General features: G+C 69.6%; 55 protein-coding genes and 1 pseudogene (2 of these 56 cut by a window edge). 16 read left to right on the top strand and 40 right to left on the bottom strand.

The window, feature by feature from the left end:
• The 10 genes in view from NRB56_RS24050 to NRB56_RS24005 are tightly spaced (at most 53 nt apart) and all read right to left on the bottom strand, a layout consistent with a single transcriptional unit that may run on beyond the window.
• Window positions 1-1240 carry the 5' portion of an aldehyde dehydrogenase gene (locus tag NRB56_RS24050; RefSeq protein WP_153345830.1) on the bottom strand. 215 nt of this gene lie to the left of the window's left edge, so only the first 1240 of its 1455 coding nucleotides appear in the window; its start codon is at window positions 1238-1240; the stop codon falls past the left edge of the window.
• 53 nt (window positions 1241-1293) lie between these two features.
• On the bottom strand, window positions 1294-2565 hold the full coding sequence (locus NRB56_RS24045) for a metal-dependent hydrolase family protein (RefSeq protein ID WP_319943447.1): 1272 nt from the start codon (window positions 2563-2565) through the stop codon (window positions 1294-1296).
• Complete coding sequence (locus NRB56_RS24040) at window positions 2562-2897, bottom strand: hypothetical protein (RefSeq protein ID WP_153345829.1); 336 nt, start codon at window positions 2895-2897, stop codon at window positions 2562-2564. The genes NRB56_RS24045 and NRB56_RS24040 overlap by 4 nt, the downstream gene beginning before the upstream one ends.
• Complete coding sequence (locus NRB56_RS24035; protein ID WP_153345827.1) at window positions 2894-4168, bottom strand: aromatic ring-hydroxylating oxygenase subunit alpha; 1275 nt, start codon at window positions 4166-4168, stop codon at window positions 2894-2896. Before NRB56_RS24035 ends, NRB56_RS24040 begins: the two co-directional genes overlap by 4 nt.
• 24 nt (window positions 4169-4192) lie before the next feature.
• Window positions 4193-5032 carry a TauD/TfdA dioxygenase family protein gene (locus NRB56_RS24030; protein WP_319943446.1) on the bottom strand — a complete coding sequence of 280 codons (840 nt, stop codon included), beginning with the start codon at window positions 5030-5032 and terminating at the stop codon, window positions 4193-4195.
• On the bottom strand, window positions 5029-5367 hold the full coding sequence (locus tag NRB56_RS24025; protein WP_153345825.1) for a hypothetical protein: 339 nt from the start codon (window positions 5365-5367) through the stop codon (window positions 5029-5031). The genes NRB56_RS24030 and NRB56_RS24025 overlap by 4 nt, the downstream gene beginning before the upstream one ends.
• Entirely contained in the window at window positions 5364-6641 is a 1278-nt protein-coding gene (locus NRB56_RS24020) for an aromatic ring-hydroxylating oxygenase subunit alpha (protein WP_319943445.1), read from the bottom strand. Before NRB56_RS24020 ends, NRB56_RS24025 begins: the two co-directional genes overlap by 4 nt.
• Entirely contained in the window at window positions 6638-7255 is a 618-nt protein-coding gene (locus NRB56_RS24015) for a carboxymuconolactone decarboxylase family protein (protein ID WP_153345823.1), read from the bottom strand. The genes NRB56_RS24020 and NRB56_RS24015 overlap by 4 nt, the downstream gene beginning before the upstream one ends.
• On the bottom strand, window positions 7252-8049 hold the full coding sequence (locus tag NRB56_RS24010; protein WP_153345821.1) for an SDR family NAD(P)-dependent oxidoreductase: 798 nt from the start codon (window positions 8047-8049) through the stop codon (window positions 7252-7254). Before NRB56_RS24010 ends, NRB56_RS24015 begins: the two co-directional genes overlap by 4 nt.
• A 13-nt stretch (window positions 8050-8062) precedes the next feature.
• Window positions 8063-9115: a ferredoxin--NADP reductase gene (locus NRB56_RS24005; protein ID WP_319943444.1), complete on the bottom strand. Its 1053-nt coding sequence runs from the start codon at window positions 9113-9115 to the stop codon at window positions 8063-8065.
• A 384-nt stretch (window positions 9116-9499) separates the two neighbouring features.
• On the opposite strand from NRB56_RS24005, the gene NRB56_RS24000 reads away from it, so the two are divergent.
• The gene (locus NRB56_RS24000; RefSeq protein ID WP_153345819.1) at window positions 9500-10102 is read left to right on the top strand and encodes a TetR/AcrR family transcriptional regulator; all 603 of its coding nucleotides are present in this window, start codon (window positions 9500-9502) and stop codon (window positions 10100-10102) included.
• Window positions 10103-10114: 12 nt separating this feature from the next.
• Here NRB56_RS24000 and NRB56_RS23995 read toward each other — a convergent pair whose 3' ends face one another.
• Window positions 10115-10828, bottom strand: coding sequence for an LmeA family phospholipid-binding protein (locus tag NRB56_RS23995; RefSeq protein ID WP_153345817.1), 714 nt, complete (start codon window positions 10826-10828; stop codon window positions 10115-10117).
• 109 nt (window positions 10829-10937) lie between these two features.
• Entirely contained in the window at window positions 10938-11915 is a 978-nt protein-coding gene (locus tag NRB56_RS23990; RefSeq protein WP_227838248.1) for a glycoside hydrolase family protein, read from the bottom strand.
• Between the two features lie 221 nt (window positions 11916-12136).
• Here NRB56_RS23990 and NRB56_RS23985 point away from each other — a divergent pair, with 221 nt between their 5' ends.
• A complete protein-coding gene (locus NRB56_RS23985) occupies window positions 12137-12634 on the top strand; it encodes a hypothetical protein (protein WP_153345815.1) in 498 nt (165 codons plus the stop codon).
• A 46-nt stretch (window positions 12635-12680) separates the two neighbouring features.
• On the opposite strand, the gene NRB56_RS23980 is transcribed toward NRB56_RS23985, so the two are convergent.
• Together NRB56_RS23980 and NRB56_RS23975 are read right to left on the bottom strand one after the other, a co-directional pair.
• A complete protein-coding gene (locus NRB56_RS23980; protein WP_153345813.1) occupies window positions 12681-13331 on the bottom strand; it encodes a DUF4126 domain-containing protein in 651 nt (216 codons plus the stop codon).
• A 193-nt stretch (window positions 13332-13524) separates the two neighbouring features.
• Window positions 13525-14346, bottom strand: coding sequence for an SDR family oxidoreductase (locus NRB56_RS23975; protein ID WP_153345811.1), 822 nt, complete (start codon window positions 14344-14346; stop codon window positions 13525-13527).
• A 109-nt stretch (window positions 14347-14455) separates the two neighbouring features.
• On the opposite strand from NRB56_RS23975, the gene NRB56_RS23970 reads away from it, so the two are divergent.
• Window positions 14456-15043, top strand: a complete 588-nt coding sequence (locus NRB56_RS23970) for a TetR/AcrR family transcriptional regulator (protein WP_194290960.1) — start codon at window positions 14456-14458, stop codon at window positions 15041-15043.
• A 2-nt stretch (window positions 15044-15045) separates the two neighbouring features.
• Here NRB56_RS23970 and NRB56_RS23965 read toward each other — a convergent pair whose 3' ends face one another.
• Window positions 15046-16257 (bottom strand): acetyl-CoA C-acetyltransferase, encoded by a 1212-nt coding sequence (locus NRB56_RS23965; RefSeq protein WP_153345806.1) that lies wholly within the window; start codon window positions 16255-16257, stop codon window positions 15046-15048.
• Window positions 16258-16354: 97 nt separating this feature from the next.
• On the opposite strand from NRB56_RS23965, the gene NRB56_RS23960 reads away from it, so the two are divergent.
• Both NRB56_RS23960 and NRB56_RS23955 read left to right on the top strand, forming a co-directional pair.
• Window positions 16355-17524, top strand: a complete 1170-nt coding sequence (locus tag NRB56_RS23960; protein ID WP_153345804.1) for an acyl-CoA dehydrogenase family protein — start codon at window positions 16355-16357, stop codon at window positions 17522-17524.
• A 113-nt stretch (window positions 17525-17637) separates the two neighbouring features.
• A complete protein-coding gene (locus tag NRB56_RS23955) occupies window positions 17638-19104 on the top strand; it encodes a class I adenylate-forming enzyme family protein (protein ID WP_153345802.1) in 1467 nt (488 codons plus the stop codon).
• A 9-nt stretch (window positions 19105-19113) separates the two neighbouring features.
• On the opposite strand, the gene NRB56_RS23950 is transcribed toward NRB56_RS23955, so the two are convergent.
• A complete protein-coding gene (locus NRB56_RS23950; protein WP_319943443.1) occupies window positions 19114-19917 on the bottom strand; it encodes an enoyl-CoA hydratase in 804 nt (267 codons plus the stop codon).
• Window positions 19918-19981: 64 nt separating this feature from the next.
• Here NRB56_RS23950 and NRB56_RS23945 point away from each other — a divergent pair, with 64 nt between their 5' ends.
• Window positions 19982-20743 (top strand): FadR/GntR family transcriptional regulator, encoded by a 762-nt coding sequence (locus NRB56_RS23945; RefSeq protein WP_153345800.1) that lies wholly within the window; start codon window positions 19982-19984, stop codon window positions 20741-20743.
• 187 nt (window positions 20744-20930) lie between these two features.
• On the top strand, window positions 20931-21515 hold the full coding sequence (locus NRB56_RS23940; RefSeq protein ID WP_153345798.1) for a TetR/AcrR family transcriptional regulator: 585 nt from the start codon (window positions 20931-20933) through the stop codon (window positions 21513-21515).
• A gap of 10 nt (window positions 21516-21525) precedes the next feature.
• Here the strand turns inward: NRB56_RS23940 and NRB56_RS23935 are convergent, their stop codons facing one another.
• The 6 genes from NRB56_RS23935 to NRB56_RS23910 all read right to left on the bottom strand — a co-directional run bounded on the left by NRB56_RS23935 (window position 21526) and on the right by NRB56_RS23910 (window position 28722).
• Window positions 21526-22689 carry an acyl-CoA dehydrogenase family protein gene (locus NRB56_RS23935; RefSeq protein ID WP_153345796.1) on the bottom strand — a complete coding sequence of 388 codons (1164 nt, stop codon included), beginning with the start codon at window positions 22687-22689 and terminating at the stop codon, window positions 21526-21528.
• Complete coding sequence (locus tag NRB56_RS23930) at window positions 22686-23855, bottom strand: acyl-CoA dehydrogenase family protein (protein ID WP_153345794.1); 1170 nt, start codon at window positions 23853-23855, stop codon at window positions 22686-22688. Before NRB56_RS23930 ends, NRB56_RS23935 begins: the two co-directional genes overlap by 4 nt.
• Window positions 23856-23929: 74 nt before the next feature.
• Window positions 23930-24913 carry an enoyl-CoA hydratase/isomerase family protein gene (locus NRB56_RS23925; RefSeq protein WP_153345792.1) on the bottom strand — a complete coding sequence of 328 codons (984 nt, stop codon included), beginning with the start codon at window positions 24911-24913 and terminating at the stop codon, window positions 23930-23932.
• A gap of 212 nt (window positions 24914-25125) precedes the next feature.
• Entirely contained in the window at window positions 25126-26349 is a 1224-nt protein-coding gene (locus tag NRB56_RS23920; RefSeq protein WP_153345790.1) for a CaiB/BaiF CoA transferase family protein, read from the bottom strand.
• Window positions 26350-26636: 287 nt separating this feature from the next.
• Window positions 26637-27647, bottom strand: a complete 1011-nt coding sequence (locus tag NRB56_RS23915; protein ID WP_456320179.1) for a DUF7064 domain-containing protein — start codon at window positions 27645-27647, stop codon at window positions 26637-26639.
• 205 nt (window positions 27648-27852) lie between these two features.
• On the bottom strand, window positions 27853-28722 hold the full coding sequence (locus NRB56_RS23910; protein WP_153345786.1) for a LysR family transcriptional regulator: 870 nt from the start codon (window positions 28720-28722) through the stop codon (window positions 27853-27855).
• Window positions 28723-28824: 102 nt separating this feature from the next.
• Here NRB56_RS23910 and NRB56_RS23905 point away from each other — a divergent pair, with 102 nt between their 5' ends.
• Entirely contained in the window at window positions 28825-29661 is an 837-nt protein-coding gene (locus NRB56_RS23905) for a TIGR03620 family F420-dependent LLM class oxidoreductase (protein ID WP_153345784.1), read from the top strand.
• Between the two features lie 44 nt (window positions 29662-29705).
• Here the strand turns inward: NRB56_RS23905 and NRB56_RS23900 are convergent, their stop codons facing one another.
• From NRB56_RS23900 to NRB56_RS23865, 8 genes are all read right to left on the bottom strand, one after another.
• A complete protein-coding gene (locus NRB56_RS23900) occupies window positions 29706-29846 on the bottom strand; it encodes a hypothetical protein (protein ID WP_153345782.1) in 141 nt (46 codons plus the stop codon).
• A 115-nt stretch (window positions 29847-29961) separates the two neighbouring features.
• Entirely contained in the window at window positions 29962-31164 is a 1203-nt protein-coding gene (locus NRB56_RS23895; protein ID WP_153345780.1) for an MFS transporter, read from the bottom strand.
• Complete coding sequence (locus tag NRB56_RS23890; protein WP_153345777.1) at window positions 31161-31772, bottom strand: phosphatase PAP2 family protein; 612 nt, start codon at window positions 31770-31772, stop codon at window positions 31161-31163. The genes NRB56_RS23895 and NRB56_RS23890 overlap by 4 nt, the downstream gene beginning before the upstream one ends.
• A gap of 25 nt (window positions 31773-31797) precedes the next feature.
• Window positions 31798-32346 carry a Chromate resistance protein ChrB gene (locus NRB56_RS23885; RefSeq protein ID WP_319943442.1) on the bottom strand — a complete coding sequence of 183 codons (549 nt, stop codon included), beginning with the start codon at window positions 32344-32346 and terminating at the stop codon, window positions 31798-31800.
• Window positions 32347-32397: 51 nt separating this feature from the next.
• Window positions 32398-32964: an NUDIX domain-containing protein gene (locus NRB56_RS23880; protein WP_153345773.1), complete on the bottom strand. Its 567-nt coding sequence runs from the start codon at window positions 32962-32964 to the stop codon at window positions 32398-32400.
• A 46-nt stretch (window positions 32965-33010) separates the two neighbouring features.
• The gene (locus tag NRB56_RS23875; RefSeq protein ID WP_319943441.1) at window positions 33011-33757 is read right to left on the bottom strand and encodes a succinate dehydrogenase/fumarate reductase iron-sulfur subunit; all 747 of its coding nucleotides are present in this window, start codon (window positions 33755-33757) and stop codon (window positions 33011-33013) included.
• A 13-nt stretch (window positions 33758-33770) separates the two neighbouring features.
• Window positions 33771-35711 carry a fumarate reductase/succinate dehydrogenase flavoprotein subunit gene (locus NRB56_RS23870; RefSeq protein WP_153345771.1) on the bottom strand — a complete coding sequence of 647 codons (1941 nt, stop codon included), beginning with the start codon at window positions 35709-35711 and terminating at the stop codon, window positions 33771-33773.
• Window positions 35708-36397: a succinate dehydrogenase cytochrome b subunit gene (locus tag NRB56_RS23865; protein ID WP_153345769.1), complete on the bottom strand. Its 690-nt coding sequence runs from the start codon at window positions 36395-36397 to the stop codon at window positions 35708-35710. The genes NRB56_RS23870 and NRB56_RS23865 overlap by 4 nt, the downstream gene beginning before the upstream one ends.
• A gap of 209 nt (window positions 36398-36606) precedes the next feature.
• On the opposite strand from NRB56_RS23865, the gene NRB56_RS23860 reads away from it, so the two are divergent.
• The 3 genes and pseudogenes from NRB56_RS23860 to NRB56_RS39245 form a co-directional block, all read left to right on the top strand.
• The gene (locus tag NRB56_RS23860) at window positions 36607-37566 is read left to right on the top strand and encodes a LysR family transcriptional regulator (protein ID WP_319943440.1); all 960 of its coding nucleotides are present in this window, start codon (window positions 36607-36609) and stop codon (window positions 37564-37566) included.
• A gap of 233 nt (window positions 37567-37799) precedes the next feature.
• Complete coding sequence (locus NRB56_RS23855; protein WP_227838240.1) at window positions 37800-39212, top strand: AMP-binding protein; 1413 nt, start codon at window positions 37800-37802, stop codon at window positions 39210-39212.
• A gap of 12 nt (window positions 39213-39224) precedes the next feature.
• Window positions 39225-39431, top strand: a pseudogene (locus NRB56_RS39245) (AMP-binding enzyme); the annotation flags it as partial.
• A 193-nt stretch (window positions 39432-39624) separates the two neighbouring features.
• On the opposite strand, the gene NRB56_RS38435 reads toward NRB56_RS39245, so the two are convergent.
• Both NRB56_RS38435 and NRB56_RS23840 read right to left on the bottom strand, forming a co-directional pair.
• The gene (locus tag NRB56_RS38435; protein ID WP_194290959.1) at window positions 39625-41226 is read right to left on the bottom strand and encodes an AMP-binding protein; all 1602 of its coding nucleotides are present in this window, start codon (window positions 41224-41226) and stop codon (window positions 39625-39627) included.
• An 80-nt stretch (window positions 41227-41306) separates the two neighbouring features.
• The gene (locus NRB56_RS23840) at window positions 41307-42344 is read right to left on the bottom strand and encodes a Rieske 2Fe-2S domain-containing protein (RefSeq protein ID WP_194290958.1); all 1038 of its coding nucleotides are present in this window, start codon (window positions 42342-42344) and stop codon (window positions 41307-41309) included.
• 116 nt (window positions 42345-42460) lie between these two features.
• On the opposite strand from NRB56_RS23840, the gene NRB56_RS23835 reads away from it, so the two are divergent.
• Window positions 42461-44014, top strand: a complete 1554-nt coding sequence (locus NRB56_RS23835; protein WP_153345763.1) for an acyl-CoA synthetase — start codon at window positions 42461-42463, stop codon at window positions 44012-44014.
• A gap of 41 nt (window positions 44015-44055) precedes the next feature.
• Here NRB56_RS23835 and NRB56_RS23830 read toward each other — a convergent pair whose 3' ends face one another.
• The 3 genes from NRB56_RS23830 to NRB56_RS23820 form a co-directional block, all read right to left on the bottom strand.
• Window positions 44056-45495 (bottom strand): aldehyde dehydrogenase, encoded by a 1440-nt coding sequence (locus NRB56_RS23830; protein WP_153345761.1) that lies wholly within the window; start codon window positions 45493-45495, stop codon window positions 44056-44058.
• Window positions 45496-45586: 91 nt separating this feature from the next.
• Window positions 45587-46459, bottom strand: a complete 873-nt coding sequence (locus NRB56_RS23825) for an SDR family NAD(P)-dependent oxidoreductase (RefSeq protein WP_319943439.1) — start codon at window positions 46457-46459, stop codon at window positions 45587-45589.
• 141 nt (window positions 46460-46600) lie between these two features.
• Complete coding sequence (locus tag NRB56_RS23820; RefSeq protein WP_153345757.1) at window positions 46601-47581, bottom strand: YihY/virulence factor BrkB family protein; 981 nt, start codon at window positions 47579-47581, stop codon at window positions 46601-46603.
• Window positions 47582-47876: 295 nt separating this feature from the next.
• Between NRB56_RS23820 and NRB56_RS38430 the strand changes: the two genes are divergently transcribed.
• The 4 genes from NRB56_RS38430 to NRB56_RS23800 are packed head-to-tail and all read left to right on the top strand — an operon-like array spanning window position 47877 to window position 52481.
• Window positions 47877-48509 carry a Crp/Fnr family transcriptional regulator gene (locus tag NRB56_RS38430; RefSeq protein WP_194290957.1) on the top strand — a complete coding sequence of 211 codons (633 nt, stop codon included), beginning with the start codon at window positions 47877-47879 and terminating at the stop codon, window positions 48507-48509.
• 38 nt (window positions 48510-48547) lie between these two features.
• Complete coding sequence (locus NRB56_RS23810; RefSeq protein ID WP_153345753.1) at window positions 48548-49279, top strand: hypothetical protein; 732 nt, start codon at window positions 48548-48550, stop codon at window positions 49277-49279.
• Window positions 49276-51420: a hypothetical protein gene (locus tag NRB56_RS23805; protein ID WP_153345751.1), complete on the top strand. Its 2145-nt coding sequence runs from the start codon at window positions 49276-49278 to the stop codon at window positions 51418-51420. Before NRB56_RS23810 ends, NRB56_RS23805 begins: the two co-directional genes overlap by 4 nt.
• Window positions 51417-52481, top strand: coding sequence for a hypothetical protein (locus NRB56_RS23800; RefSeq protein ID WP_153345749.1), 1065 nt, complete (start codon window positions 51417-51419; stop codon window positions 52479-52481). The genes NRB56_RS23805 and NRB56_RS23800 overlap by 4 nt, the downstream gene beginning before the upstream one ends.
• 57 nt (window positions 52482-52538) lie before the next feature.
• Here NRB56_RS23800 and NRB56_RS23795 read toward each other — a convergent pair whose 3' ends face one another.
• The 5 genes from NRB56_RS23795 to NRB56_RS23775 all read right to left on the bottom strand — a co-directional run.
• Window positions 52539-53039 carry a hypothetical protein gene (locus tag NRB56_RS23795; RefSeq protein WP_153345746.1) on the bottom strand — a complete coding sequence of 167 codons (501 nt, stop codon included), beginning with the start codon at window positions 53037-53039 and terminating at the stop codon, window positions 52539-52541.
• 89 nt (window positions 53040-53128) lie between these two features.
• Complete coding sequence (locus NRB56_RS23790; protein WP_319943438.1) at window positions 53129-54376, bottom strand: cytochrome P450; 1248 nt, start codon at window positions 54374-54376, stop codon at window positions 53129-53131.
• Window positions 54373-55494, bottom strand: coding sequence for an NAD(P)-dependent alcohol dehydrogenase (locus tag NRB56_RS23785; protein WP_153345744.1), 1122 nt, complete (start codon window positions 55492-55494; stop codon window positions 54373-54375). The genes NRB56_RS23790 and NRB56_RS23785 overlap by 4 nt, the downstream gene beginning before the upstream one ends.
• A 58-nt stretch (window positions 55495-55552) precedes the next feature.
• Window positions 55553-56332, bottom strand: coding sequence for a TetR/AcrR family transcriptional regulator (locus tag NRB56_RS23780; protein ID WP_153345742.1), 780 nt, complete (start codon window positions 56330-56332; stop codon window positions 55553-55555).
• Between the two features lies 1 nt (window position 56333).
• On the bottom strand, window positions 56334-56387 hold the 3' portion of the coding sequence (locus NRB56_RS23775) for a hypothetical protein (RefSeq protein ID WP_194290968.1). The gene runs 447 nt beyond the window's last position; the window shows 54 of its 501 coding nt (coding positions 448-501); its start codon lies beyond the right edge, outside the window; the stop codon is at window positions 56334-56336.

The following is a 56387-nucleotide window of genomic DNA, read 5'->3' as shown; positions in this document are numbered from 1 at the left end:
ACAGGCCGTACTCGCTCGCGTTGGCGACGGCGGCCGCGTCCCGGTCGTCGGTGTACGGGATCGCGGTGAGGACGGGACCGAAGATCTCCTCCCGCGCGATCCGCATGGCCGGATCGACATCCGTGAACAGGGTGGGCCGGATGTACCAGCCCCGGTCGAGCCCGGACGGGAGGTCGCTGCCGCCGGCCACGATCCGCGCGCCCTCGCGCCGGCCGGTCTCCAGATAGTCGCGCACCCGGACTTGCTGGCGCTGCGCGACCAGTGGGCCGACCTGGGTGCCCGGATCGACCGGGTCGGCGACGGCGAGACCGTCGACGGTGGCGGCCAGCGCGTCGAGATATTCGTGATACCGGCTGCGCGGCAACAGGATCCGCGTCTGCGCGACGCACGCCTGGCCGCTGTTCATCAGGCCCGCGACGATCATGCCGTCGGCGACGGCGGCCGGATCGGCGTCGTCGAGGACGACCGCGGCGGACTTGCCACCGAGCTCCAGATTCACCTTCCTCAGGGCGGCCCCGCACGCCGCGGCGACCTGCCGCCCGGCGGCGGTGGACCCGGTGAAGGAGACCTTGTCGACACCGGGATGGCCGACCAGATACGCACCGATCTCCCGGCCCGCGGGCAGCACGCTGACCACCCCGGGTGGCAGGCCCACCTCGTCCAGCAGGTCGGCCATCAGGTAGGCGTCCAGTGGCGTCTCCGGCGACGGTTTGAGCACGACGGTGCATCCGGCCAGCAGCGCGGGCACGAGCTTCACCACGGTGAGGAACATCGGCATGTTCCACGGGATGATCGCCGCGACGACCCCGACCGGCTCCTTGCGCACCAGGATGTCCGAACCGAGGAATCCCGGCCGCGCCTGCTCCCACGGGACGCGCTCGGCGACGGCCGCGAACGCGTCGATCAGCACACCGGGCAACCGGGCGTGCGCCGACCGCGAAAAGGTGATCGGCGCACCCATTTCCGCGGTGATCAGCTGCGCGAGCTCCTCCTGACGCGGCTTGTAGCGCTCGGCGAGCGTCCGGACGATCCGGATCCGCTCGGCCGGATCGAGCCGGGGCCACGGCCCGTGGTCGAACGCCGCCCGCGCGGCGGTGACCGCGCGGTCGACGTCGGCCCGGGTGGGCTCCGGCACCCGGGCGATGACCTGCTCGGTATGCGGCGAGACGACCTCGATCGTGCCGGTGCCCGCCGGTGCCTCCCAGCGGCCGCCGATGTAGAGGTGGTGGCGGGTCAGCATCGTCGTCCCGGGAATCGGTTGTGGCGTAGCGGATTCGGCACAGGTCGTTTCCTTCAGGCGAGGACGGGTGAGCGGGTCAGGGCGTTCTTGTGGACGCGGCCGTCCTTCATGACGAAGCGCACGTCCTGGAGCAGGGTGATGTCGGTCGTCGGATCGCCGGGGACGGCGATGATGTCGGCCAGCAGGCCCGGCGCCAGGCGGCCGCGGTCGTCGACGTCGAGCAGGTCGGCGCTGGTGAGCGTGGCGGCGCGGATGGCCTGCAACGGCGTCATGCCGCGATCGACCATGGCCCACAGTTCCTTCGCGTTGTCGCCGTGCGGGACGGCGGGCGCGTCGGTGCCACAGGCGATCTTCACTCCGGCCGCGATGGCCTTGGTCAGCATCGCGCGGGCCTTCGGGAACACCTCGGCGGCCTTCTGCTGAAGGGCCGGTGCGGCTTTCGAGACGTCCAGCCCCTCGGACAGGTAGCTGGTCGGCACCAGGAAGGTGCCGTGCTCGACCATCATCGCGATGGTGTCGTCGGTTGCCAGCGACCCGTGCTCGATGCAGTCCACGCCGGCGCGGATGCACGCCCGGATCCCGGCGTCACCGTGCGCGTGGGCGGCCACCCGGACGCCCGCGCGGTGCGCCTCGTCGACGATCGCGGCGAGTTCCTCGTCGGAGTACTGTTGCGCGCCCGCGACGGTGCCGTGCGACATCACCCCGCCGGAGGCGGAGATCTTGATCACCCCGGCGCCGTATTTGATCTGGTAGCGGACGCATTCGCGCACCTGCGGGACGCCGTTGGCGCGGCCCTCCTCCACGCTCAGCGGCATGATGTGCGGGGCCAGCCGCTGGAACATGGTCGGGTCGAGGTGCCCGCCGGTCGGGGTGATCGCGTGCCCGGCCCCGACGATCCGCGGTCCCTCGACCCAGCCCTGTTCGATGGCCCGGCCCAGATCGACGTCGAGCAGATACCCCCCGGTCTTCACCATGAGCCCGAGATTGCGGACCGTGGTGAAACCGGCGTGCAACGTGGTACGGGCGTTCACCGTGCCGCGCAGGGTCCGGTAGACGGGGTCGTCCTGCACGCCGTGCATCGGGTTGGGCAGCCCGGTGGGGTTGTCCGGCCCGCCGATGAGCAGGTTGATCTCCATGTCCATCAGGCCGGGCAGCAGGGTGACGTCACCGAGGTCGATCACGGTGGCCGACGGCGGGATCGCCGGCTCCGGCGCGACCGAGGTGATCCGATTGCCCTCGACCACGATCGTTGCGGGAGAACGTACTTCGCCGGACTCGACGTCGAGCAGGCGGGCCGCGCGCAGCACGGTGATCGGTGCGGTCACGGCAGCGGCTCGATCACGCAGTCGAGGGTCGCCGCACCCGAATCCGGCACGCGCGGCTGGCTCCACACCTCGACGGGGAAGGACACCATGATCATCGAATACAGCAGGTACAGCAGGTTCAGCGCGTCCTCGGGCTGCTCGTCGAGCGGGAACCGGTCGCAGTATTCCATCGCCGCGTCGGCGCGCGGCGTGATCGCGTCGTAGAAACTCTGCATCTCGGCCATCGAGCTGGCCAGCCGCCGGGCATACCGCTCGGGTTCGGTGGGCAGGCACCAGGTTTCGGCGAAGGGCTCCAGGTCGGCGAATTCGGCCGGCAACAGGGTGGTGCTCATCGCTTCGTCACCTCCAGATCGCCACCGAGGTAATCGGTGACCCAGTCGCCGGCGACCTTGTGCAGGTGCCGCAGCAGGATCTCCTGGTCGTTGAGCGGAAATGCCTCCACCACACGGGATTCGAGCATGGTCTGGGTGGCCTCCAGGGTATTGCCGTCCTGCAGCGCGTATTCCTTGAACGTGACCGCCGCCATCTCGTGGGCGACGCGTTCGCGGATGGTCCGGGCGGGCGGGAAGTACAGATTGCCCTCGAACACGTGGGTGTTGTACGAGGTCGGCCAATAGTGGTACGTGAGATACCAGCCACCGGACCAGATCAGGATCACGAAGTTCGGGAACAGCTGGAAGGAGTCCAGCCCCCACGGATCGCATTTCGCGGGATTCAGGCCCACCGGCATCGGGCCGAGATCCGGTGCGTCCCACGGCCCGAACAGTCCGCTGCGAGTGATGTCCTCCATCGGCTTGCGCATCTCGGAGTCCAGTTCCCAGGTGACCACGCCGGAGGTGCTGACCAGCCGGTGGGGCCCGTCGAGCCGGTAGAGCGGCGCCTCGAAACCGGCCTGCGCGGCGGCGGCGGAATACTTTGCGGGACTTTGTTTTCCGTGCAGGACCGGCGCGTGATAGAACTCCTGGAACGCGTCCATGTACAGCTTCCAGTTGGCGCCGACCTCGCTGCGGTAGTGCCAGCGCTCGGTGAGCCGATCGAACGGGTAGCCGTCCAGGTCGGTGATCATCGGGCCGAGGAACTCGTGCAGGGTCTGCCGGGGGCTCGGATCGAGGTTGACGAAAATGAATCCCGACCAGACGTCGCAGGCGACCGGCACCAGGCCGTAGGAATCCTTGTCCAGATCGAAGAATTCGCCCTCCTGCTGAACGAACTTCAGCGCACCGTCGATGTCGTAGCGCCAGCCGTGGTACTTGCAGGTGAACTGCCGGCAGGTGCCCGCGACCTCCTCGTTCGGAAAGTCGTTCCACACCAGCTTGTTCCCGCGATGACGGCAGATGTTGTGGAACGCCCGCACACTGCCGTCACTCTGGCGGACGACGATCACCGAGGTCCGGGCGATCCGGATCTCCTTGGTGAAATAGCTTCCGGTGCGCGGCAATTGCTCGACACGACCGACATTGAGCCAGGCGCGCTTGAAGATCGCCTCCCGCTCCAGGTCGTAGAACTCCGGCGAGATCGAGTCGGCGTACGACATCGGGGCGGTGCCGAGTTCGGCGTAGTGCTGCGTCCAGCTGCCCTCGGGTGGTTTGGGCCAGCGAGCCATGATGAAATCTCCTGTGATCTACGACTATTGGATGGGTTCGTCACCGAGGACGGTGGTGCGCAGCATTTCTCGCGGCGAGTTCGGTTCGTAGGGAGCGGCGCGATGGATGACACCGCGGTTGTCCCAGATCACGGTGTCGCCCACGGTCCATTCGTGCCGATACACCCGGTCCGGGGCGGTGCAGCGGTCGAGCAGTCCGTCCAGCAGCGCGCGGCTCGCGGTCGGCTCCATGCCCACCACATGGTCGGTGGAGGCGCCGAGCACCAGCGAGCGGCGTCCGGTGGTGTGCGTCCAGACGAGCGGATGTTCCTTGGACGGCCGCCGATGCCAGGCCGCCAGCTGTTCCGGCGTCGGGTCCGGGGTCACCAGCCGTTGCGAGGCCTCCAGCGAGTGCAGCACCCGCAAGGTGGCGAACCGGGTCTTCTCGTCGTCGCTGAGATCGTCGTACGCGGCGTAGGTAGAGGCGAATTCGGTTTCGCCGCCGGTCTCCGCGACCGCGTGCGCCGAGAGCACCGTGGCCTTCTGCGGGTAGGCGTCGTCCTCCGGGGTGCAGCCGTCGATATGCCAGTCGAAGGTGGCCCGCAGATAGCTCGCCGACGAGTTCTTCGCGGTGTCCAGGCTGACCCGGTAGATCCCGCTGACCGGGTGATGCCCCGGCGAGGTGTCGAGATCGCCGAGGTGCCGGCAGAACTCGACCTGCGTTTCCGCGTCCAGGTGCAGGCCCCGGAACAACAGCACCCCATGGGTTTCCAGTGCTTCCAGGATCGCGCCCGGCACGGTCGGATCGGTCAGCAGCCGGTCGGTGTCCACGTCGGTGATCTCGGCGCCGACGTCGCGGCCGAGCTTCTCGAGGGTGATGGTCACGGCAGTGGCTCCCTGATGCGTGCGAGTTCCGCGTCGGCGCTGTCGGTCGGCGCGGGCTGATGGAAGATCTCGACGGCCATGGCCACCATCACGAGCGAATACACCAGCCACAGCAGGTGGGTGGCGTCCTCGGGCAGGTCGTCGAGCGGGAATTTGTCGCAGTATTCGATGGCCTCGTCGAGCCGGGGGAAGAACGCGTCGTAGAACTCGATCATCTCCGGCATCTCGGAATTGCGCCGCCGATCCCACCGTTCGCTTTCGGTGGGCAGGCACCAGATTCGCGCGTACGGCTCGAGGTCGGCGTAGGCCGGGGGCAGCAGGCGTCCGCTCGTCATGCCCGCACCTCCACGCGCTCGGCGCGATAGGCGTCCACCCATTCCGCGACCGTCTTGTGGAAGTGGCGCACCAGGATCTCCTGATCGCCGAGTGGATATTCGGTGATGCCCGCGGTGCTGTAGGCGGCCTCCAGCGCGGTCTGCGTCCCGTTCAGCATGCCCGCGTCCTGCAGGGCGAATTCCTTGAACACCACCGAGGAGACCTCGTGCTCGACGCGTTCGCGCACCGTGCGGGCCGGCTGGTAGCACAGCATGCCCTCGAAGTGGTGGCTGTTGTAGGAGGTGGGCCAGTAGCGGTACAGCAGATACCAGCCGCGGTAGATGAGGATCTCGATGTTCGGGAAGATCTGGAAATTGTCGATACCCCAGGGCTCGACCTTGCCGGGGTTCAGTCCGGGCGGCATCTCACCCTCGAGTTCCGGGGATTGCCACGGGCCCACCAGCCCACTGCGGGTGACCCGTTCGATGGGATACATGTATTCCGCGGGCAGCGTCCAGCGCCGGGGGCCGGCGGTCGACGTCACCCGGTGCGGGCCGTCGAGCTGGAAATGCGCACAGGTGAATCCGTTCTCGGGTTTGCGCACCGCGGACGGCACCTGCTGCGTATGCAGCGCCGGAACGTGGTAGTACTCCTGGAACGCGTCGGCGAACAGCTTCCAGTTGCTGCGATTGTCGGCCGAGAATTCGTACCACTCGGTCATCTTGTCGAACGGATAACCGTCGAGGGCGGTGATCATCGGGCCGAGGAATTCGCGCAGCGTCTGCCGCGGGGCCGGGTCCAGATTGACGAAGACGAATCCCGCCCACACGTCGCAGGCGACCGGCACCAGCCCGGTGGAATCCTTGTCCAAGTCGAAGAATTCGCCCTCCTGCTGGACGAAGTTCAGGGTGCCGTCGAGGTTGTAGCGCCAGCCGTGGTACTTGCAGGTGAACTGCCGGCAGGTGCCCGCGACCTCCTCGTTCGGGAAGTCGTTCCACACCAGCTTGTTCCCGCGATGACGGCAGATGTTGTGGAACGCCCGCACACTGCCGTCACTCTGGCGGACGACGATCACCGAGGTCCGGGCGATCCGGATCTCCTTGGTGAAATAGCTTCCGGTGCGCGGCAATTGCTCGACACGACCGACATTGAGCCAGGCGCGCTTGAAGATCGCCTCCCGCTCCAGGTCGTAGAACTCCGGGGACACCGAATCCTCGAACGAGATCGGGCCGGTGCCCAGATCCGGATAGTGTTGGGTCCAGCTGCCTTCGGCGGGTTTGGGCCATCCGCTCACGGTCGAACCTCCGTTTCCGGTGAAGCGGGTCGGTCACCCGGACCGATGTCCGGGTCGGGTTGCAGTGCGACGCTGTTGAACACCAGCGCCAGGCACAGGTAGGAACCGGCGACGAACAGCAGTTCCAGGAGTTGACGGGCGTCGAAATGCCCGGACAGTTCGGCCCAGGTGCGATCCCCGAGGCGATGTCCGTCGAGCAGTTCGTCGGTGGCGACGAGCAGCAGCACTTCGACCGGCGACAGGGCCGGGCCGCCGGCGGGCGCGCCGATCGCGTCGATCTGCGCGGCGGACAGGCCCAGTCGGGTCCCGATCCGCACGTGCTGATGCCACTCGTAGTCGGAGCCGGTACGGGCCGCGACGCGCAGGATCACCAGTTCGCGCAGCAGCGGATCCAGCGCGGGTTCCTGGAGCAGGACCCCGTTGTAGGACAGCCAGGCCGCGGCCAGTTCCGGGTGATGGCCGAGGACACCGAGCACGTTCGGCATGCGGGGCGCGTCGGGCGCGCCGGACAGGTACCGGTCGGCGAGCCCCACGCGGCCGCGCAGCAGTGCCCGGGCGTCCTCGTCCCACTGCTCGGGCGGCAGCGGGGCGAGCCGGGGTACCGAGGTGGTCATATGACCGAGCCGCCGTTCACGCCGAGTACCTGCCCGGTGATGTATCCGGCCTGTTCCGAGCACAGGAACACCACCGCCGCGGCGATGTCCTCGCCGGTGCCGAGGTGCCCGACCGGGATCGCCTTGGCCATGACCTCGTTGTCCGGCAGATTCCCGGCGGCCTGCGAGTTCCGCGACATCGGGGTGTCGATTCCCGACGGCGGAATCGTGTTCACCGTGATGCCGCGCGAAGCGTATTCGCGCGCAAGACCTTTCGTCATCGCCACGACCGCGCCCTTGGAGGCGGTGTAATGGATCATGCCCGGCGAGCCGCGCTGCGCGCTGGAGGACGAGATCGTCACGATCCGGCCCCAGCCGCCCGCGAGCATGTCCGGGATCGACGCCTGGACGCAGTGGAAGGTGCCGTGCAGATTCACGTCGATCACCCGATGCCAGGCCTCGTCGGTGATCTCGGTGAACGGCGCGAAACCGACCAGTCCCGCACTGGTGACCATGATCTGGACCGGGCCGAATTCGGCGTGCACCTTGCGCAGCGCCTCGTGCACGGCCGCGCGGTCGGTCACGTCCACCTCGGCGGCCGTGGCGGTACCGCCCGCGGCCCGGATCTCCTCCGCCACACGTTCGGCGGCGGCGCCGTCGATGTCCCAGACGGCGACCCGATCGCCGATCCCGGCCAGTGCGTGGCAGATCGACAGTCCCATGCCGGACGCGCCGCCGGTGATCACCGCGACCCGGCCGGCAGCACGCTCCGCGGGTGCGCCGGGCGCGCCGGCGCCCGGAGTCGGACTGTTCATGGTTGTTCTCCCTCTACTCGTAGACCACGTGCACGACCGGGCTGGTCGGGAACGCCTGGCAGGTCAGCACCCACCCGTCGGCCACCTCGTCCTCGCCGAGCGCGTCGTTGTGGCGCATCCGCGCGCTGCCGCGGACGATCCGGGCGATGCAGGTCGCGCAGCTGCCCGCCTCGCAGGAGGACGGCGGCGCCACGCCCAGCGCGCGGGCGGTCTGCAACAGCGTCGAACCGGCGCGGTGTGCGCCGCTGACCCGGCGGCGGCCGTATCGCACCGTCACCTCGGCGGCGGTGACCTCCTGCGGCGCAATGGGTTCGGGACCGTTCGGCGTGCCGAACCGCTCGATGTGCACGCGCGCCCGATCGGCGCCGCGCTCCCCGAGCACCGCCTCGACCAGGTCCATGAACGGCTCCGGGCCACAGACGAAATATTCGGCGTCCGTGGCGTTTTCGAGCACGCCACGGATCCGGCCGGCATCGACCAGGCCGGATTCGGCGTCGTGGTGCCAGGTGATCGTGAGCCGCCCGCCGCTGCCCTCGGCCAGTTCGGCCAGCTGCCGCGCGAAGATCACCGAGGCCCGGTCGCGATTGGCGTACAGCAATCGCACCCGGCGAGAGGTGGTGGCCAGCACGGTTTTCAGCACGGCGAACACCGGGGTGATCCCGCTGCCGCCGGCGAAGGCGACGAGATCGCCGCCGCCGTCCCGCAGGACGAACACCCCCGCCGGAACCGTCACCTCGACCTCGTCGCCGACCGCGAGCGTGTCGATCAGCCGGTTGGACACCAGGCCACCACGGACTCGTTTCACGGTGACCTGCAACGGATCTCCCACCGCCGGCGCCGACGACATCGAGTACGACCGGTAGTGCTCGGCACCGTCGACCGTCACCCGGAAGGTGAGGAACTGCCCGGCCCGGTAGTCGAAGCGCTCGCGCACCGCGGCGGGCACCGCGAGGACGTAGGAACGCGCGTCCGCGGTCTCGGTGACCACCTCGGCGATCCGCGCCCGGTGCCAGCCGCGCACCGGCGCGGCGCCGGTGGCCGCCGAGGCGATCTCAGCCGAGGCCACGGCCCACCGCCCCACGCGGCCGGACCGGCGACCTCCGTCGCGAGGTTGTCGGCGAAAGTTCCATGTGCACACCACATTCCTGGTCCGCCGCGCACCGGGCCCATCGGCCGTGCGCACCACATCGGGACCGTTCGGAGAGCGACGCTCTCAAACTTAACCGGGTGATTAATTAATCGAGTGATTAAGGTTATACGGGAGGCCGTTCGCGGCTGTCAAGGGTCCGCATCGTCGCTGGTCACGAGATGTCTTGCGACGCAAGCAGGCTCATCGGGACCCCGGATGACCCGTTCGGAATGCCCCGTGGCCCCCGCGGCCGGGCCGGGAAATGAGACAATGCCTGTCTGCGGCGAAGGCTCTCGCCACGTACACATCGGGAGGCACCACATGAGCCGGAGCCGCGGAGACGACGCCGAGAACCCCACCACCCGCACCGCGTTACTCGACGCGGCCGAGCGGATCATGATGGACGAGGGGTATGCGGCGGTCAGTTCGCGGCGCCTCGGCAATACGGTCGGGGTCAACCCGGCGCTGGTCTACTACTACTTCGAGAACATGGACAATCTGTTCATCGAATTGTTCCGGCGCGGCGCCGATCGCAGTTATCAGCGCCAGCTCGACGCACTCACCTCACCCCAGCCGCTGTGGTCGTTGTGGGAGGCGATCCACGATCGCTCGCACACCGCGCTGACCATGGAGTTCGTCGCACTGGCGAATCATCGGAAGGCCATCCGGGCCGAAATATCGGATTCCTCCAGGAAATTCCGCAAACTGCAACTCGACGCGGTCGGCAGGATTCTCGACGGATACGGAGTGCGATCCGAGACCCGCACCCCGGAGACGATCGTGCTGACCATGTCGAGCATTTCGCGTTTCCTGCGCATCGAGGAAGCCTTCGATGTCGACGCCGGGCACCGTCAGGTCATCGATCTGGTCGAGGTATTCCTGCGGGAGGTCGAGGGCGAACGGCGGCCCGATCCGCCGGCCTGAGCGCCCGGGCGGTCACTCACCGCCGGTCGTGGCCGGCACCTCGGAGAATCGCACGGAGTGCGCGACGGCGGTGACCCGCAGACCGTCGGGGCCGGGTTCGATCGCGGTCAGCTGCGCCCCGAGCGGCAGCTGCCGCAGCGGGACCACGAAGGTCAGCATGCTCTGCACCATCGACAGGGAGAGCGTGGGCCCGCCTGCCGCCGACTGGACCGAGACCGGAGTGATCCGGATGCCGTCGGTCACCGGCGCGACGGTGACGATCACCGTCGCGGGCACCTGGACGCCCTCCACCGGGAACGTCCCGATGACCCGCAGTCCTTCCGGCGCGTAGGACAGCGACTCCACCTCCTTCGACGCGAAGCCCCGCACGGTGTCGTAGGGCACCAGCGCCTTCGCCGCCGCCTGCGCGGCGACGAAATTCGAGGTGCGGTCGTGCAGCACGTCGTCCAGCGGCGCCGACACGTCGGTGAGCGTGATGTCGAGGTCGTGGACGGTGATGTTCTCCCCGCTCCAATCGCCGACCCGGATCCCGATGTCGTGATAGGTGCCTTCGACGGCCTGCGTCAGGAACGGGAAGCCGTTGATCGCGACCCGCGGTTGCTGGGTGAGCTCGTACTCTCCGGCGATCTTGCGGCCGATCTCGTTCTGCGTCACCACGACCGCGACCCGGTCGCCGACGACCAGCCCGATCGCCAGTACGACGATCAGAATCAGCAATGCGCGCATACACTCACCCGTTCGGCCATCCCACCATCATGGCGTGGGCCGGCACCGATCGCCGGCGCCGACCCACCCGGCATTGGCGGGGTGCCCGCCCACGCGGGCCGTAATCGTCCTATTCGAGCAGGACGGTGAAGTGGCGGACGAATCCGGACAGGCCGGGCAGCGGGCGCGGGGTGGTCCACTCGCCGAGCAGATCGGTGGTGACGGTGTCGCTGTAGACGTAGTGGCCCTGCACGGGGTTGTCCAGGTTGTAGGCGTCCAGGTAGATCCGCCAGCGGCCGTCGGGCAGCGGGATCACGCACTGACCCTCGCGGGGATCGCCGGCACCGGCGCCGCCCCACTGCGCCCAGTTGCCGGTCCGCACGAAAACGTAAGGGCCCGCGAGCTTCTCGGCTACCGCCACCTCGATGTTCTTGGTCGTCTCGTTCTTGACGAAGGCGTGATAGCGGCCCCGGACCAGCCGCATCGTGGTGTCGATGTAGCCGCTGGTGCCCGGGGCCGGCGTGATGCCGATCAACGGGGTGGGCGTACTCCACTGCGGCCGGTCCAGTGCGGTGTCGAGCGCGGACATCAGGTGCGGCCGGAAACCGGTGCCGTCGTTGAGGCTCACGATGACGTGCACGCGATTGTCGCGGTCGACGAACCATTCCGGCGCCCAGCTGTTCGTGATCCCGGGCAGCGGCATCGTGTACTCGTACAGGAACGTCCAGGCGAGCCGATCCGCGCTCCGGGCGAAGCCGATGGTGTCGCCGTCCCACGCGGTCGTGTACGTGAGGTAGTAGGCGCCGTCGGTGTGGCGGAACGCGCTGGGGTCGCGGCACAGACCCCGCCGGTCGGTGGGCGCGGTCGCCGGGGTGTCCTCGGGGTCGGCGTCCGGCGGCCGGTACGCGGCCCGCCGGACCAGCGAGAAATGCGTGGCATCGACGGATTCGTAGACCCACATGTCGGTCTGGCTGTCGTTCGTGAAGGCGGTCATGGTGTACCGAACCGGCGTCACCGCGCCCCCGACGTGCTTCGTAACCATCGCGCTCAATGGTAGCCCGGTGGCCAGCGCGAGGATCGACCTGCGGGACAGCCGACTCGATGTCATACGCAGAGTATTCAACGATCGAATGCCGAAAAATTGCTGACGCACCAGAATCGGTTTCCGACCGTGATGTGGCGTCCGCGGCCGCCGCCCCGCAGGTGTCCGCCCGCCCCGCCAGGGTGGGGTCGACCTGACCCTGGGGTGCCTGGTCGCGCCGCTGTCGTGGCCGCAGACTCGAGTTGCCGGACAACGAGTCCGGCATTCTTCGGCGGAGGAGAGCCACAATGTTCGCGAATCGTGCGCGGGGTGCGGTCCTGGCGATGGCGGTGGTCGCCGGCGCCCTGGCCGGTACCACGGCGGTCCAGGCGGGGAACACCGTCGGGCGGGCCGATCCGGTCGCCGCGCTGCCGGCGGCCTCCGGCACCTACGACCACCGGTGGCAGGGCCACGACCGGGCCATGTCGCTCTACTACGACGGCCTGGGCACCATCACGTTGTACGACGGGGCCGTCGACAGCGAGCAGTGGAACCTGACATGGGTTCGCGACGACGACACGAGCGTCCTGATCACGCTCCGGGACCGGACCGCGATCACCGGCAACGGCCTCGGTGGCGCGCTCGGCACCGGCACGTACTGGCGCGCCGGGCTGGTCACCGCGCCCGACAACCAGGTCACCGTGCTGCACTTCACCCGCGGCACCCAGGCGATGAGCGATCCGGACGCCGGCTACTTCTGGTGCGCCCCCGACACCTACGGCAACAGCGCGCTCTGCGGCGCCTGATCCGTGACGCCGTCCGGGCATCGCGAGATGCCCGGACGGGCCTGTGTCACATGGTGAATCGCCTCGTGTATCGCTTCGTGTCGGGTAGCTCACCGGACCGCGGGCCCGGTTCGAGCCGACGCCGCCGCCGGGCCCGCAACCATCGTTGCGCCCGGAATGCGATCCAGCCCAACAGGAACAGCAGGAGCAGGATCGCGACGAACGCCACCACCGGCACGGCCAGCGCCAGCACCGTGAGCACCAGCGCGGTACCGTCCTCGGCGGTCGACACCACCGGATTGCCCACGCCCGCGGTCGTTCCCGTGACGAACGGCCGGGCCACCGTCCGCCCGGCGTGCACGCTGCCCGCGACGACGGCCCCGATGACCGCCGTGACCACGGGCGGCAGGTGCGACGACAGGCTGGTGTCGGCGGTGAACAGGATCGCCCCGGAGGTCGGCGCGATCACCGTCCCGACCGCGTGCAGCGCCGAATCCAGCACGGGCACTTTGTCGCCCACGAGATCGATGACGAGCAGCGCGGCGATGCCGAGCAGCACGGGTGTCGAGGACATCCACCCGTAGGAACTGCCCAGATCGATCCACCCGGCCCGAGCCGCCACGCCCACCACCAGCAAGGGCAGCCAGGCGTTGAGCCCCGCCGCTCCCGACAACCCGAAGGCGCCGAGCACCGCGCCGACGGCCGCTGAGATATCCATACGACCAGTGTGCCGTCGGAGTCCGACATGTGAGGTCCGAGCACGGGTGACGTCGCGAACACGCACCCGCCGGGAATCGGCGCACGGCCCCGATCAGGACAGGGCAGCCGTGCCCGCGTCGGCCGGTGCCGCCATTCCGATGGGCGTCGGGTGGGGGGGGGAATTCCCTTGCCCGCCGCCGGGTCCGCCGCCGCTACGGCGCGGGCAGGGCGCGCAGGGTGGCGACCACACCGCCGTCGACGAGAAGGTCTGTGCCGGTGACGAATCCGGCGCGCGGGTCGAGCAGGAATTCGGCCGCCGCGGCGATGTCGTCGGGGGTGCCGAGCCGCTTCGCCGGTGACATGTCCAGCAGCGCACGCATATTCGCGCCGGATTCGCCGGCCAGCTCCTGCCGGCCCATGGGGGTGGAGATCACGCCGGGGCTGATCGAGTTGATCCGGGCGCCGCGAGCGCCCCAGGCGCCGGCCGCCGCCTGGACCCGCAGCAGGTTGGCCTGCTTCGCCAGCGAGTACGCCAGACCCGGGTTGTCCACCGCGGTGACCACGGGCAGCGTCAGCAGGTCCGCGGCGGGCGCGGTGGCGAGTTGCTTCGACTGTTCGGCGGACAGCAGGCCGGGCGCCATGTGGCCCGCCATGCTGGCGATGACGACGCCCGCGCCGCCGGGCGCCACTACATTCGCGAATTCGTCCAGCACCACGGCGACGCCGAGCAGGTCCACGTGCAGGATGCGGTCGACCGGCGCCTGGGTCGGGGACAGGCCGGCGGTGTGCGCGACGTGGGTGAGGCGGCCGAGCGCGGCGGACGCCTCGGCCAGCGCCCGCACCGACGCCACGTCGGAGACGTCCACCACCCGGGTGGTGACGTCGTGACCCTCGCCACTCAGCAGCGCGCCGGCCGCGTCCAGCGTGGCGGCGCTGAAATCCGCCAGCACCAGCCTGCGGCCACTGCCGATCCGCCGCGCGATCGCCTGGCCCATGCCGCCGACACCGATGACGACGGCAACGTCCTTGTCCATCGCAACTCCTGTCCATGCTCGTGATACTCGACTCGATTTACGAGACTTTTTGTATCGTAATTGCGACGCTACACCGATGCGCGCCGATCGGTCACTAGGCTTCCCCTCCGTGCCAGGGACCCGACGTGGACGGCCGCGCAGCGCGCAGGCCCATCGAGCCGTACTCGAGGCCGCGCGCGATTTGCTGTCCGCCGGTCACTACGAGCAGATGACGATGGACGCGATCGCGGCGCGCGCGGGCGTCGGCAAGCAGACCGTGTACCGGTGGTGGCGGTCCCGGGCCGAGGTCGTCGCGGAGGCAGCCCTCGGCGGATATCTCGTCCTCGAATCACCCGCTCCGGCCGATACCGGTGATATCGCCGCCGACCTGGGTGAATGGCTGGGCATCCATTTCCAGCGACTGGCCGAGCCGGGCACCGAGGCCATGATCCGCGGGCTCGCCGCGGCGGCCGCCGACAGCGACACCGATGCCGAACGGCTCTACGCGCACCTGACCGGCCCGACCCGGCAGCACCTCACCGAGCGGCTGAGCGCCGGGGTCGCCGCGGGCGAGCTCCGCGCCGACGCCGATCTCGGCACCCTGGCCGAATCGGTGATCGGCGCACTGCTGTACCGGGTGCTGACCCGGCGCTCCGCCACCCGCGCCGACGCCGAATCGCTGATCGATCTGCTGTTGCGCGGGGCCGCCGCCGGATGACCCTAGAGCACACGCTCGAACACGGCCGCGAGCCCCTGGCCGCCGCCGATGCACATGGTCTCGAGGCCGTAGCGCTGCTCCCGGTGGTGGAGTTCGCGGGCGAGGGTGGCGAGCATACGAGTTCCGGTGGCGCCCACCGGATGTCCGAGCGAGATGCCGGAACCGTGCACGTTGGTGCGCTCGAGATCCGCTTCACCGAATTTCCACTCGCGCAGCACGGCGAGCGCCTGGGCCGCGAAGGCCTCGTTGAGTTCGACGAGATCCATGTCGGCCAGCGACAATTCGGCCCGTTGCAGCGCCGCGGCGGTCGCGGGCACCGGGCCCAGCCCCATGAGCGCCGGCGGTACGCCGGCCACGGCCCAGGACACCAGGCGGACCAGCGGGGTCAGGCCGAGTTCGGTGGCGCGTTCGCGGGTGGTGACCACGCAGAGGGCGGCGGCGTCGTTCTGGCCGCTGGCATTGCCGGCGGTGACGGTCGACTCCGGATCCAGTTCGGCGCGTACCGGTTTCAGGCGGGCCAGCGATTCGAGGGTGGTGTCGGCGCGGGGATGCTCGTCGGTGACGATCTCCGTGGCGCGGCCGCGGGTGGTGACCGTGACGGGGACGATCTGCTCGCCCGTCGCGCCGGTCGCGGCGGCCGCCACGGCCCGGCGATGCGACTCCAGGGCCAGGCGGTCCTGTTCCTCGCGGCCGATGTGGTACTGGCGGCGCAGATTCTCGGCGGTCTCCAGCATGCCGCCGGGCACCGGATAGCGCACGCCGCCCGCGGTCTCCCGGCCCCGGACCAGGCTGTCGTGCACCCGCACGCCGGTGCGGGCGCCGCCCCAGCGCATATCGGCGGAATGGAACACCGCGTTGCTCATGCTCTCGGCGCCGCCGGCGATGACGAGATCGCTTGCGCCGCTGCCCACCTGGAGCACCGCGTTGATCACCGACTGCAGACCGGAGCCGCACCGGCGGTCGACCTGCATACCGCCGGCGGTGACCGGCAGGCCCGCGTCCAGCGCCACCACCCGGCCGATCGCGGGGGCCTCGGCGCTGGGGTAGCAGTGCCCGAGCACGACGTCCTCGACGACCTCCGGCGCGAGGCCGGTGCGCTCCAGCAGGCCCCGCAGCGCCGCCACGCCGAGTTCGACCGCGGTGAGCCCGGCGAGCACGCCGCCGTACCGGCCGATCGGGGTGCGGACAGGTTCGCAGATCACGACCTCACGCATGAACCTCTTCTTCCGTGCGCGACAAGCGTTTTCCCAGCAGATTCCGACTGTATCATCTAGATGTTTTGGACCACGATCGAGCGAGGAGAGCCGCCGCATGACCAGCGAGGCCCTGACCGAACAGGATTTCCGCGACATCCTGGCGCAGACCCGGACCTTCGTCCGCACGGTGGTGATGCCGCGGGAGACGGAGATCGCCGAGGCGGACCGGGTGCCCGGCGACATCGTCGACCGGGCCCGGGCCATGGGCCTGTTCGGCTACGCGCTGCCGCAGCGGTGGGGTGGGCTGGGGCTCGATCTGGCCCAGGACGTGGAGCTGGCGATGGAACTCGGCTACACCAGCCTGGCGCTGCGGTCGCTGTTCGGCACCAACAACGGCATCGCCGGCCAGGTCCTGGTCGGCTTCGGCACCCCGGAACAGCAACGGCGCTGGTTGCGGCCGATGGCCGACGGCGAGGTGGTGGCCTCCTTCGCGCTGACCGAGCCCGGCGCCGGGTCGAATCCGGCGGCCCTGCGCACCACGGCCCGCCGCGACGGCGACGACTGGATCATCGACGGCGACAAGCGCTTCATCACCAACGCGCCGGTCGCCGGCCTGTTCGTGGTGTTCGCCCGCACCCGGCCCGCCGACACGGAGGGGCCGGGCATCGCGGTGTTCCTGGTCCCGGCGGACACGCCCGGTCTCACGGTCGGGCCGCACGATCGCAAGATGGGACAGGAGGGCGCGTGGACCGCCGAGGTCGCCTTCCAGAACGTCCGGGTCGGCGGCGACGCCCTGGTCGGCGACAGCGCCGACGTCGGGTACCGCGCGGCGATGAGCTCGCTGGCGCGCGGCCGGGTGCACATCGCGGCGCTCGCCGTCGGGACCGCGCAGCGCGCACTGGACGAGTCGGTGGCCTACGCCGCCGCGGCGACCCAGGGTGGTACGCCGCTCGGCGAATTCCAGCTCGTGCAGGCGATGCTCGCGGACATGTACACCGGCATCACCGCCGGGCGGGCGCTGGTGCGCGACGCGGCCCGCACCTGGGTCACCGAGGAGGACCGGCGCCTGGCACCCTCGGCGGCGAAGCTGTTCTGCACCGAGATGGCCGGGCGGGTGGCCGATCTCGCGGTGCAGGTGCACGGCGGGTCCGGGTACATGCGCGGCACCGCGGTCGAGCGGATCTACCGCGACGTGCGGCTGCTGCGGATCTACGAGGGCACCAGCGAGATCCAGCGGCTCATCCTCGGCGGCGGGCTGGTGGCGCGGGCCCGGCGCCCGCGCTGAGCGGAAACCGCTGTGCCGCTTCCGCTCCGAAGCGCCGGCCCGGCTGTTAATGTTTAGATGTTTCGAAACCCAGGCCGGGCACGGGTAGCTCGTCCGGCGAAGGGAGTACGGCCATGACGGAGCCGGTCAGCCACGCACGGCGGATTCGGGAACGGGCAGCGGCACATCCGGGGCAACCGGTGTACCGGCACATCGCGGCGGACGGTGCGGAACCGGTCTTCGACTGGCGCTGGCTGGATCGCCGTTCCGATCAGGTCGCCGGTGCGCTCGCCGAACGCGGTCTGGGACACGGTGATCGGCTCGGACTCGCGCTCCGCAACTCCCCGCAGTTCGTGCTGAGCGTGTTCGCGGCGTGGAAGCTCGGCGCCGTCCCGGTGCCGATGCGCTGGGATCTGCCGGATTGGGAACTGGACCGGGTCCGCGAGGTGGTCCGGCCCGCAGTCCATCTGGACCGGGGCGAGCTGCCGTGGCTGGACGGCACCGCCGGCCGGGAGCCGGTCGCATTGCCCGACATCGTGTCCCCGCACACGCACGGTATCTGCAGCAGCGGCGCGACGGGGACGCCGAAGGTGATCATGGGCACCAGCCCCTCGGTGTGCGGGCCGCACTACAACCGGCCGCTCGCCGATGTGTGGCAACGGGTTCCGCCCATCCCGAGCCCGCAGACCATCCTGGTGCTGGCGCCGATGTATCACATCAACGCCTTCTCCACATTGAACAATCTGCTCGGCGGCGACCGGCTGGTGGTGCTGGAGCGGTTCGACGCGGCCCGCGTCGTCGACGTGATCGAGCGCTACCGTGTCTCCACCTTCACCGCGACCCCGATCATGTTGCAGCGCATCGCCGATGTGCCCGGCATCGAGCGCCGGGATCTGTCGAGCATCGAATGGATCATGCAGGGCGCGGCGCCGATGCCGGCCTCGCTGACCCGGCGCTGGTGCGAACTGGTCGGCCCGGAGAAGATCATCATGGCCTACGGCTCCAGCGAGGGCGTCGGCATCACCGCGATCCGCGGCGACGAGTGGCTCACTCATCCGGGCAGTGTCGGCCGCGGGATCTGGGGCACCGAGGTGCGGGTGCTCGACGACGCGGGCGCGAGTGTGCCGGACGGGCAGCTCGGCGAGATCTTCCTGCGCATGCCCGGCAGCGACCGGGCCCGATACCTCGGCGCCACACCGCAACTCACGCCGACGCCGGACGGCTTCCGATCCATCGGCGATCTCGGGCATCTCGACGCCGACGGTTTCCTCTACCTCGCCGACCGGCGGGCGGATCTGATCGTCAGCGGCGGCGCGAACATCTTTCCGGCCGAGGTGGAAACGGCGCTGATCGATCATCCGAAGGTGGCCGATGTGGTGGTCATCGGCCTTCGGGACGAGCAGTGGGGCCGGCGGGTGCACGCGCTGATCCAGCCGGCCGACGCCGCCGATCCCCCCGGCCTCGCCGAGATCCGGGCCTTCGCCAAGAGCCGGCTGGCCGCCTACAAGGTGCCCAAGAGCATCGAGATCGTCGAGACGATCCCGCGCAGCGAGGCGACCAAGGTCAACCGCGGCCGCCTGCTGGCGGCACGCGGCGGCTGAGCGCGGCGATCACGACTTCGGTTCGGCCAGCGCGGCTTTCATGTCGTCGAGGAGCATGAGGATCGGCACACCGGTCTCGCTGAGCGCGTGGCCGTGGCCGGTCTGGTGGATGTCGAAGACCGACTGCACCGCGGAGTAGAAGCCCTGGATGTCGAGGGTCTGGTTGACCGCGCGCTTGGCCTGCCGCAGCGCGAACGGATGCTTGCCGGCGATGGCGGTGGCCAATTCCCGTACCGCCGTGCGCAACTCGTCGAGCGGTACCACGCGGTTGACCATGCCGAACCGCTCCGCCTCGGCGGCGGTCAGCGAGCTCGCGGTGAACAGCAGCTCCTTGGCCTTGCGGGCCCCCAGTTCCCAGGTGTGGCCGTGGTATTCGACGCCGCCGATACCCATGTTGACCACCGGGTCGGAGAACACCGCGTTGTCGGCGGCCACGATGAGATCGCACGGCCAGCACAGCAGCAGACCGCCCGAGATGCACACGCCCTGCACGGCCGCGATGGACGGCTTGGGCACATTGCGCCAGCGCAGGGAGTACTCGAGGAAACGGCGCGATTCGAAGGCGTAGATGTCGGCCAGCGTGGTCTTCGACGGCCCCGCGCCCACCGCCTTGATGTCGTGCCCGGCGGAGAAGTGTTTCCCGTTGGCCTGCAGCACGATCACCCGGACCTCGGGATCGTCGGCCGCCCGCTGCCAGGCCGCGTCGAGCTCGTCGAGCAGCGCGGGGTTCTGCGCGTTCGCGGCCTCGGGACGGTTCAAGGTGATGGTGGCGATGCGGTCACTGGCGTCGTACTCGACGTAGGTGTTGCTCACGGGCACGCTCCCTGTGCTCTGGTGCGCTGGATGCTAGCAGAAACATCTATATATTATGGGAGATATGAGCAAGCACAACGGCCGGGGCGGGCCGGTCGAGGTGCCGCAGAAGATCGCCGCGCGGCTCCGGACCGCGATCGTCTCCGGCGAACTGCCCGACGGCGAAAGACTGGGCCACGAACCGGATCTCGTGCAACGGTTCGGCGTCTCGCGCCCGACGCTGCGGGAGGCGCTGCGGATCCTGGAGGCGGAGGGGCTGATCACCGTCGCGCGCGGGCTGCGCGGCGGCGTCTTCGTGCACCGGCCCGATCAGCGGGCCACCGCCCGGTCGGCCGCGCTCGTGCTGCAGGCGCGCAACGTCTCGCTGGCCGACGTGTTCGAGGCCCGATCGCTGATCGAGCCGCTGGCGGTGAAGGCCCTTGCCGCCAAACGCAATCGGCGCCACGGCGTGGAGGAGCTGCGTGCGCTGATCGACGCCGAGGAGGCGGTGATCGGCGATCCGGTCGCGTTCGCGGCCGCCGGCACCGCCTTCCACGCGCGGCTGGTCGCACTCGGCGGCAACCAGACGGTGAGCGTACTCACCGAGATGCTCGACGAGGTGGTGACCCGCGCGGTCTCCGCCGTGGGCGGTTCCGCCGACACGGCCGGATCGCTGACGGTACGCCGCCGCGGGCTGCGGTCCCAGCGCCGGCTGCTGGAATTGATCGAGGTCGGGGCCGGCACCGAGGCGGTCGAGCACTGGCAGGCGCACATGGCGGTGGTGGGCCGGGTCCTGCTCGGCCAGGAGGCCGCCACGGTGGTGGACCTGATGCACCACTACCGATGAGCGGTCCCGGGTCCGGAAACATCTAGATGTTATGCGCGAGTGGATATGCGGCGAGGTGGCGCGTATCAGCCGAAACGTAACCAACCAACTGTTCGATAATGGGATGCAGCTAACACGGCGAGGGACACCACGGCTGGTCGTCGCGGTCATATGATGATCGGAACATTTATCCCGCGGAAGGAGTCCCGTGCCCAGGCCGTCCCGGCGCGACGAAGTATACGCAACAGCCGCACGCATCATTCGCCAGCAGGGATACAGCGCTGCGACAATGGATTCCATCGCCGACGCGGTCGGGCTCAACAAGGGCACGCTGTACCACTACTACCCGTCGAAGAGCGCGATCCTGTTCGAACTGCTGTCCGTGCAGATCGAGGCGACGCTGAAGCTGATCGGGCGGGTGCCCAAGGAGGGCACCGCGACGGAGCGGATGCGTGAGCTGATCGCGCTGCAGGTCGATCATGTCGCGACCCGGCACGACGAACTGGTGGTGTTCTTCCAGGAACTGCCCTGGATCGATCAGCATCTGCCCGAGGCGCAGGCCGCCGATATCCATCGCGGGGTCGACAAGTACGAGCGCTTCACGAAGCAGTTGCTGCGTGCCGGGGTGCGCACGGGCGAGTTCCGTGAACTCGACGTCGACGCCGTATTGTATTCCGTGATCGGCATTCTGGCCTACGTGCCCAACTGGTTTCGCCCCTCGACCGCGAAGGCGCAGGCCACGCTGGTCGGGGAGCTCACCGATTTCATCATGGGCGGCATCGTCACGAAGTGATGCCGGGCCCTCACCACGCTCGGTGGGGTGACTCCCGCCGCAGGGCGTCGTTCAGCTCGCGCAACCGGTTCGCGCGCCTGCCCGAACGCAGCTGCATCGCCTTGGCCCGCCGGAAGTGGTGGTGCAGAACATGTTCCACCGTGGTACCGACCCCGCCGTGGATCTGGGCGGCGGTCAGGACGATCTCCACGTAGGAGCGGCCCGCGACGAAGGTGGCCAGGGCCGCGAGGGTTCCGTCGCGCTCCGGCCCCGCGAGGCTCGCCACCGCCTCGTCGTAGGCGAGCCGCGCGGCGTCCGCGGCGATCGCCATGCGGGCCAGATGGTGCCGCACGGCCTGGAATCCGCCGATCGGCTGTCCGAACTGCACCCGCTCACCGGCGTAGCGGACCGAGAACTCCAGGACCGCCTCGCAGCCGCCGACCATCACCGCCGCGCGCAGCAGATTCGCCGCGGCCGTCGCGAATTCCGCATCGGCGGAGGTGATCTCGGTTCCGAGCAGATACCGCGGCGGGATCGTCAGGCCGGCCGGATCGAAGCGGGCCGACCGTTCGTTGTCGACGCTGCGCACCGGCGTGATCCGGTCGGCGATCAGGTCGCGGGGAAGCGCGGCGCAGCACCAGGACGGCGAATCCGATTCGCCCGCAGCGCTGTTCGCGGTCACCGGCAGGAGCAGGACCACGGTCTCGCTCTGCGCCGGCCACTCCACCACGACCGGTGGGCCGGACAGGAGCAGGGCGCCGGACGGCGACACCTCGGCACGGACCGGGCGATCCGCGGGCGCGACCAGCGTGTGCGGCACGCCGTCGGCGATCCGGGTCAGGATCGGATCCGCCCGTTCCGGGGGCGCGACCGCCGTCAGGACGGTGGCGGCCCGCATCGTCGCGAGCCACGGGGAGGCGAACGCCGCGCGGCCGAACTCGATCGCGACCGCCGCCACGGCCGCGATGCCGGCGCCGGCCCCGCCGACCCGTTCGGGCAGGCCCAGCGAGGTCCATCCGAGGTCGACGAACCGTTGCCAGCGCTCGGTGTCGTAGCCGGTGGCGGACTGCTCCTGCTGGTTCAGGTAGGTGTTGTCGACGAATCCGGCGAAGAACTCCCGGGCCGTGGCGGCCAGCAGGGCAATTTCGCGATCGTCGTCCGCGGCCGTCACAGCGGCCAGTGCGGTGTCGGTCATTTCGGCATCCCCAGTCCACGCGTCGCGATGATGTCCAGCTGAATCTCGTTGGTACCGCCCCCGAATCGCCACACCGGCGACGACCGCAGACCGCGCTCCAGATGCCCGTGCGCGGGCGCGAATTCGGAGCCGTGGGCGATCGTGCCGTCCTCGCCGATCAGGTCCAGGCCGAGATCGCAGATCCGCTGGCGTAATTCGCCCCACCAGATCTTGTTCATCGACGCCTCGGCGTACGGCACCCGGCCCGCCGCCAGCATCCGGGCACCACGCATCGCGAACATCCGGCACAGCTCCACGTCCACGGCGAGTTCACCGACGGTCGCCTGCAACGCGTGCGCCTCGGCGGTATCGCCGTCGAGCAGTTCCGCGGCGGCGGCCCACTCGGTGAGTTGCCGCAGTTCCCAACGTGGTTCGTTGTGGTAGAACATCCGCTCGAAGTTCAGCGCGGCCGTGATCGCCGACCAGCCCTGGTCCTGCGCGCCCACCAGACCGCTCGCCGGGATCCGGACGTCGTCGAGGAACACCGCGTTGGTGCGCTCACCGCCCTGGGTGATGATCGGCCGAATCGTGATGCCCGGCACGTTCATCGGCGTGATCAGCAGGCTCACCCCGCGATGCCGGGAATCCGGGCCGCCGGTGCGGACCGCCAGCCACAGATGCGTCGCCACCGAGGCGCCGGTGGTCCAGATCTTCTGGCCGTTGACGATGTACTCGTCACCGTCGCGAACGGCCTTGGTACGCAACGACGCCAGGTCACTGCCGGCGTCGGGCTCGCTGTAGCCGATCGCGAATTCCAGTTCACCGGCCAGGATCCGCGGGAGATACTCCGCCTTCTGCGCGGGGCTGCCCAGGCGGATCAGCACCGGGCCGATCGCATTGAGCGTCAGCAGCCCGTTGGGCAACCGCCGATCGTAGAGTTCCTCGGCGAACAACCACTGCTCGATCGCCGACAGGCCACGGCCACCGTACTCGCGCGGCCACGACACCCCCAGCCAGCCATCGGCCCCCAGCCGGCGCAGAAACCGCCGGCCGTGCTCACGCGGCTGCATCGGATCCTCGATGTTCTCCGCGCGCGTCGCCTCGATCAGGCCGGCATCGAGGGTGTCCAGATAGTCGCGCAATTCGCGGAGAAATCCCCGCTGCGCCGGGCTCAATAGGGCGTTCACGCAGATCCTCTCGCCGGTACGGCCGGAACTCAGGCTATTCCGGCCCGATCGCGGTAGTCAACCATACGGTTGATTTAAGTTTCGCCGGTCACCCGGCGGGTCAGCCGGACCAGCGCCGCCCGGGTCTCGGGATCGTCGAACAGCGCCAGCTGCGCGACATATTCGGCGCGCAGCTGCTCGGCCAGCGTGCTGTCCATCGAGCGCCGCAGCAGCCGTTTGTTCCACTGCAGGCCCCGCGACGGCTGCGCCGCGATCCGCTCCGCGGTCTCCAGCGCACGGTCGAGCAGCTGCTCGTCGTCCACGGTCTCCGAGACCAAGCGCAGTTCACGGGCCTCGGCGCTGCCGACCAGCCGGCCGCCGAACAGCAGTTCCGCGGCCACCGACATACCGGTCACCCGCGGCAGCAGATAGCTGAGCCCGAGCTCCGACGCCAGGCCCGCGGGCGCGAAACCCGTTCCCAGCCTTGCCGATCGCGCGGCGATCCGGATGTCGTGCAGCAGCGCGACCGCCAGCCCACCACCCACGGCCGCGCCGTTGATCGCGGCGAGGGTCGGTTTCTCCAGCGCCCACATCCGCGCCGCCCAGCGGCCCGCGTTGCCGATCTCGTCCAGCACCCGGCCGTCCGGCGACAGCTCCGGCAGCCCCTTGTCCCCGCCGATCAGATCGCTGAGCAGCAGATCACGAGCGGGCAGATGGGCGACGGCCGCGAAATCGCGGACATCGGCGCCGACACAGAAGGCGTCGCCGGTACCGGTGGTCACCACGACCCGGATGCCGTCGTCGCGGCCCGCCTCGTCGAAAGCGGCCGACAGGTCGCGAAACATGCTGCCGCCCACAGCATTATGACGCTGCGGACGGTTGAGCGTCAGCAGCAGCACCGCGCCGTGCCGCTCGACGAGCACGTCCGGTCCGGGCGGCGCGGCGGGTTCCCGGGCGCGCGGCGCGGTCTCCAGCGCGGTGGGTGCGGTCTCCAGCGCGGCGGCCGTGGACCGCTCCGGCACAGCACCCACCGGCGACTGCGACTCGGCGGCCGTCGACCGCTCCGGCACAGCACCCACCGGCGACTGCGACGCGCCAGCGGTCGACCGCTCCGGCACACCACCCACCGGCGACTGCCGCGCGGCGGCCGTCGATCGATCCGGCACAGCACCCACAGGCAGCTGCGGCGCGGCGGCCGTCGATCGATCCGGGTCAGCACCGGGGAGCTGCGGCGCGCCGGCCCGTGACGGGTCGGTGACCGGCGGTCCCGGCACGACGGGGTCCGGCGCGCTCATAGGGTCGACCTCGCTGCGGGCGCTGCGGCCGAGGATTCCGTGCCCGATTCCGCGATCGACCCGAGTTCCCGCAATGCGCCGATCTCGGCGGCGTTCAGACCCCATTCCCGCAGGACCGCGCCGGTGTGCTGACCCGGATGCGGGGCGGGGCCGGCGATGCCGGCCGGGGTGCGGCCGAAGTGCGGGGCGGCGGCGGGCTGGGTCCGGCCGTGGCATTCGGTGAAGGTGCCGCGGGCCCGATTGTGCGGATGCCGCGGCGCCTCCCAGGGCGACAGCACCGGGGCGAAACACGCCTCCCGGCCTTCGAGCAGCGCACACCATTCGTCGCGGGTGCGAGTGCGGAAGATCTCGGTCAGCCGGGCACGCAGGATCGGCCAGTACTCGGGGTCGTTCTGCGCGTCCAGCGGCTCGTCGCCGAGACCGAGCAGCGTCAGCAGGTTCCGGTAGAACTGCGGCTCGATCGCGCCGACGGAAACCCAACGGCCGTCCGATGTTTCGTAGACGTCGTAGAAGGGCGCACCGGAATCGAGCAGGTTGGCGCCACGTTCCTCGGTCCAGCCGCCGGTGTCGCGCAGCCCGTACACGAAGCCGTTGAGCAGGGCGGCGCCGTCGACCATCGCGGTGTCCACCACCTGGCCGCGACCGGATCCGGCCCGCTCCGCCAGGGCCGCGCAGATGCCCAGGGCCAGCAGCATCCCGCCGCCACCGAAGTCACCCACGTAGGTCAGCGGGGGCACCGGCCGCTCGCCGCTGCGGCCGATCGACCACAGGTTGCCGGACAACGCGAGGTAGTTGATGTCGTGGCCGGCGTGCGGGGCGTACGGCCCCTCCCGCCCCCAGCCGGTGACGCGGCCGTAGATCAACCGCGGATTGCGCTCGAGACACACCTCGGGCCCCAGGCCCACGCGCTCGGTCACCCCGGGCCGGAACCCCTCGATCAGCACATCCGCCCGCTCGACCAGGCGCAGAAGGAGTTCCACGCCGGACGGCGCCTTCAGGTCGACCGCGATCGACCGGCGGCCCCGCGACAGCACGTCCGCCGGCGGGTCCGTCGGATCGGCGTCCGTCACACTCGAGGGCCGGTCGACCCGGACCACCTCGGCGCCGAAATCGCTGAGCAGCATGGCGCAGAACGGTCCCGGCCCCAGACCCTGCAACTCGAGCACGCGCACGCCGGACAGCGGCCCGCGCGGCGCCGATTCTCCCGGGCTCACATCCATCACGACGTCCCTCGCTCCGACATTGCCTGCCGCGACGGCAAGCCGAGTCATTATCAACCAAATGGTTGAGTACAAGCAAGCGTGGATCAGCACGCCGATCGATACCACCGGTGCACCGGCCGGATGCCACCACCCCGGACGTTTCCGCGTCGCCCGCGCCATCCGGCTCGGTCCCGCGCCGGGGATCTCCGCCGGTCGTCGAGCAGCTCCGCTCCGCGCCGGGGATCGCCGTCGGCCGCCGAGCAGGTCGGTGGCCGACAGCGCCGCCTACCGGATTCGGCGCGGGGTCAACGACTCTCCGGCGTTCCCATGCCGATCGGCATCCCGTCGACCAGTTGATCCAGCATCTCCACGATGCCGAGGCCGTGGCGGCCGTCGGTCGTGGTGAACTCGTAGGAGGAGTAGCCGATCCGGGTTACCGCGTGGCTGCCGTCCGGGCCGGGAGTGACGTGCCGCAGCGGGACGAACTGCTCCGGCGCGCGGGCGGTCCCGGTGAGGTGCAGCGGCCCGAGCTCGCAGGTAACCTCCCGGCCGAAGCCGTCGGGGGTCCAGGTCACGCGCAGGTCGGTCAGCTGCGCCTCGGCCGTCACGCCGCCGGCGGTGGTCGCGGCCGTGCGGACCACCGCGCCGTCCTGGCGACCGACCTCCAGCGCCATCACCGCCTCCCCGTCGCCGAGAACGGCGGTGATCCACCGGTGGTAACGCAGCCCGGACCAGTCCCGCGGTCCCCACGAGTGGTCGCGCAACCCGCCGCCCCGCACGGCGATGCTCCGATCATCCACGCGCAGTGTCCCTTCCAGCCGGGTGAACTGCTCATAGTGCCCGAGCGCCAGCGACTTCTCGACCACCCGGTCGGGATCGTCACCACTGGTCCCGAACGAGACTCCCGCGCCGGTGACCGACAACTCGAGCCGCACTTGCACCCGTGGCGCACCCCGCAGCGCGGGCCCCGGATCGGCCAGCGCGCGCGGATCGTCGAACACCGACATCGGCCCGGCGAAGGTGATCCGTTGCCGCCGATGCGGTTCGTCGATGTCGATGGTCAGCGATCCCGCCGTGAACGCGTCCGGCACCGGATCGGTCTCGCGGCCGAAGGCCACCAGCGTCCGCCCCTCCGGCAGGAAGATCAGCACGGAAGTCTGTGCCGCGGAACGGTTCTGCTGCACCGCCACCCGAACCCAGCCCACCACACCGGATTCCGCCGAGGCGAAGTTGTAGTAGGTGCTCTCGTTGTAGGCGGAGGTGTCGTCCGGCACGTGCCGGAACTCGTGCTCCGGTCCGATCGTCTCGGCGAACATCGACACGGGTGCCCCTTTCCGGTCGCGGCGCCCGCGCCGCGAACACCGCTGTCACCGACCGTCCGGTCGATCACGCACGATCGCCGCGAGCCGCGACCACCGCCCTCAACGTAGCGAACATCCACCCCCGCGCACCACCACCGGGCCCGACCGTGGTTCCCGTGGCGCGGTTGATCCACAGCGTTCTCGCCGGGCGCGGTGGCCCTCAGGATCCCGGTGCGTCGCGGAAGGCCGCCACGTGTGCGCCGAAGCACCGGGACGGAAGGTGCGGGGGCAGAATCACGTTGCCGGTCACCGTCATCGGTGGCCGGAGCGGGATGGCTCGGATCCGAGGCGAGGTCACCTCGCGGGCCTGATCGGCCGGCAGCACGGTCCAGCTACCCGGGTCGGAGCCGATCTCGATGATCGTGTCCCGCGGCGTCCCGGCCGGTCTGCCGGTCGGCGTGTCGATTCCCGCATCCCGCAACGCCGTGCTCACCGCGTCGTGCGCGAACGGGTCCTGGCGGCGCGGCGGCATACGCAGCGCACTGCGGCTCAGATCGTCCGCGCCGACATCCGGGCGGTCGGCGGCGGGATGACGCCGGGACACCACCGCCATCAGCGCCTCCCGCCACGCCGGCAGCACCCGCAGCCCCGGCGCCACGACCGGGCCCCGGGCCAGCGTCATATCGATGTCACCCTGCCGCAACGCATTCAGGCGGGCGGTGATCGGCAGGTCGACGAGGGCGACCTCGAAATTCGAATCACGGTGCAGCGCTTCGATACCGCGCTCGAGGCGCACGGCGAATCCGGCGGCGGTGCCGATCCGCATCGTGCCCGCGGAATCGGCGGCGACCACCCGGACCTGTTCGACGGCCGCCAGCGCGTCCCGGGCCGCGCCCAGTACCCGATGCCCGGCCCCGGTGAGCCGGACCCGGCGCGGTGACCGATCGAACAGCTGGACGCCCAATTCCCGTTCCAGCAGGGCGATCCGGCGGCTCACCGCGGGCTGGGCCAGATGCAGCCGTTCGGCGGCGCGCCCGAAGTGCAACTCCTCGGCGACGGTGACGAAGCACCGGAGCGCTTGCAGCTCCATCCCGCGCCTCCACACCCGCTACCTGCGACGATGCCGCGAGCTTATCACTGCGCAGGCATTTCCGGTCTGGTTGGATCGTCCACCTGCCGGTGAACTGTGCCTATGCCAATCTCAACGGGAGTACTCGGCGCGCATCTGCGCGAGCACGAGGTGTCGCCGGAACGGGCCGGACTGCTCGAGCAACTGGGCTACGACACGCTCTGGCTGGACGCCTCGCCCCCGGCCGATCTCACGCTGGTGGAGCGGTTGCTCGATGCCACGACCCGCCTGACGCTCGGCACCAGCGTCGTGAACGCCTGGGTCGCGGACGCGGACACCGTCGCCGCCTCGTATCACCGGATCGCCGCCGCCCATCCGGACCGTTTCCTGCTCGGCGTGGGCATCGGCCATCGCGAGGTGCACACCGAATACGCCTCGCCCTACGACGTTCTGGCGTCCTACCTCGACCGGCTGACCGGAAACGGTGTACCCGCCGATCGGATCGTCGTGGGGGCATTGGGCCCGAGGATGCTCCGGCTCGCCCGGGACCGCGCCGCGGGAGCCGTCCCGTGCATGGTCACGCCGGATCACACCCGGCGGGCACGAGAGCTGCTCGGGCCCGGAAAGCTGTTGCTGCCCGGCCATTTCGCGATCGTGGACACCGACGCCGCACGGGTCCGCACCGCCGCGCGCTCGGCGCCGCCGGGCACCGGGCTACGGGTCGTCAACTACGCCACCAATTTTCGCAGGCTCGGCTTCACCGATGACGATCTCGACGATCACGGCAGCGATCGCCTCATCGACGCACTGGTCGCCCACGGCGACGCCGCCACCGTCGCCACCCGGCTGCGGGAACATCTTCACGCCGGCGCGGACCACATCGGGATCTACCCGATCGCCGACGGCGATCCGATCAACGTCCTGGCCGCGGTCGCCGACGCCGTGCATACGGTCCGATAACCCGCAGCCCGGCCGCTCCGCCGGCTTCGAGTCGGCCTCGGTGTTCATCGCGTCCAGTCTCGTTGCCGGACTTCGCGTTGACTGGGGCGCGGGGCGATCCGGTTGGTGTGCGGCCGCAGCAGGGCAGCGGCTACAGCTTCTACGAGGATCACGTCGCGCAACTTCTCGACGAAGCCGTCCACCACGGTGCAACCTGCGCCTCGGGCTCGCCGACCGGCCAGAGATCGCCGGCCGACATCCCGCGCACCAACCCATCCGGGAGACCGGCATCAATAGGACTGTGGCAGTGCGGATTCCGGTTCATCCGATGGCGTCGGTCCTCCGGCCGTCCCGTGGTGCGGGCGCGGCGGCGAGGACGGCGAGGGCGGCCAGCACGGCGGCGAGCGCGAGGAGTCCGGCGTTGAGGGTGGTGGCGACGGCGACAGCACCGACGAGCAGCGGGCCGCCTGCGTCGCCGAGTTCGCGGCCGATTTCGGCGGCGCCCATGGTCTGGCCGAGCCGTTCCGGTGGTGTGGTGGCGGCCAGGTACGCGAACCCGATCGGTGTCACCAGCCCTGTCCCCGCGCCGATCACGAACGATGCGACCAGCACTGCGGCGATCCCGGGGACCACGGTCGCCGAGGCCATGCCGATTCCGGCCAGGACCAGCCCCGCCGCCATGGTTGCGCCGTCGTGCAGTCGCCCGGCATCGCGAGCGCGACCGACGGGCGGCTGGACGAGCGCGGCGGTGGCGGCCAGCAGCGACACCGCCGCACCGGTGGCCAGTGGACCGAGGCCGTGGCGGGCCCCGAGCACGGGGAGAAACCCGATCCCGACCGCCAGGGCGGCGGTCGACCCGGCGAGAGCGGCGGTGGGGCGCAGGAAGTGTGCGCTGCCCAGGCGCCGGGCCAGATCCAGCACGGTCTGGCGGGCGCGCGGTAACGCGGGGACGGCGGGAACGGCGATCGCCGCCCAGCCGACGACAGCGACGGCGAGACAGGCGAGCACGGCGAACAGCAGGTTGTAGCCGCCGATCGTGATCGCGACACCGCCGAGCAGGGGGCCGAGGGTGTAGCCGAGTCCTTTCCAGGCGCCGTACCCGCCGAACGCGCGGCCGTGACCACCGCTGGGGGTCAGCCGCGCCACCATCGCGCCCGCCGCCGGCGAGAACGCCGCCGCGGCAGCCCCTTGACCGAGACGGGCGAACCCGACGAGGGCGGGGTTGCCCGCGAGTACGAATGCCGCCGACGCGACCGCGAAGGCGATCAGGCCGCCCAGCAGCACGGGGCGCGGGCCGATGCGGTCGGCCAGCGTGCCGAACACGGGTTTGAGCAACACTTCCGCGCCGTCGTAGACAGCCAGCAGCAGACCCAGGGTCAGCAGACTCGCATGCCCGGAACCGGTGTAGCCGCCGAGACTGGCCGCGATGCTGTGCGCGCCGAACGCGGTGACGAACCCGGCCGCGTACAGCGGCAGCAGCCGCGCCCGTGGCACGACGGCCCGTACAGCTGGTGGTGTACTCATCGTGAGTTTCCCTGAACGACAGTCGATTGCGCGGGCGCGGTGATCAGGATCCGCATCGGGGTACGGGCGATCCGGCCGAGCAGCCATCGCAGCACGGGCCGAGACAACCAGAATCCGGCCAAGCTCACGACCGCGCCCAGCCCCAGCCCGGCGAGCACGTCCTGGGGGTAGTGGGCGGCGATGTAGACACGGGTGAAAGCCATCAGCAGCGCCGCCAGCGTCGCCAGGACGCCCAGGCGCCGGTCCACCAGCCACAGACCCGCCGCGACCGCGCCGGCCATCATCGCGTGGTCGCTGGGGAACGACCCGTCGGTGTTGCAGTGCAACACCACGATGTCGTGCAGGGCGTTGCACGGGCGGGTTTCGTTCACCGCGCTCGAGATCGGCTGGTTGATCGCCAGCGCGGCGAGCGCACCGATCGGCGCCCACACGGCTGCGGTCATTTTCTCCGTGCTTGCGGGCCGACGGGCGATCCACCACCCGGCGACCAGCAGGATCGCGAAGAGCACGATGCCGTAGTTCGCATAGCCGGACATGATCGGGTGCAGCCACGGCGTATTGCGAGCGAAGTCGTTGATATCGAGAAAGATTCGCGTATCGAGGTTCATCGATCGGTTCCCGGTCTCTCGGCGGTCACATCTGGTGCAGGGCCGCGAAGACCCGTTCGGTGTAGTCGGCCAACCGGCCTGCGCAGTGCTCGAGCTGCGCAGCGGCCTCGGCGGCGGCCGGGGCGGTGAACACGTCGCGGGCCTTGATATCGCGATGCCAGCGGCGCAGCCGTTCCAGGCTGTGTTCCTCCTCCTCCAACTCGGCCATCGTGAACTTGGCGATGCCGATCTCCTTGTCGATCTCGGCGTCGAAACGGGCGCACTCGGTGAGGAACTCCGCCCACTCCTCGCCGCGCTCAGCGGTGAACAACCCCTCCAACCGGGCTGCGTCGGCCTCGGCGCGCCCGGCCGCCTCCAGGACCAGCACCTCGCCCTCCCCACGGCGCGCCAGCTCGATGACCCGGGCGACCCCGTCGGCGAACACCGCGACATCGGGCACTACCCACACGCCCTGACCGATCTGCAACGCACCGACCCGGCGCAGCTCCCGCCACACGGCCACCCGATGCCGCGACGGCTCGGCCGGTATCCGCACGACCAGCACCTGCCACCGCACACGTCGCTTACCTGTCACGCTGGGCAATGTAACAGCCGTTACCTCACTCGCGGTACTCGGCTGTCGGCGTCACCGCCCGGCGGCCGCGTGGTGGTGCAGTTTCGCCAGGAAGCGGCTCAGGTGTGGATCGGTGTCGGGTAGTGTGCCGGGGTCGAGATCCCACCAACGGCCGCCGTCGAACTCGGCCGGGTCGAGACTGTAGCTCCGATCGCGGTGCCCGCGAGCGACGTACCAGAAGCTGACGTCCGTGTGGGGTTGCGGCAGTGTCACGGGGGTGACGGTCAGCAGCAGTGGCCCGTCGCCGACGACATCGAATTCGGGGTGAATTCCCAGTTCCTCCAAGGCTTCCCGGCGCGCGGCGGCCGGCGGGGGCTCGCCGGGGTCGACGTGACCACCCATTGGCAGGTGCAGGCCCGACTTCCGGTGCACGCCGAGGAACACGCCCCGGTCGACCGGATCGACCAGGACGACGTAGGCGACCAGGTGCGTGGCCGGGACGGCGGGCGGGACGCGGCGGTAGATGTCGTCGGTGGACGCCAGCCATGCCAGCGTCCGATCGATGTGCTCCTGCTCCAACGGATCCCAAGGGGTGATCGAGGCGACGAGGTCGGCGATCGCGGCGGTGGCCGGGTGCATGGCGCCGCACGCTACCTCAATGGTCCGACAGGAACGGCGTGGCCGGTCAGGCGCCCGGGTGGCGAGCGACGCGCAGGAGGTCCCGGTTGAGGCGGCCGATGACGTCCTGGGGAATTTCCTTGGGGCAGGCGGCGGTGCATTCGCCGGTGTTGGTGCAGCCGCCGAAGCCGAGGGCGTCGTGGGCGGCGATCATGCCGGCGGCGCGCGTGTAGCGTTCCGGTTGGCCTTGCGGGAGCAGGGCGAGGTGGGTGGCCTTGGCGGCGGTGAACAGCATGCCGGAACCGTTGGGGCAGGCCGCGACACACGCGCCGCAGCCGATGCATTCGGCGGCCTGGAAGGCGCGGTCGGCGTCGGGTTTGGGGACGGGGATCGAATGCGCTTCGGGAGCGGTGCCGGTCGGGGCGGTGATGTAGCCGCCGGCGCGGATGATCTCGTCGAAGGCCGAGCGATCCACGACCAGGTCCTTGACGACCGGAAAAGCCCCGGCGCGCCACGGTTCCACCGTGATGGTGCGGCCGTCGGCGAATTTCCGCATATGCAGTTGGCAGGTGGTGGTGGCCTGTTCGGGGCCGTGCGGGGCGCCGTCGATGACCAATGAGCACATGCCGCAGATGCCTTCGCGGCAGTCGTGGTCGAAGGCGATCGGTTCCTCGCCGATGCCGGCGAGGTGTTCGTTGAGGACGTCGAGCATTTCGAGGAACGAAGCGTCCGGGGAGATTTCGATCGGGTAGTCGACCAGCCGGCCGCGGTGTTCCGGGCTCCGCTGGCGCCAGATGCGCAGGGTGAATTTCACGCGCGTCGCCTCTCTATGTGTAGGAACGGGTTGTCGGGTGGGCGTATTCGAATTCCAGGGCCTCCTTGTGGAGGGTCGGGGGCAGGCCGGGACCGTTCCATTCCCAGGCCGCGACGTAGGCGAAATTCTCGTCGTCGCGGGCGGCCTCGCCGTCCGCGGTCTGTGATTCGGCGCGGAAATGACCGCCGGCGGATTCGGCCCGGTGCAGGGCGTCGATCACCATGAGTTCGGCCAGTTCCAGGAAATCGGCGACCCGGCCCGCGCGTTCGAGGGATTGGTTGAGGTCCGTGCCGGAGCCGGGCACGTCGACGCGGGACCAGAATTCCGCGCGGAGGGCGGGGACGAGTTCCGCGGCCTTCCGCAGGCCCGCCTCGGTGCGCTCCATACCGCAGTATTCCCACATGATGTGGCCGAGCCGGCGGTGGAAATGGTCGGCGGTGCGGTCGCCGCGGACGGACAGCAGCCGATCGATCGTCGCGGTGACCCGATTCTCCGCCGCCTCGATCGCGGTCGCGGGAATCTCGGCCGCGGTCGCGCGGGCCAGATAATCGCCGATCGTGGTGGGCAGCACGAAATATCCGTCGGCGAGGCCCTGCATGAGCGCCGAGGCGCCCAGCCGGTTGGCGCCGTGGTCGGAGAAATTCGCCTCGCCGATGACGAACAGTCCGGGAACGGTGGATTGCAGGTCGTAGTCGACCCACAGGCCGCCCATCGTGTAGTGCACAGCGGGGTAGATGCGCATGGGCACCCGATACGGATTCTCCCCGGTGATCCGCTCGTACATGGTGAAGAGGTTGGCGTACTTGGCTTTCACGGCCTCGGGGCCGAGCCGGGTCATCGCCTCGGCGAAATCGAGATAGACGCCGAGGCCGCCCGGGCCGACGCCCCGGCCCTCGTCGCAGACGTTCTTCGCCGCGCGGGAGGCGATGTCGCGCGGGACCAGGTTGCCGTAGGCGGGATAGCGGCGTTCCAGGAAATAGTCGCGCTCGCGCTCGGGGATATCGGCGGGCGGGCGATCGTCGCCGGGCCTGTCGGGTACCCATACCCGGCCGTCGTTGCGCAGCGACTCCGACATGAGCGTCAGCTTGGATTGATGGTCGCCCGAGGGCGGAATACAGGTCGGGTGGATCTGGGTGAAACACGGATTCGCGAAATACGCGCCGTGCCGGTGCGCGCGCCAGGCGGCGGTGATGTTCGAACCCATGGCGTTGGTCGACAGGAAGTAGATGTTGGCGTATCCGCCGGTGGCCAGCACGACCGCGTCCGCGGTGTGGGAGACGATCGCGCCGGTGACCAGATCGCGCACGACCACGCCCCGCGCCACGCCGTCGGCGATGATCAGATCGAGCATCTCGTGCCGCGCGTGCAGTTCGACGGTGCCCGCGTCGACCTGCCGCATCAGGGCCTGGTAGGCGCCCAGCAGCAACTGCTGCCCGGTCTGGCCGCGGGCGTAGAAGGTACGGGAAACCTGTGTGCCGCCGAAGGATCGGTTGTCGAGCAGCCCGCCGTACTCCCGGGCGAACGGAACACCCTGCGCCACACACTGATCGATGATCCGCGTCGAGATCTCCGCGAGCCGGTGCACATTCGACTCCCGCGCGCGGTAGTCCCCGCCCTTGATCGTGTCGTGGAACAGCCGGTACACGCTGTCGCCGTCGTTGCGATAGTTCTTCGCCGCGTTGATCCCGCCCTGCGCGGCGATCGAATGGGCCCGGCGCGGGGAGTCCTGGAAACAGAACTGGAGCACCCGGTAGCCCTGCTCGCCCAGGGTCGCGGCGGCCGAGCCGCCCGCGAGACCGGTACCGACGACGATGATCGTCTTCCGGCGCTTGTTCGCCGGATTGACCAGCTTGGCCTCGAATGTCCTTGTGGTCCAGCGATTCTCGATGGGCCCGCCCGGCGCCTTGGTGTCGGCGAGCGGCGCGCCGGTGAGATAGGGGTTGTGCGTGATCATTTCACCCATCCGAATGTGACGGCGATCGGAACGGCCAGGAAGCCGGCGACCAGGACGATCGAGACGACCGCCGCGAGCAGGTCGTAGGCGGCGTAACTGCGACGGCTCGCGAGGCCGAGAGTCTGGAAGGCGCTGCGGATCCCGTGCCGCAGATGCAGTCCGACCATGACCACGGCGGCGACGTAGAACACGGTGACGTACCAGCGGCCGGGCGCGAAGTCGGCGACGACCGCGGTGTACGGAGTTCCGTTGCCGCCCAGCGGGTTCACCGCGCCGAAGGTCAGGTCGAGCAGATGCCAGATCAGGAACAGCGCGATGACGACGCCGCCGTACCGCATCGTGTGGACGGCGTATCCGTGCGCACGCGATCGCCGGCGCACCGCGTATCGGACGGGCCGGGCGCGGCGGGCCGCGCGGGCGAGGGTCACCGCCGACCACACGTGCAGGACCACACTGACGGTGAGCCCGATCTCGAGCAGCGAGAGGAACCACCGGCGCGGCAGCGCCGGCTCACCGATCGTCCGCAGCCAGGACGCGTAACCGTCGAACTCGGCCGGGCCGAGGAATACCTTCAGATTCCCGAACGCGTGCGCGATCAGAAACAACACGAGAATGCCACCGGTCACCGCCATGACGGCCTTCCTGCCGACCGTGGAGCGGTACACCGCGGGGAGTGCCGTAACCATGCCCGGAAACTACGTCCGGCCGGTTCCGGACGTCCAAGTCCGTTCCGGACTGGTCACGATGACCGCAGGCTATCGAGCGAGCTGCGCCATCATTTACTACATTCGGTAGGAATTTCGGTCCGTGAGAGTTTTCACACGCACCCGAATTTCCCGCCGTTCTACCGGATTCGAAATTGCGACCGGGGAAAAACCGGTTCTAGGCTGTGGACGTGCAGTTGCAGCAGTTGTCGTATTTCCTGGCCGTGGCGCGGGCCCGGCACTTCACCCGGGCGGCCGACACGCTGCGCGTCGCACAGCCGTCCCTGTCCAAGCAGATCCGGGCGCTGGAGACCGAACTGGGAGCCCCGCTGTTCAGCCGCGCCCGCGGCAACATCACCCTGACGCCGGCGGGTGAGGCCCTGCTGCCGCTCGCCGAACGGATCCTCGCGGATGTGGACACCGCACGGCTCGAGGTGCAGGAGTTGATCGGGCTGCGCCGCGGCCGGCTACGCGTGGGCGCCACCCCCTCGCTGTGTTCCGGCCTGCTGGCGGATGCGCTGCGGCGGTTCCACGACGCCCATCCCGGTATCGAGTTGATGGTCGAGGAGGGCGGCTCCCGCGATCTGGTGCGCGAGCTCACCCGCGGCGCCCTCGACCTGGCCCTGGTGATCCTGCCCCTGGCCGACGGCACACCACTGGCGACGACGCCGATCCTGCGCGAGGACCTGGTCGTCGCCGCGCGCCACGACGACTCGCTCCCGAGCCGCCTGACCATCACCGACCTCCGTGATCGGCCGCTGGTCATGTTCCGCCCCGGCTACGACCTCCGCGAGGCGACCATCGCCGCCTGCCGGCACGCCGGCTTCCAGCCGCGCCTGGCCGTCGAGGGCGGCGAGATGGACGCGGTCCTGCGCTTCGTCGAGGCGGGCCTCGGCGTGGCGGTGGTACCCAGCATGGTGCTGGCGGGCCACCCCGCCCTGCGCGGCAGCCCCCTCGCCCTGGACACCGCCCGGGATACGCGCACCCTCCACCGCCTCGTCGCGCTCGCCCACCGCAAGGACGTCGCACCCACCCACGCCGCCACCGCCTTCCGCGAGACGCTCGAAGCCCACGTCCGCGCCGCGGCCGGCGACCACTCCCTGCCCGCCGGGGTCGAACCCCTGCTCGCCGGATCGGGAAGCCCGGTGTGAGACAGCGTCTCATCTCCTTTACCGACCCTCTGGTTGATATCAGACCACGCCGTATCGATCTGTCGCGGTCCTCGTCCGACCCGCACACTGCCTGATACACAGCGTTTTCTGTACCGGCTCGTGCGGGCGCGACGCGAGGGCGAGTGTGGCCGGAATTCTCGTTTCCCCTCAAACCGACTACATGGTTGGCAAAATGGCGGATGTCAGCAGCACTACCGATGAAGGTGGGACGGATGGTCGAGCCGAGCCATTGGAACTTCGCCGACTTCTGGGAGATGGTCGCGGAGGAGCTGCCGGGGGCGCCCGCGCAGCGGCAGGGCGAGCGGGTGTTCACGTGGGCCGAATTCGACCGCCGGGCAGACGGTCTTGCGGCCGCGCTGCTCGACGGGCGGGCCGCTCGGGACGATCGGGTCGCGCTGTGCCTGCGGAACTCGCCCGAGTATCTCGAGGTGATGTTCGCCGCCACCAAGATCGGTATTCCCGCGGTCAACACCAACTATCGGTACCGGCGGGACGAGCTGCTGTATCTGTGGCGCAACGCCGACATCACGGCGGTGGTGTTCCACGGGGCGTTCACCGAGCAGGTCGGGGAGGTGCGGGCCGAGTTGCCGGCGGTGCGGAGCTGGATCCATGTCGACGACGGGACCGCCGTGTGCCCGGCCTGGGCGATTCCGTACGAGCAGGCGGCGGGAAGCGCTGCGGGGCAGACCCGGTCGAGGTGGGGGCGCAGTGGGGAGGATCTGTTCCTGCTGTACACGGGAGGGACCACCGGGATGCCGAAGGGGGTGATGTGGCGGCAGTACGACATCTTCATGCAGTTGAATTCCGTCGGTCCCCCGTCGTATCCGATCGAGGACGGGATTCCCGGGATGCGGAGGTTCATCACGGAGCCGGGGCGTACCCATGTCTCCGCGAGTCCGATGATGCACGGGACGGGCCTGTTCGGTGGTTATCTGACGCTCAACGACGGGGGATGCGTGATCTCGTTGCGGGGGCACGGATTCGACCCGGTGGAGTTGCTCGACACCGTGCACGGGCTGCGGGTGCGCAGTCTCGCCATGGTCGGGGACGCGTTCGGGCGGCCGATTCTGGAGACCATGGCGCGGGAGCCGGGGCGGTGGGACATCTCGTGCCTGGGGAATCTGCTCTCGTCGGGCGCGTTTCTCAGTGATGCGGTGAAAGCCGGTCTGCTGGAACAGTGTCCGTCGCTGACCATCGTGGACGGGTTCTCCTCCTCGGAGGGGTTCGGGATGGGGTGGTCGATATCGACCAAGGACGATGTGGCGACCACCGCGCGTTTCGAGATCGGACCCCACGCCGCCGTGCTCGACGACGAATTGCGGCCTGTCACACCGGGTTCGGGGGTGGTCGGCCGGCTCGCCGTGGGGAATCGGGTGCCGCTGGGCTACTACAAGGACGAGGAGAAGTCCGCCGCCACCTTCGTCACCGTCGACGGGGTGCGGATGGCGTTGCCCGGTGATCGCGCGATCGTCGAGGCGGACGGGAGAATTCAGCTGCTGGGCCGGGATTCGTTGTGTATCAACAGCGCCGGGGAGAAGATCTACACCGAGGAGGTGGAGGCGGTGCTGCTCGGGCATCCGGACGTGGCCGACGCCCTCGTCGTCGGCGTGCCGGATCCGCAATGAGGACAAGCGGTCTGCGCGGTTGTCGCGCCGGTGGGCGCGGCGGAGCCGACTCCGGCGGAGCTGATCGCGCACGTGAAGTCGCGGCTGGCGGGGTACAAGGCGCCGAAGTCGATCGCCGTGGTGGCTACGGTGCCGCGCTCCCCCAACGGCAAGGCCGACTATCCACGCGCTCGCGAGATCGCGGAGGGCACGCACCGCGGCACCACTCCCGCCGCCTGACCCGCGAGATCGCGGCGGCCACACCCCGGAACCACTCCCGCCGCCCGACCCGCGAGATCGCGGCGGCCACACCCCGGAAATACTCCTGCTACCTGACCCGCGAGCCCGCGGCGGCGGCCGTTGCGGACCGAGGGCGCATCGCACGGGCCAGCTCGCGGGCGGCACGGGCGGGCGGACGCGGGCAGCGCCGGATTCAGGCGACCGGATCCCTTGCGGGGCCGCGACGTTCGTCACGCGGCACCACCAGGCCCTGTGCCTCCAGGTCCGCGACCGTGGGCCCGGCGCCCTCTGCGCGCAGCACGTGCTTCATCACGCGGCCCAGCGCGTTCACCGGGAGTTCGGCGCGTACGTCGAGATAGCGCGGAATCGCGAAGTAGGGCACCCGATCCCGCAGGAAGTCGAACAGGTCGGCGGCGGTGAGAGCCTGGTCCGGGTGCAGCACCACACAGGCCTTGATGTCGTCGTCGCCGAGTGGGGCGGGGACCGCGCAGACGGCGACGTCGGCGACCGCGGGGTGGGCGCGGATGACCTGTTCCAGTTGCAGGGAGGACACGTTCTCGCCGCGGCGGCGCAGCACATCCTTCTTGCGGTCGACGAAGTGCAGGTACCCGCCGACATCGAGGTAGCCGAAATCACCGGTGTGGTGCCAGAGGCTCTGCCAGGCCGACACCGTTTCGGCGGGCTTGTTCCAGTAGCCCTGGAAGGTGGCGTTCGGGATTCGAGGACGGACCACGATCTCACCCGAGCGTCCGGCGGGCAGGATCTCGTCGTTCTCGTCGACGACGCGGACGTCGACCGCGGGGGCGGTCAGTCCGGCGGAAGCGCGGACCCGGGCGCCGTCGACGGCGCTGGCCGAGATCGGCACGCATTCGGTCTGGCCGTACCCCTCCGACATCACCGGGGTGGCGAAGCGGCGTTCGAATTCCGCCTGCCGATCCTCGGGTAACGGGACCCAGGAGGCGAGCCGGAAGCGGGAGGTCGCGTCGTCGGGATGCGGCGGTTGCTCCAGGATGGCCTGAGCCATCACGCCGACGCCGACCAGCATGGTCGCGCCGGCCGCGCGGGCGTCGGCCATGAAGGTGGCGGCGTGGAATTCGGGGGCGACGACGATGTCGGCGTCGTTCACCAGCGCCGACATGAAGGCCACCATCTGCCCGCTGGAGTGGAACAGCGGGAACGCCGTGTACACGCGGTCGCCGGGTCGCACCCAGCCGCGCTCGCCGTACGAACGGCCGACCGTGACGTAGTAGCCGGTGCTGAGCATGCAGCCCTTCGGCAGCGCGGTGGTTCCGGAGGTGTACAGGATCGCCAGCAGGTCCGACGGATTCGCTTGCCGCGGAGTCCATTCCGCATCGCCGGCCGCGAGCACAGCGGCGTAGGAGACCGTGCCGGTGGCCGGCGTGTCCAGCAGCACCACCTGCTCGATCCCGGTCTCGCCGAGCAGCGGCGCCGCGGAGGCGTACCCGAGTTCGTCGGCCACGAGGATCCGGGCCCCGCAGTCGGCGAGCTGGTACCGCAGGAATTCACCGCGCAGCCAGTAGTTCAGCGGCACCTGCACCGCGCCGAGTTTCGCGGTGGCGATGAGCAGTTCGATCATCTCCGGGCGGTTCGGCACGATCAGCGCGATCCGGTCGCCGGGCCGCACGCCGAGGGCGGCGAGACCGGCGGCCAGCCGATCGGTCCGCCGGTCGATTTCGGCGAAAGTGACCGGGCCACTGCCACAGTCCGCGATCGGAGCGTCCGGCGTCCGCCGCACCCGCTCCCGGAACACTTCGTCGACGGTCGCAGCCATCATGTCGATCCGATCTTGCCCGCGGCTGCCACGTCGCATCCGCTCCTCGATGATATTTCCGATCCCGGCCGGTCGGTCGGGAATCAGCCGGCCTGCTGTCCCCCGCCGGCACCCGGCGCCGACTCGCCGTCGGGCCCGAAGTAGAACTGCTTCGACCAGCGCCGGAACGAGGCATAGGCCTCGGCCTCCCGCCCCGCGAACGGCGGATGCTCCACGTAGCGCTGGTTCTCCCAGATCTTGAAGTCGTGCCGGATCTGGCCCTTCTGGAAGGTGATCATCTTGCCCGCCTTGCCGGTCGGCTCGGGCCCGGAGTCGCCCGGTTCCCGGCTCGCGGTGATGGTGTCGAACAGTTCCGAGTGCTCGGCGTCGACCGGGGTGGTGGCGGTCAGCTGCGAGGTGACGAAGTCGCCGAGTGTGAACCGCGCGTTGGACAGCCCCAGACCCCAAGCCTCCGTTTCGATCTCGCCCTCCACCGGGCCGTCCGGGGTGAGCCAGGTCTTGGCCTTGTGCGCGCCGAACAGGAAGCTGATCCGGGTGCGCAGGTAGTGCTCCTTCTCCTCCCAGGTGATGGGGTTGCCGGCGCGACCGGCGCCGTGCACGAAGGGGAAGTGCTCGAAATCCGGGGTGTTCTCCACCGGCGACTGCGGGATGATCTTCCGGATACCGATGTGGTCGGCGCCCTGCGGGAAGATCGGGTAGAAGTTCTCCTCGTCGAGGAATTCGGTGATGCCCGGCCATTCCCAGAACGGTTCGCGACCGAAGGCGTCGTACCAGGTGAGCAGGAGCCCGGCGACCTCTCGGGTCGGCCAGGATTCGATCCTGACTCGCCGGTTGGCTTCGGGGTCGTAGGGAATCGTTCCCAGGGATCCGTCGGTGCGCCAGCGCCAGCCGTGGAACGGGCATTCGATGCAGTCGTCCACGACGGTGCCGCCGTAGCCGAGGTGGGCGCCCAGATGCGGGCAGTAGGCGTCCAGCAGCGCCAACCTGCCCGCCTCGGTGCGGAACAGCACCAGTTCGCGGTCGAAGTACCGGACCGGCCGGACCTCGCCGGGTTGCAGCTCCGCCGAATAGCCGATCTGGTACCAGCCGGTCGGGAACACCTCGTATGGCCAGTCTCGCATGCCGCGGTTCTCCTTCGGCGACTTGATCGATCCCACGTAATCGACCATTTGGTTGGGTAAGATCTGACCCGACCATACTCGACGTATGGGATTACCGGAAGCGAAAGGATGCCGGGATGCTCTGTCCCGCGACGTACGCCGCCGCGACCCCCGACCGGCCGGCGGCCGTGCTGGCCGACACCGGTGAGGTCCTCACCTACGCCGAGCTCGAGGATCGGTCGATCCGCCTCGCCGGCGCGTTGCGGGCGGCCGGGCTGCGGCCCGGCGACGTGCTGGCGCTGCTCACCGAGAACACGCTGCGCGCCTTCGAGGTCTATTGGGCGGCACTGCGTTCCGGGCTGTACCTGACCGCGATCAACCGCTCCCTGACCGCGGACGAGGCCGCCTACATCGTCGGCGACTCCGGCGCCGCCGCGATCGTGGTCTCCGGCGCCACGCCCGAGATCGCCTCGGTCGCAGCGACTCTGGTCGATCGCACGCCGTCGCTCCGGCTGCGGCTGGCCTACGACGGCGAGGTCGCCGGTCACGAGTCCTACGAGCGGACCCTCGCGGCGGCCTCGCCGGTGCGGCCGGCGGACGAGCCGCACGGCGTGCCGATGTTGTATTCCTCGGGCACCACGGGCTTTCCGAAGGGCGTCCGGCCGGATCTGCCGCCGTACCGGCTCGGGGATCCGCGCGGCGAGCCGATGGTGGGGCTGCTGCGACGCTATTTCGGTATCGGCACCGACACCGTGTACCTCTCCCCGGCGCCGCTGTATCACGCGGCGCCGCTGCGCTGGTCGGGTTCGGTACAGGCGCTCGGCGGCACTGTGGTGGTGATGCGGCGGTTCGACGCGGAGGCCGCCCTGCGCGCGATCGAGCGGTGGCGGGTCACCCACGGTCAGTTCGTGCCGACCATGCTGGTGCGAATGTTGCGGCTGCCGGCGGAGATTCGCGCGGCGCACGACGTGTCCTCGCTGCGCTGCGCCGTGCACGCCGCCGCGCCCTGCCCGGTGGAGGTCAAGCAGCGGATGATCGACTGGTGGGGACCGGTGCTGTACGAGTACTACTCCAACACCGAGGGCAACTGCATGACGATGGTCGACAGCGCCACCTGGCTGGAGCGGCCCGGTACCGTGGGCAGGCCCATCCTCGGCGTCCTGCACATCTGCGACGACGACGGCCGCGAACTGCCCGCCCGGCACATCGGCACGGTGTACGGCGACCGCCCGGACCACCACGTCGTCTACCACAACGATCCCGAGAAGAGCGCCGCCGCACGGCATCCCGAGCGTCCGACCTGGACCACCGCGGGCGATGTCGGCTTCGTCGACGAGGACGGGTATCTCTATCTCACCGATCGCAAGTCGTTCACGATCATCTCCGGCGGCGTCAACATCTATCCGCAGGAGGTCGAGAACGCGCTCGTGCTGCATCCGGCGATCTTCGACGTGGCCGTGATCGGGCTGCCCGACGAGGCGATGGGCGAATCCGTCACGGCCTTCGTGCAACCCGCCGCGGGGACGGAGCCCGGGCCCGAATTGGCCGCGCAGATCATCGAATTCACCCGCGGCCGGATCGCCCACTACAAGGCTCCGCGCGCGGTGCATTTCGTCGACAGCCTGCCCCGCACGGAGACCGGGAAACTGCTCAAACGGGAACTGCGGGCCCGCTACGTCACCGAGAGGTGAACGGCGGCAACGGGTTCCGGCCGGGCACGCCGGCCGGACCGTCAGCCCAGGTAGACCGACTGGGTGTGCCGGAACGACGCCAGCCCCTCGGGGCCCAGTTCCCGGCCGATGCCACTGTCCTTGATGCCACCGAACGGGCTGTGGTGGTCGATGTTGTAGAAGTTCACGCCGACCGTGCCGGTGCGGACCCGGGTGGCGACCGCGCGGGCCCGCTCCGGATCCGCGCTCCACACGGTGCCGCCGAGGCCGTACGCGGAGTCGTTGGCGAGTCGGATCGCGTCGTCCTCGTCGTCGTAGGGGATCACCGCGAGCACCGGGCCGAAGATCTCCTCCCGCGCGATCACCGCGTCGTTGGCGACATCCGCGAACACCGTCGGGGCGACGTACCAGCCCTTGTCCAGGCCTTCCGGGCGGCCGCCGCCGGCCACCAGCCGGGCCTCGTCGCGGCCCTTCGCGATGTAGCCCTCCACCCGTTCGCGCTGCCGCGCGGAGACCAGCGGGCCCAGGATGTTGCCCGGATCGAACGGGTCGCCGACCGGCAGCATGCCGACCAGTCCGGCGAAGGCGTCGACCACCTCGCCGTACCGGCTGCGCGGCGCGAGCACGCGGGTGCCGAGCATGCAGGTCTGCCCGCTGTTGACCAGCGTGCAGGTGAACATCTTCCCGACCTCGGTCGCGAGATCGACGTCGTCGAGCACGATGGTCGCCGACTTACCGCCCAGCTCCAGGGTCACCGGGCGCAGCAACCGGCCGCAGGTCTCGGCGATGCTCCGCCCCGCCCGGGTGGACCCGGTGAACGCGACCTTGTCCACGTCCGGATGTTCGACCAGCGCCGCACCGGTTTCCGGGCCGCCGGTGACGATGTTGAACACCCCGGGCGGAATCCCGGCGGCGGTGGCGGCCTCGACGACCACGTAGGCGTCCAGCGTGGTCTCCGGGGCCGGTTTCAGCACCACCGTGTTGCCCGCCGCCAGGGCGGGAGCCAGTTTGTAGAAGGTCAGCGTCTGCGGGAAGTTCCAGGGCACGATCGCGGCGACCACGCCGATCGGCACGTGCCGCACCACCGTCGTGCCGCCGGTCATCGAGGGACGTTCGGTCTCGACCGGAGTATCGCGCAACAGGCCCGCGTAGTAGCGGGTCAGCATGCCGGGGAAGACCGCCTCCGACGCCGAGGAGATGGTGATCGGCATCCCGTTCTGGCCGGTGACCAGCCGGGCGATCTCCGAACCGCGTTCGTCGAGCGCGTCGGCGAACCGATCCAGCACGGCCGCACGGCGTTCCGGTTCCCAGTGCGCCCAGCCGGCCGGATCGTCGAAGGCCCGGCGCGCGGCCGCGACCGCCGCGCCGACATCCTCCACCGCACCGACCGGCGCGGTCGCGAGCGTCTCCTCGGTGGACGCCGAGACGATCTCGTAGCGTCGCGGGCCGCGGGCCCTGATCCATTCACCGTCGATGAAGACGGTGTCGCTGTCCCGATCCATATCGCATCCCTCGTCGATTGCCGCCCGGGTCGCCCGCGGGCGCGTGGCGCCGGCCCCGACCGCAGTATCGCAGCCGCGCGGGCCGGCCAGGTCAGACTTCGGGCAGTTGCATACTGTCGCCGGGCAGGATCCAGGTACTCGCGTCCATGATGGTGCCGAGGTGGGTGGCGATGTCCTCCACCGTCGCCTCCGGATTGCGGTAGCCGGGGGTCTCGACGATCAGGTTCCGCGCGTAGCGGCCCGCCGACGCGAAGAAGATCTCCCCTGTCGCCGAACAGGTTTCGTGACAGAGGTAGGCGACCATCGGAGCCACCTTCTCCGGGGCCATCGCCGTGTGCAGATGTTCGGGCAGCAGCTTCGCGGTCATCGCGGTCGCGGCGCCGGGCGACACGATGTTGACGTTGATTCCGGAGCGGGCGCCCTCGATGGCCAGCGTGCGGCCGAGTCCGACCATCGCCGATTTCGCGGAGGCGTAGTTGGCCTGGCCCGCGTTGCCGAACAGGCCCGCGACCGAGGTGGTCAGCACCACCCGCCCGTAACCGCCCGCGCGCAGCACCGGCCACGCCGCCTTGGTGACCGCGAGTGTCCCGTACAGGTGCACGCCGTGCACGGCCGCGAGTTCCTCCTCGGACAGTTTCGCGAAGGAACGGTCGCGCAGGATGCCCGCGTTGTTGATCAGGATGTCGGCTCGGCCGAAGGCGTCGAGGGCGGTGCGGACCACCGCCTCCCCCGCACCCGCGTCGGCGACCGAGGCGTCGACCGCCACTGCGGCGCCACCCGCCTCGGTGATCTCGGCGCACAACCGGCCCGCCGGCGTGCACCCGGCCTCGTCGCGCACCTCGATGTCGTTGGCGACGATCCGCGCGCCGCGCGCGGCCAGCAGCCGGGCGTATGCCCGGCCGAGCCCGCCCCCCGCCCCGGTGATGATCGCGACCCGGTCGTCGAAACGTAGCTGATCCGGCACAGACACCTCCGCCCGCGGGCGCCGCGCGCCACGCAAATTCCCGCTGTAGCCAACCGGTTCGTCGATTTCAGAACATAACCGGTCGCTTCGCCGAAACTATAGCCCACCAAGCGGTTGGGTTGGAACCGTTCGCCGGGACGTTCAGTCCTCGGGATCGGCCCGCGGCGGAAGCACCGGCTCGGTATCCGGATGCTGTCCCCGCTCGATCTGCCGTCCCCGGGCGATCTCGGCGTCGACCTGCGCCCCGAGCAGGATCGCGACATTGGTGAGCCACAACCAGATCAGCAGCACGACCGCGCCCGCGAGCGACCCGTACACCTTGTTGTAGGAGCCGAAATGGCTGACGTACACGGTGAATCCGACCGAGGCGAGCACCCAGACGACCACCGCCAGCACGGATCCCGGTGTCAGCCAACGGAACCCGAGCTGACGCGCATTGGGCGCGGCCCAGTAGAGCAGCGCGACGAGAAAGGTCACCACGACGACCAGCACCGGCCATTTGGCGATGTTCCACACCGCGACAGCCGCACTGCCCCACCCGATCCAGTCGCCGACCCGCCGCGCGAGCGATCCGGTGAGCGACACGACGGCGGCGGTCACCGTGACCAGCACCAGGACCACGACGGTCAACCCGATCCGCAGCGGGAAGGTCTGCCAGGCCGGCCGCCCCTCACCGGTGCCGTAGATCGCGTTCACCGCGCGCATGAAGGCACCCAGATAGCTGGACGCCGACCACAACGCACTCGCGATGCCGACCACCGCGACCACCCCGGCGAACGACCGCGCCCCCTGCAACTGATGCACCGCGTCGATGAGCAGACTGGTGCCGCTCCCCGGCCCGATGCGGCGAATCGTGTCGATGAGCGAGTCGGTGGCCCCGCGCCCGAGCGCGCTCAGCAACCCGGTGAGCACGATCAACCCCGGAAACAGCGACAGCACACTGTAATAGGTCAGCGCCGCGGCCCAATCCATGACGTTGTTGTCCTGGAACCGCCGCACCGACCGGCGCAGCACCCCCCACCATGTGCCGCGGGACAGATCGGCGGGGCCGGACGGCGGCGACGACGGCTCCACCTCGACCGGACTGTCCGCGCGCTGCGATTCGGCGATGTGTGCGTTCATCCCTGTCCTCTCCGCGGCCCGTCCTACCTGCCGCCGGGCGGGGACCACCGCCCGGCTCGGCTCACACCCGCAATACCCGCTACCGACGCCGCGACACCACCGAGCATCCCGGCGCCGCGGCCCGCGCGCATCTGCTCGAGGCAGCCGGTATTCGCGTTCGCACCGAATCATTCACTACAGTGCTTCCCGAAATTGCCACGGCGCATCGTCACGATTCGCAAGGGGAGACACTGGAATCGGACGACATACCCCGGTTGCGCCGCGAGGCCCTGTCGGCGGCGGGCACCGGGCGGCGATGGGCCCCAATGCGGTTCTGTTGCGCGAGGGCGAGCGCTCCGGCCATGTCCTGTTCCTGGAGACAGGCGAGGTGAAGGTCACCTCGTCGGCCGCGAGTGGCAAACAGGCGCTGCTGGCCATCCGGGGACCGGGCGACCTGCTCGGTGAGTTCTCCGCCATCGACGGCAGGCCACGGTCGGCCACCGTCACGGCGGTCTCCGAGGTGACTGCGATCGTGGTGCCGGGCAAGGCTTTTCGCGAACTTCTCATCGGCGACGGCGCGACCACCTTCGGCCTTCTGCGGCTGGTGGTCGGCCGGCTCCGCGAAGCCGACGTCCAGCGCTTGGACTTCGGCGCCTACACCGTGACGGAGCGGCTGGCCCGGTTGCTGCTCGACTACGCCGGCCGATACGGCCGGACGGCCGGCGACAGCGTGCGCATCACCTTGTCACTGTCGCAGACCGAGCTGGCCGATGCGACGGGCGCGTCGCGGGAAATGGTGGCCAAGGCGCTGAAGCGACTGCGCGAGGCGGGCGCGGTCCGGACCGGTCGCCGCTGGGTCGAACTACTACGGCCCGACATTCTGGCCGAACTCGCCGGAAATCTGCCGAGTGTGCATTCGGACGCAGACCGCGACCGGGATCACCGATAAACCTGTCGTCGCAAGTCACAACGTCGCGAAGGAAAACCATGACCGAAACCGTGTACCGAACCATCGTCATCGTGGACGTGGAGGGCTCCAGCACGCGGAACAATGTGCAACTCGGTGAGCTACGGTCTGCGCTGTACCGGGTCCTGCACGACTCGCTGCCGTCCGCCGAGGTCGTCACGCCCCCGCGCGACGGCGATCGCGGCGACGGCGTCATGCTGATCTTCACGCTGCCGGTCCTGGATGTTCTCGACGGAATCATCGGGGATCTGTTCGCCGCCGTCCGCCGGTACAACAACGATGTCGGGCCGCTGGACTGGATGCGCGTGCGGGTGGCCGTCCACGAAGGGTACGTCGGCCGGGACGAGAACGGCCCGTTCAGTGACGCGTTGACCGCCACGTTCCGGATGAACGACGCCCGGACACTGAAGCAGACCCTGAAGAACGCCGCGCGGGCCGACGGCGCACTGGCGGTCTCGGATACGGTGTACCAGAACGTGATTCGTCACGGCTACCGTGCCACGGTCACACCGGCCGAATACCGCGACGCACTCATCGCCACGACCGAAGGATCGGTGCGGATCTGGATTCGGGTGCCGGGGTACCCGAATCCGCCGATTCCCACCGACAAATCGAAGACCGTTGTGCCGGTGGATGATCACACCGACAGGCCGAAGCATGCGCGCGACGACGTCAATGCGTACAACCTGATCGTCGGCGATGTCCGGGCCCGCACGATCATCGGCCGCGACAATGTGGGCGGACAGGTATGAGCGAACCGCACGCCGAGCATCCGGCCGGGGACGCTCCTGTCGGCGTTGCGCCGACCGGCAGCATCCCCGGCCCGGGACTCGCGACCGCCGGGGAGGCCGGCGCGGACGGGGATCTGCTGCAGGAATCCCTCGTCGCCGCCGATCTGCTTTCCGACGCGATCGGCTCCATGCGGGGCCGCCTGGTCGGTTCCGGGGGCATCGTCCGAGCCAACAACATCATTCTCGGCGATGCGACGGTCGGGACCCTTGTGGGCCGCGACCATCTGGCCGGGGCCCCGGGACGACGCATCGTCCCCAGCGGTGCGGTCTCCACCGGGCTGCTCGCACAGCTCGCGGGCACGTTCGCCGCACCGGCGGTGTTCGAGCAGATGTGCCACCGGCTGCGCACCGAATCACTGGTTCTGCTGCGAGCGCCGTCCGGCTGGGGACGAACGGCAACGGCACTGCGCGCACTGGACCGGGAATCCGGAGCGGGCGTACACAAACTCAATCCCGACGTACAGTTGCGTTCGCTCGACATCGAGCTCACCCCGGATCTCGGATATCTGCTGGAATCATCGGGCGCCGCGCAGATGCTGCGATCCAGCTCCTATCACCTCGAACAGCTGAGCCACACGCTGGCCGCACGGGATTGCCGGATGGTCGTCGTGCTGGACGACACCACGGAATTGCCCGCCGAAATCGGCCGATTCGTGCTCGACGGTGGCGAGCCGGCCGACGCGATTCGTGTGGTCGGCGCTCACCTGCACGAAGAATCGACGGAACTGCTGTCGGATCCCGCCGTACGGCAACTGCTGGCCGGCATGGCCCAGATCCGGCCGCCGGCTCGCGCTCTCGTCCTGCTCGCCGCAGAACTGGCCGAGGTGTCCGCGGGCAGGGCCGTTCTGGCGGATGTCGTCGAACGGCACTCCGCGGCGGACGACGATCGCTTCCGAGACTGGTTCGACAACGAACTCGACACGGAGACACGAGCTTTCGTTATCGCCGTCGCGGTGTTCCACCGAATGCCGCTGAACTTCGTGTCCGCCGCGGGCCGCACGTTGCACGAGTTTGTCGGGCACGCGGAGGAACCCGACGAGAAGAAGCGCTCGCGATCGATCTTCGGGTCGCCGATCAGCCGGCTGCTCGATTCCGCACGGGCCGAATCGTTCACGGCCGACGAGGAAACCGACTACGGCCGGATCCCGGCGCGAGCGGTGCGGTTCCTCGATGAGCGGTACCCTGAACGAGTTCTCGACTACGTGTGGCGGGAATACCATGCCGCGCACCATCCAATCCGAGAATGGTTGCGCGAGTTCGGTGGAAGTCCCGATCTCGCCGTGTGCGCGCACGCCGGGGTTGCCGTGGGCCTGCTGTCGGCCTCCGAATTCGAGCGCGCTCGCGAACTGCTGATCGAACCGTGGGCTCTCAGCGGAAATCGGCACGAGCGGTTCGCGGCGATCGGCGCACTGCAGCTTCCCTGTCTCCGGCCGGAACTCGCGCCGCCGATCCTGAACATGATCAGAGCCTGGATGGGCCGGGACCAGCCGCTGCCGCTCCGGACGGCAGCGACCGAGGCGCTGGGGACCGCGATCGGTCAGACGATGCCGGATCGCTCCATCACCTTGCTGCGCCGGGCGGCTCGCAGCACCGAGGCGTCGCTGCGCCAGGCTGCCTCCTACAGTCTGGTTCAGCTGTTCTGGTCACCGGGCCTGACCGAACGCGCCCTGCGCGAACTCGAGAGCTGGACCCGATCCGACAAATACTTGTTGCGCGACACCGGCTTTCGATGCACCCTCGATCTGAGCCGATACAAGGGCATCGACACGCCGCACAGCACCGCAACATGGCCGTTGCCGGTCTGGCTCGCCGAGGCCACCGCCCACCGCGAAACGGTCGTCACCCTTTTCGCTCGCCTGTTGACTGCCCCGGTTCACATGCCCGCGGCCTACGACGAGATCCGCCGGTGGGTCGGGATCGCCGAGCGGGACCATGGGCTGTGCGGGCCGCTGGGCAGTCTCCTGATCGATCTCGGAACTGCCATCGACGACCCGGAAACGCTGCCCTACCACCTGTCCGCATGGGCCGACGAACCACGCGGGCCACGGCGGGCCGTCGCGGAACTGCTCGAAACGATTGCTGCGAAGGAGAAATCCGCATGAGCGCGAACGGTCGATCCGACCTGCTCCAATATGCGCGTATGACCTGGGCCGACTGGTGGAAGTTCCGGCCGGTGTCGGGCGGGCACTGGGTCACCGTGACCATGGACGCCGCCGGCGAACTGCGGCCCATCGATCGACGACCCACCACCTTCATCAATCTCCCCACCGGGGTGTACTGGGTCGACACCTCGATACATCACGCGTCACTCCGGTTGGAGTTGCCGGCCGCGGAGGGTGTGCTCAACTTCCTCGCCGACGTCGATCTGTCGTGGCGGATCGTGAACCCGGTGCAAGCCGTGCAGGATCGGGTTGTGAACGGCGAGAACATCTACCGGCCATTCGTCGAACACGAACTGCGAGTACGGAGCCGCAGGTTCGAAGCCGCCCGCTTCACGGAGGCGGAGGAACACGTCAACAACACCTTCGTGGTACGTCCGGTCGAATTGCCCTGCGGGGCAGCGCTGCTCAACTGCAAGGTCAGGCTGCGGCCGGAGCCGGACACGTTCGGCCATCTCAAACAGCGCATCTTCGACGCGCGGGCCGCGGAACACCGTGCCGCGGAGAACCGGGCACAGTTGAACGCGGTGCGACTCACCATGCAGGAGAACGAGGCCGAGCACGGCCTCGCCAGCCAGAGCGCGAGATTCGAGCACGAACTCGCCGCGCTCGCCGAGCGGAACCGCCTCGAACTCGAACAAGCGGGAATCGCTCATTACGCGAAAACTCTCCAGGACGGCGGTATCGAGATGCTCCTCGCGCTTCGGCTGGCGTCCGGCCGCACCGATGTCGACGACGTGATACAGATGGTGATGACCGAGCGGAAGGTGGATCTGGATACCGCGAAGGGAATCGTGGAAGCACTGCTGGGCCAGCGTCTCTACAACAAGCGCGATGTAGCGCCACTCATGGCCGGGGTGAGCGCGGTGATCCAGAAACAGGTCAAGCATCCTCCGCTCGGAGCTCCGACGCCGGAGCCGGCGAGGCAACTCACCGGGTCGAACCCCGTATCGGACGCGGACGAATCCGACGATGCGGATGACGATTCCGACGATCCGGCCTGAACCCGGTCGAGTCCGAACCGCGGCTGCGACTCTCGATTTCGAGTCGCAGCCGCTCGTTCACCGACCGGGGATCAGCAGGGATGCCGGGAACCACACGAGGAACAGCACCACACTCGCCGCGCTCCAGCGCAGCGCGACGGCGAAGCGACGGTACTTGCGGCGTGCGATTCCGGCCAGCAGCGCCGCCTGCCTCCAGGCGTCGTCGGCGAGGGCCGGCACCACCGGGCGGCGGAGAATCTCCGGGGGCAGGCTCGGAAAGCCGAACCAGTTGCCAGGTCCGGCGCCGCGCAGGTTCGGCCACAGGGTGGCGGCGAGGTACACCATGCAGACCAGCAGGACGACTTCCAGGACGGCGGTCATCGCAGTGGCCGGTACGGTCGCTCGAGCCCGGGGGGTCGAGATCAGGCCCGTCAGCACGAATCCGTTGACGGTCAGCAGCAGGCCCACCTTCGCGTCGGCCGCCATGATGATGCGGTTGATCTCGGAGATGGTCCGCAATGCGGCAGCGAGGTCGTCTGCCGGCGCGAGTCGTCGTGTCCCGAATATCCTGAATTTCATCGCTTCAGCACAACAGTGCCGGATGCCGGTCTCCAGGTCTTAGTGCACACACCGGTGGATCGGCTGTCGCGCAACGGTATCGGCAGATATCACCTGGGGAAGTTGGCCGGGAGGTGTTTGATGCCGTGGACGAAGGTGTTGCGGAGCCAGGTGGGGGCGCCGATCTCGACGTTCGGGGTGCGGGTGAGGAGTTCGTGGAAGAGGGTTCTCAGTTGGGTCTTGGCCACGTGGCTGCCGAGGCAGTAGTGGACGCCGCCGCCGCCGAAACCGAGGTGGGGGTTGGGGTTTCGGGTGATGTCGAAGGTGCCGGGGCGGTCGAAGACGGCGGCGTCGCGGTTGCCGGAGCAGTAGAACAGGGCGACCTTGTCGCCGGCTCGGATCTTCGAGCCGCGAATCTCGGTGTCGGTCACGGCGGTTCGGGAGAAGTCCATAACGGGGGTGGACCAGCGGACGAATTCGTCCACGGCGGGGCCGATTCGGGTGTCCCAGTCGGCGAGGAGGCGGTCGCGCTGGTCCCGGTTCCGGTCCAGGGCGAGCATGGCGTGGGAGGTGGTCTGTTTGGTGGTGTCGTTGCCCGCGGAGGAGAGCAGGATCATGAAGGCGCCGATCTGATCGTTGGTCAGGCGATGACCGTCGACCTCCGCCTGCACGATGTTGGTCATCAGGTCTTCTTCGGGCCTGCGGCGGCGGGCCTCGGCGATCTCGATGGCGGCGTTGCGGAGCAGTTCCACCTGGGCGATCATGACCGTCAGGGTGTCCTGGTCGGTGCTGATCGCCTCTTCGCCCGCGCCGAACAGGGTTTCGGCGGCCTGCCGGACCGGTTCGCGGTCGGCGGGGGCGATGCCGATCATGTCCGAGACCGTGTACATCGGGAGCAGGCTGGAACAGGCCGTGACGAAATCGACCTCGCCGGCGCCGACCAGGGTGTCGACGATGTCCTTCGCGTTGCGTTCGATCTGGTGCTGGATCCGGTTGACCTGGCGGGGGGTGAACGCGGCGCTGATCAGCTTCCGGAAGATGGTGTGTTCCGGCGGGTCCATGGTCAGGAAGAACGACATCGCGATCTGCGGCTCCTTGGGCATGGGGCTCACGGCGACGCCCTCGGCGGAGGAGAACAGTTCGGGATGTTTGCTGACGTGGACGATGTCCTGATGGGTGGTCGCGGCCCAGAAACCCGCCTCGGTGTACGGGAAGTCGGCGGGCAGCGGGGGGTGCCAGGTGGGGCCGGGTTCGGCGCGCAGGCGCGCGAAGCTGCGTTCGCGTTCGTCGAAAGGCTTGTCCCAGAACGCCTTCGAGGAGATGTCCACGTCGTGTTCGGGCCGGGTCGCGGTGGTCACGGATGCACTCCCTGGGGTCGGTGGTCGGTCAGCAGGACCGGTTTGACGGTCGTGCCGGCGCGCGCGTCCGCTTCGGCCTTGTCGATGTCCTCGAAAGGATAGGTGCGGATCAGCGTGTCGAAGGGGAAGCGGCCGCGCTGCCACAGGTCGATCAGGCGCGGGATGAAGACCTGCGGGACGGCGCCGCCCTCGAGCAGGTAGGACATCGAGCGGCCGCCGCCGAGCAGGTAGGGGCTCAGGGTGATCTCCTCCAGGCCCACGCCGACCAGGCCGCAGAAGCCGCGCACCTGCAGCACGCTCAGCGCGGTGAGGATCACCGCGGGGACGGCGGTGGTCTCGAACGAGTAGTTCACGCCGCCACCGGTCAGGGACCTGATCGCCTCGGCCACACCGGGATCGGCGCCGTCGAGGGCCGCGGTCGCGCCGAGTTCCAGCGCCAGTTCCCGGCGCGCGGGGTTGATGTCGACGGCGACGATGTGCGCGGCGCCGGCCAGGGCCGCGGCCATGACGGCCGACAGTCCGACCGCGCCCGCGCCGAAGACGGCGATGCTGTCGCCGGGGCGGACGTTCATCGACAGCAGGACCGCGCCGGCGCCGGTCTGCACGCCACATCCCAACGGGCCCAGCAACTCCAGGGGAAGGTCCGGGTCCACCCGCACGATGTTGCGGACCGTGGCGAGGGCGTGCGTGGCGAAACTCGACTGCGCGAACCAGCGGGCCGCGATCTGCTCACCGCTCGCCGACACCGCGCCCGCGGAGCCGTCCAGCCGCCGGGCCGAGGTGTTCGCGACGTCGAAATGGTGGCAGTAGGAGGGTTCACCGGTGTGGCAGCGGGCGCACGCGCCGCAGGATTCGTAGCTGAGCACCACGTGGTCGCCCGGCCGCACGGTGGTCACGCCCGCGCCCACGGCCTCCACCACGCCCGCGCCCTCGTGCCCGGTCACCATGGGCAGCGGGAAGATTCCCGGCGGCAGCAGGCGCGGGATGAGGTCGGTGTGGCACATGCCGGCGCCGGTGACGCGGACGAGCACCTCGTCGGCTCGCGGGTCGTCGAGTTCGATGTCCTCGAAGGAATAGGGGGCCGCGGGGTCCCGCAGCACTGCGGCGTGAGTACGCATGGTCGTCCCGGTTCCCGGCGAGCCGGCCCCGCCGTCCTATAACCCACCAATTGGTTGGTTACGAACCATAGCAGTGCGCCGCGGGGCCGTCAACGTCCGGATGGGGCCCGCGAACACCTTCGCGGGCAACCGAACTGGGCTGGCCGGAGGCCGCCAGCACCAGCTTCGCCCGTTCGATCAGGGCGTCCAGGCCGAGCTCGAAGGTGCGGTCCCGGACCGGGTCGAGGCTGTAACCGGCGCCGGTCAGGCGGGCCAGGTGCGGGCTGTCCCGCTCGTCGATCGCGGGCCGGGTGGTCGCGGTGGCGGCGTCGAGTGCCCCGCGGCGCTGCAGCATCGCGAATCCCCGGCTGTGCGTGGAGAGCGTGAAATAGGTCTCCAGCGCGGCCTCGGGGGTGAAACCGGCGTCGACCAGCGACGCGATGATGGCCTCGAGGCGTTGGTAGGCAACGCGATTCGGGCCCGCCCCGTAGTCGGAGGTGTGCATGATCAGCAGATCGCACAGGACAGGGTTGTCGCGGAACAGGTCCCGCATCGTCATGAAATGGCTGCGCAGCCGCTCGTACCAGGGTCCGGTGCCGGTGAACGGCAGCGCGATCTCGTACTGGGCGAGGGCCCGGTCGCGCATCGCCTCCAGCAGTTGTTCCTTGCTGCGGAAGTACCAGTAGATGCTGGTGACGCCGACGTCGAGACGCCGGGCCAGGGCCGGCATGCTCAGCTTCTCCACCGAGACCTCGGCGGCGAGGGCGTAGGCCCCGTTGACGATCTCCTCGGCCGTGATCGAGCCGCGTTCGCGGCGCTGCCGCCGCGGCTGGCCGGCCGTCTTCGTTGTCCTGGCCATGTCAGACCGGCAGCGGTTCGCCGCGGCCACGCCGGGGCCGGCCGGCGATCCGGAA

Source organism: Nocardia aurantia (assembly GCF_009604425.1).
GTDB lineage: Bacteria > Actinomycetota > Actinomycetes > Mycobacteriales > Mycobacteriaceae > Nocardia > Nocardia aurantia.
Note: the sequence above shows the minus strand (reverse complement) of the source record. Positions and strands in the feature narration are given on the sequence as shown.

Coding starts and splice junctions, on each gene's coding strand:
- NRB56_RS24040 (WP_153345829.1), bottom strand. CDS start 2,897: ATGAGCACCACCCTGTTGCCGGCCGAATTCGCCGACCTGGAGCCCTTC.
- NRB56_RS24035 (WP_153345827.1), bottom strand. CDS start 4,168: ATGGCTCGCTGGCCCAAACCACCCGAGGGCAGCTGGACGCAGCACTAC.
- NRB56_RS24025 (WP_153345825.1), bottom strand. CDS start 5,367: ATGACGAGCGGACGCCTGCTGCCCCCGGCCTACGCCGACCTCGAGCCG.
- NRB56_RS24015 (WP_153345823.1), bottom strand. CDS start 7,255: ATGACCACCTCGGTACCCCGGCTCGCCCCGCTGCCGCCCGAGCAGTGG.
- NRB56_RS24010 (WP_153345821.1), bottom strand. CDS start 8,049: ATGAACAGTCCGACTCCGGGCGCCGGCGCGCCCGGCGCACCCGCGGAG.
- NRB56_RS24000 (WP_153345819.1), top strand. CDS start 9,500: ATGAGCCGGAGCCGCGGAGACGACGCCGAGAACCCCACCACCCGCACC.
- NRB56_RS23995 (WP_153345817.1), bottom strand. CDS start 10,828: ATGCGCGCATTGCTGATTCTGATCGTCGTACTGGCGATCGGGCTGGTC.
- NRB56_RS23990 (WP_227838248.1), bottom strand. CDS start 11,915: ATGACATCGAGTCGGCTGTCCCGCAGGTCGATCCTCGCGCTGGCCACC.
- NRB56_RS23985 (WP_153345815.1), top strand. CDS start 12,137: ATGTTCGCGAATCGTGCGCGGGGTGCGGTCCTGGCGATGGCGGTGGTC.
- NRB56_RS23980 (WP_153345813.1), bottom strand. CDS start 13,331: ATGGATATCTCAGCGGCCGTCGGCGCGGTGCTCGGCGCCTTCGGGTTG.
- NRB56_RS23975 (WP_153345811.1), bottom strand. CDS start 14,346: ATGGACAAGGACGTTGCCGTCGTCATCGGTGTCGGCGGCATGGGCCAG.
- NRB56_RS23965 (WP_153345806.1), bottom strand. CDS start 16,257: ATGCGTGAGGTCGTGATCTGCGAACCTGTCCGCACCCCGATCGGCCGG.
- NRB56_RS23960 (WP_153345804.1), top strand. CDS start 16,355: ATGACCAGCGAGGCCCTGACCGAACAGGATTTCCGCGACATCCTGGCG.
- NRB56_RS23955 (WP_153345802.1), top strand. CDS start 17,638: ATGACGGAGCCGGTCAGCCACGCACGGCGGATTCGGGAACGGGCAGCG.
- NRB56_RS23945 (WP_153345800.1), top strand. CDS start 19,982: ATGAGCAAGCACAACGGCCGGGGCGGGCCGGTCGAGGTGCCGCAGAAG.
- NRB56_RS23935 (WP_153345796.1), bottom strand. CDS start 22,689: ATGACCGACACCGCACTGGCCGCTGTGACGGCCGCGGACGACGATCGC.
- NRB56_RS23920 (WP_153345790.1), bottom strand. CDS start 26,349: ATGGATGTGAGCCCGGGAGAATCGGCGCCGCGCGGGCCGCTGTCCGGC.
- NRB56_RS23915 (WP_456320179.1), bottom strand. CDS start 27,647: ATGTTCGCCGAGACGATCGGACCGGAGCACGAGTTCCGGCACGTGCCG.
- NRB56_RS23910 (WP_153345786.1), bottom strand. CDS start 28,722: ATGGAGCTGCAAGCGCTCCGGTGCTTCGTCACCGTCGCCGAGGAGTTG.
- NRB56_RS23905 (WP_153345784.1), top strand. CDS start 28,825: ATGCCAATCTCAACGGGAGTACTCGGCGCGCATCTGCGCGAGCACGAG.
- NRB56_RS23895 (WP_153345780.1), bottom strand. CDS start 31,164: ATGAGTACACCACCAGCTGTACGGGCCGTCGTGCCACGGGCGCGGCTG.
- NRB56_RS23890 (WP_153345777.1), bottom strand. CDS start 31,772: ATGAACCTCGATACGCGAATCTTTCTCGATATCAACGACTTCGCTCGC.
- NRB56_RS23880 (WP_153345773.1), bottom strand. CDS start 32,964: ATGCACCCGGCCACCGCCGCGATCGCCGACCTCGTCGCCTCGATCACC.
- NRB56_RS23870 (WP_153345771.1), bottom strand. CDS start 35,711: ATGATCACGCACAACCCCTATCTCACCGGCGCGCCGCTCGCCGACACC.
- NRB56_RS23865 (WP_153345769.1), bottom strand. CDS start 36,397: ATGGTTACGGCACTCCCCGCGGTGTACCGCTCCACGGTCGGCAGGAAG.
- NRB56_RS23855 (WP_227838240.1), top strand. CDS start 37,800: ATGGTCGAGCCGAGCCATTGGAACTTCGCCGACTTCTGGGAGATGGTC.
- NRB56_RS38435 (WP_194290959.1), bottom strand. CDS start 41,226: ATGATGGCTGCGACCGTCGACGAAGTGTTCCGGGAGCGGGTGCGGCGG.
- NRB56_RS23840 (WP_194290958.1), bottom strand. CDS start 42,344: ATGCGAGACTGGCCATACGAGGTGTTCCCGACCGGCTGGTACCAGATC.
- NRB56_RS23835 (WP_153345763.1), top strand. CDS start 42,461: ATGCTCTGTCCCGCGACGTACGCCGCCGCGACCCCCGACCGGCCGGCG.
- NRB56_RS23830 (WP_153345761.1), bottom strand. CDS start 45,495: ATGGATCGGGACAGCGACACCGTCTTCATCGACGGTGAATGGATCAGG.
- NRB56_RS23820 (WP_153345757.1), bottom strand. CDS start 47,581: ATGAACGCACACATCGCCGAATCGCAGCGCGCGGACAGTCCGGTCGAG.
- NRB56_RS38430 (WP_194290957.1), top strand. CDS start 47,877: ATGGGCCCCAATGCGGTTCTGTTGCGCGAGGGCGAGCGCTCCGGCCAT.
- NRB56_RS23810 (WP_153345753.1), top strand. CDS start 48,548: ATGACCGAAACCGTGTACCGAACCATCGTCATCGTGGACGTGGAGGGC.
- NRB56_RS23805 (WP_153345751.1), top strand. CDS start 49,276: ATGAGCGAACCGCACGCCGAGCATCCGGCCGGGGACGCTCCTGTCGGC.
- NRB56_RS23800 (WP_153345749.1), top strand. CDS start 51,417: ATGAGCGCGAACGGTCGATCCGACCTGCTCCAATATGCGCGTATGACC.
- NRB56_RS23795 (WP_153345746.1), bottom strand. CDS start 53,039: ATGAAATTCAGGATATTCGGGACACGACGACTCGCGCCGGCAGACGAC.
- NRB56_RS23785 (WP_153345744.1), bottom strand. CDS start 55,494: ATGCGTACTCACGCCGCAGTGCTGCGGGACCCCGCGGCCCCCTATTCC.
- NRB56_RS23780 (WP_153345742.1), bottom strand. CDS start 56,332: ATGGCCAGGACAACGAAGACGGCCGGCCAGCCGCGGCGGCAGCGCCGC.